The following is a 57,671-nucleotide window of genomic DNA, read 5'->3' as shown; positions in this document are numbered from 1 at the left end:
CCTGATGATCCTCACGGGTGTAACCGGCACCGATACCATCCTTCATCAGACGGGACAGGGACGGCAGCACGCTGATAGGCGGATAAACAGCCTGTCCGTGCAGCTCACGATCCAATACGATCTGACCCTCGGTGATGTAACCGGTCAGGTCCGGAATCGGGTGGGTAATATCGTCGTTGGGCATGGTCAGAATCGGAATCTGTGTCACAGAACCGTTGACGCCCTCTACAATGCCGGCACGCTCATAGATGGTAGCCAGCTCACTGTATAAGTAACCCGGGTAACCCTTTCTGGACGGAATTTCTCCCTTAGAGGAAGATACCTCACGCATGGCCTCCGCGAAAGAAGTCATATCCGTCAGGATAACCAGGATGTGCATATTGCACTCAAAAGCAAGGTACTCGGCAGCGGTCAGAGCCACACGCGGTGTGATCAGACGCTCTACCACCGGGTCATTTGCCAGATTCATAAACATGGTAACATGCTCGGAAGCTCCGCTCTCATCAAATGCGCGGCGGAAGAAATCCGCTACGTCGTGCTTCACACCCATAGCTGCGAATACGATACCGAACTGCTCATCCGAATCATCACCCAGAGAAGCTTGCTTTACCAGCTGTGCTGCCAGCTGATCATGAGGCAGACCGTTTCCGGAAAAGATCGGAAGCTTCTGTCCACGAATCAGAGTGGTCAGACCGTCGATAGCGGAAAATCCGGTACGGATGTAGTTACGCGGATACTCACGGGTTACCGGATTCAGCGGCTGTCCGTTGACATTCCGGTGAATATCGGAGACGATCTCGCCCAGACCGTCGATGGGCTGTCCGATACCATTGAAGGTACGGCCCAGGATCTCCGGGGAAAGGGCAATCTCCATGGGATGACCGGTCAGCTTGGTGTGGGTATTGCGAAGAGACATATTGTCCGTTCCGCCGAACACCTGGATAACCGCCTTATCCTTATAGCACTCAATGATACGGCCCAGCTCTTTCTTATTGCCGTCCACCGTAATCTCTACAATCTCCTCGTAGGACGCGTTCTGTACGCCTTCCAGGGCAATCAGGGGGCCGTTGATTTCACTTAAGCCTAAATATTCAATTGACATTTTCTCTTCCTCCCCTTACGCGTTCTTTTCCAGTACGCGATCATAGAACTCATCGATCGCTTTCTTGTAATCGTCGAACATCTCCAGGTGGTCGTTGGGCACATCATACTTGATGGCAATGACCTTCTCGAAGATATTTTCACGCTTCAGCACGGACATGGGCATGCCCTGCGTAACCAGCGCCTTGGACTTGTCATAGAGATAGAGAATGATCTCCATCATCTTCATCTGCTTTTCCATGGGGACACAGGTATCATCCGGATGGAATGCATTCTGCTGCAGGAAGCCCAGACGTACTACTCTGGAAATCTCCAGAACCAGCTTCTGATCATCCGGAAGCACATCACTGCCGATCAGCTTTACAATCTCCATCAGACTGCTCTCCTGGTTCAGGATGACCATCAGACGATTTCTGCAGTCCATGAAATCCTTTGCCACATGATCCTTGTACCAGGGCGCCAGATCGGATACGTACTCACTGTAGCTGCTGAGCCAGTGAATAGCCGGGAAATGACGGGCATATGCCAGAGACTTATCCAGTCCCCAGAAGCAGCGGACGAAACGCTTGGTATTCTGGGTTACCGGCTCGGAGAAGTCGCCGCCCTGGGGGGATACAGCTCCGATGATGGATACGCTTCCTTCTGTTCCGTTTAAGTTCTGCATCATGCCGGCGCGCTCATAGAACGCGGACAGACGGGACGCCAGGTATGCCGGGAAGCCTTCCTCGGCGGGCATCTCCTCCAGACGTCCGGACAACTCACGGAGCGCCTCGGCCCAACGGGAGGTGGAGTCTGCCATGATGGCAACGTCATAGCCCATATCTCTATAGTACTCTGCCAAAGTAACACCTGTGTAGATACTTGCCTCACGGGCTGCCACCGGCATGTTGGAGGTATTGGCAATCAGGGTGGTACGCTCCATCAAGGGGTTGCCTGTCTTCGGGTCAACCAGCTTGGAGAAGTCCTCCAGTACCTGTGTCATCTCATTGCCACGCTCGCCGCAGCCGATATAGATGATGATATCCGCATCGGACCATTTCGCGATCTGATGCTGGGTCATGGTCTTACCGGTTCCGAATCCGCCGGGAATCGCTGCGGTACCGCCCTTGGCGATAGGGAACAGGGTATCCAGGATACGCTGTCCGGTAACCAGCGGCTTGGAAGCCGGGTAACGCTTGGTGGTCGGTCTCGGCACACGGATAGGCCATTTCTGCATCATGGTCAGTTCCTTCTCTGTACCGTCGTCCAGCTGCAGAACCGCAATGGTATCACAGATGGTATACTGGCCGTCCGGCATTACCTTTGTCAGTACGCCGGAGAGATTCGGAGGAACCATAACCTTATGAACGATTGCCTTTGTCTCCGGTACCTCACAGATGATGGATCCGCCGCTGACGCGGTCGCCCTCCTTTACAATCATGTGGGCGTCCCAGAGCTTCTCCTTATCCAGAGAATCTACAACGGTACCGCGACTGATATAAGCGCCGCCGATTTTCGCGATCTCACTTAAGGGACGCTCAATACCGTCGAAAATATTATGCAGGATTCCGGGAGCCAGGTATACGGAGATAGCGTCTCCGGTAGCCTCTACGATTTCACCCGGTTTGATTCCGGTGGTCTCCTCGAATACCTGAATGGTTGTTCTGTCTTTATCCAGACCGATGACCTCGCCTACCAGCTTTTCCTTGCCTACATAGACCATCTCGGCCATCTTAAAGCCGGTGTTGCCTTTGATGTATACAACAGGGCCGTTGATTCCATAGATAACGCCTGTTCTATTCATGGTGTGCTCCTCCTTTTAACTGGAAGCTTTCCTTCGCCCCTGCCAGCTTGCTCTCAAAGGAATTATCGATGAGGATATTCCGGCCCGGCAGTACGGCGCGTGTTCCGCCCATAAAGGAGTATTCGCTGACCGTCACCGGCGCGCCTACTTCTGACTCGATGCTGTATTTCTTCTGCGCATCGGACGGGTCAATATATAAAATCACTTCGTCTCCGCCTGCAAACTCCCTTGCCTCGCGCAGTTGTTTCACCAGCATCTGATGATATTCCCTGGTCTCCGCAAAGTTTGCCAGCAGATCCTTTACCTCTACAAAAAGCTTTTCTTTCAGTTCATCCTGCTTTTTGCTTAAGGTTCTCTTGATTTCAATCTGTTCCTCGGAGAACTGCTTGTTATTCTCACGTACCAGACGATCGGTCTCGGTCTTGATCTCAAGCTCCTCCTGACGACGCTTCTTCTCCTGATGCTCCTCAAAAATCTTCCGCATGGCATCCGTATATTCGCGGATCATGGCGTCGCTTTTATTTCTTGCCTCTTCCATGGCGTAGGTCGTAAAATGCTGCAGTTTTTCTTCTGTCGTCATTGCGATCACCTTCCTTTTCACTCTAAAGCTTGACTCCGATGGCTTCGTTCACATAGGAGGTAATAAAATTCTCTCCTCTGGTGGTGCCATGGCGGTCCGGAATTTCAATGAGAAGCGGCAGGCTGCGGCCCTGGCGGGCTTCGGCGATGACCTCCGGAAATTCCTGACCGAACTTCTCCGTCAGAACCACCACAGCGATATCCTTATCTGCCATGGCGCGGTTCAGTTCCGCCTTCAGTTCCTCTTTTTCATGAACGACAGCACCCTCGATACCTGCCAGGCGCATGCCTGTGCAGGTATCGATATTGTCGCTTATCAAATACATCTTCATATGGATTCCGCCTTTCGGGTCAGAGATTTACAGCTTACCAAGAATCATGAAGGAGATGATCAGACCATACAGCGCGATACCTTCGGCCATAGCTACGAAAATCATGGACTTACCGAAGATGCTCTGATCCTCACTGATTGCACCCAGTGCTGCGCTTGCGGAAGATGCTACTGCGATACCGGAACCGATACCGGAAAGGCTGGTAGCCAGTGCTGCTGCGATGTATCCAAGACCTGTGGACATGCCTGCTGCGGTCTCTGCGGCAGTCTCAGCTGCCTGTACGTTTCCGCCGTATGCAAGAACGGCTGCCAGAGCCAGAGTACCAAAGAAGAAGAAGCAGTTGCATCCAAGGCTTCTCTTATAACGGCTGCGGGAGGGCTGTCCCAGGAAATATGCTCCGAACGGAACCATAATGCTTAAAACAAGAGCTGCAACCAGTAATACTTTCACTAACATAGACATTTTGAATTTCCTCCTTTAAATACCTTTTGTAATAATTTTTATAAATAATTTAAATTATTGCTTCTGTATCTTTATTTCTCGTTCATCTTATAAGGCTTGAACGCATGTCCCGTTCCCTTGTAGAAACGGCTGAATAACTCGTAGTACTCCAGACGAAGTACCTGAATACCTACAATCAGACCCTCCATCGCGCAGACAAAGGCATTGCCCAGTACGATGACCAGCCAGTTGCCGGTAGCGCCGTTCTCGAAGCCTGCCAGCATCAGAACGACCTCCATCATGGCCGCATGGCTGACTGCGAAGGCTCCGATACGGACAAAGGACAGAGTGTTTGAGAAGAAGCTTAAGAGCACCTCAAACATCTCGAAGAAGGTCAGCACCAGATACATGGCCACGCCGCCATCCAGCTCTGCTTTCTTCTTCTCCATCCAGGCGGTCAGCGGCTCCTTAAAGGCCATAGCCAGAAGGGGCAGTCCCAGAACCAGTACTATAATGATGGTAGCCGGAAGCGCATGTCCGCTCATAAAGAGAATCAGGCTTGCTACTACAAAGCCGTAGAAGATAAAGCCTGCCACACCGTTGGTATCAAACCAGGTGCCTTCGATATCATGATTCCGCACCGCCACGATAATATGAAGAATCATCGCAGTCAGAATCAGGAACATACCAAATACGATGGCTACCACGAATACGGTGTTCATCTGGCCAACCACCGGAAGCGTCATCATAGCTTCCTTGGGCTTCAGCCAGCGGGCCGGAAGCACATCCTCGAAACCGAAGAAACTGCCGTACATGAAACCGAAGAAGGTAGAGAAGATACCGGCGCTGCCGATAATCGCCGCCAGATCCATGCCCTTCTTCTTATACAGGAAGAAGCCGCCCAGCAGCAGTACCAGGCCCTGTCCCACATCGCCGAACATGGCGCCGAAGATAAAGGCATAGGTGATGGCTACGAACATGGTCGGATCCATCTCATTGTAGGCCGGAAGTCCATACATCTTCACATACATCTCGAAGGGACGGAAAATCTTCAGGTTATGAAGCTTCGTGGGCGGGGTGCTGAAGATATTGTCATGGTCATCCTCCACCACCACGAAGGTCTGCTCGTCATCCTCAATCTCCTTCTGGAAGGCGTCTGCCTGATCCTCCGGCATCCAGCCGCAGAGGATATAAAACACATTGTCCTTCTCCTTGGTCAGGGCTGCGTACTTCCGGATATCGAAGCTTGCGCTGCGCTTTTTCAGGTAAGCAGAAGCGGCTGCCAGCTCATCGATGCGGTCTGCCACAACGGAAGTAATCTTCTGATCCATCGACACAAGTTCCTCATCCAGCTTCGCCAGCTCTTCTTTCAGCTCTTCGTATGCATGGGTCGGCGTTCCTTCGTACTCATCCGGAATAAAGATATGTTCAAAATGCATGGACGCGTACACCGCGTCAATCTTATCCGCCAGGGAAGCCGGTACGAAGTATACTCCGTAAACGTATTCCTCATCGCTTTTACACTTATAGAAAATCGTATCCAGCGTGTCATATACATAGCGGTCGAACTTGTCGAAGTACTCCTTGGAAATCCGTCCGAAGCGGTATTTCTCATAATGGAAATTTAGCAGGCTGTGGACATCGAATTCCAGTCCCTGAAAGGGCTCGATACTATCCATGGAAGCCTTGCATTTCTCACACTTCGCTATGAGCTCTGTCTTCCGCTCCTTCAGATCCGTCAGGTTCTTTTCCGCTTCTCTTAAAATCTGCTCCGCTTTATCCACCGTCATATCGGGGAATTCCCGATCTGTGTGCAGATCCGCGGGGAGATACTCTGAAGCCTGACGCAGAATCTCTTCATAGGGATTCTTATCGGTGTAGGCTCTCAGATTCTGTACCGTCTTAAGCTCAGTCAGGGCGTGTTCCAGCTGTATCTCATACTTGGAAAGATACTGACCGGCCATGCGCTCAATATCATTCCTGGGGCCCGTGATGCTTAAGAACTTCATCTTTACAATCACTTGCTACTACCTCCTCTACTGGTTACCGGCGTCTTTCGACTGCTCGATATATTTCAGCGTCTCACTGGCCGGAAGTCCGTAACGGACGCCCTCCAGCACGGTCGTCAGCTTATCCAGCTCCTGCTCCTTGTCGTACAGGTAACCGGTAATCGCTGCCAGGGAATAGGGGTTCTGCCGCTTTTCCTCTGTGTATACCTTCCGCAGAAATCTATCGTAGACAGTCTCCAGTTCCCGGCTGTCCAGCTTCATAAAACGTTTTCCGTAATAGGTCTTCTGGATGGCCTCCTCCAGAGCTCTCTCATCTGCTGCCGCCACCATGGCGCGGATATCGCTGTCATGGAGCTTATAGGTCACCGGAATCAGAAGCGTATAGGTCGAAGCTTCCGACATCTGATAGTATTTCTTTGCCCGGTAAATCCACATCATATTCAGCAGATCAATCTGGCTTCCCAGGCTTCTGGTCAGAAGCGACTTGGTCTTGCCCTTTGTCTGCTTGCTGTTCTGCTTCCATATCATAGAGAAATAATACAGATCCAGTGTCATTTCATAATCAAAGAGACTTGCGCTCTCCACATGATCCAGCTTCTGCAGTACCTTATAGTATTCGGTGTCCTTCAGTGCTTCCAGAATCTCGGGTACCGTCTCTGCCTCAGCCAGCTTCTCCAGCGGTATGTCGGTGTAACGCTGTACCATGCTCCGAAGCTCCTTCTCTTCCGCGGTACGGTCGCCGTGGTTGAAGGCTCTGCGGAAGGCCCGCTTGATAATGGCGATATCAAACTTGCTGAAGTAAAGCCGCAGGATCTTTTTCTGATCCTTATCGCAGAAACGATAGATCTTGGAGAAATCGTAATACAGCGTACCGACCAGCAGTCTCTCAATCTGACCCCGGTGAAGCTCCGTCTCATCATATCCCTTAAACAGGGCTTCATAGGCCGGAATCTTTTTCAAATAGGCCACTGCCTGCGGAACATTCTCCATAGCCGCCAGCTTCGCGAAATCCTCATTCGACAGAAGCCGGCTCTCCATGGCTCGTATCTTTGTGGCAACGGCACTGTATTTCATCAGTTCGCCCATGCCTATTCTCCTATCATCTTATCAAAAATCGCAGCCGCCAGCTTCTCGTGATTCTGGCTGTACTCCGCATCCATGGCCGCCAGTTCCCGGTCGGTCTCCTGCTTCATCTTCAGAAGCTCATTTTCCGCTTCCAACCGAAGCTTCTCATTCAGAGTCTTCAGCTTCTCCTGCGTCTGCGCGTCAATCTCCTTATCAAAGGCCTGTGTCTTCGCCTCGTACTCAGCCGCGATCTGCTTCTTCTGCTCTGCCGCCTTCTCCTCCAGAGCCACTGCCGCGCTCTCGATCTCAGAAAGCCTGCCAAGCACTGCTTCCATCTGCTCCATGCAAATCCCTCCTGTCTCGTCATAGTCTTTGAATCGAAACTATACTATACCCTTTTCTCCAAAAAAGCTATAGCAAAAAGCACCTAAAATGTAACATTTTCCATCATCATTTTCTACAAATTCATGTATAAATTGCCATATTTTCGGCATTTTGCCCCACCCATAAAATTCCCTCTTTTCGGTTATTCCGGATAATGATACATTTTACACACTTGTGTGTAATTTCCCCTGTTAGAGAAAAAATTCCCCGACGGTAAAGTCGAGGAATTTCATGCACAATATTAGTTGTATTTACGCTTTCTAGCCGCTTCAGATTTCTTCTTACGTCTTACGCTCGGTTTCTCGTAATGCTCTCTCTTACGGATCTCCTGCTGAATGCCTGCCTTTGCACAGTTTCTCTTAAAACGACGCAGAGCGCTATCTAAAGTCTCGTTCTCTTTTACGATTACATTTGACATAGTATCACACCTAACCTCCCTCCAGTTGTGTATTGTGCATTAGACAACTGTCTGGGTATTTTACCTTCGAATTAACAAAGGTATCCTTGCACACATAAGATTATAGTGGCTTCGTCGGTTTCTGTCAACACTTTTTTCATCGGATTTCGGATTTTACGGCTCGTAAATCTTCACGTCGAAGGAATTCCGGATAATGTCACGCCCGGCCTGTACATCCTTTACTTCACCCATGGCTACCAGCTGTACAATACTGTTGCCCAGAACAGATCCCTCTACCGGTCCTGCCATCACGCGCTTGCCGGTCTTCTTCGCGGTCAGCTCGCAGAGCAGCTGATCCTGGATGCCGCCGCCCACCATATTGATGCAGGTGACGGTTTTGCCGGTGATCTCTTCCATATACTGGATGGACTTACGGTACTCCTCAGTCAGACCGTTGTAGATGGCCATGGCCATCTCGCCCAGTCCCTCCGGGGTGCCCTGGCCGGTCTCCCGGCAGTAGCCGATGATCTCCTTCATCATATTTAAGGGCGCTGTGAAGCGGGGATCCTTCGGATTAATCGTGAAGTCCTGACGCTTGGCAGCCCGTGCCTCGCGGATGATATCCGGGAAGCTTACCTCGCCCTCGAACTCACACCAGTTGCGGCGCAGATTCTGCATAATCCACAGTCCGTTGATATTCTTCAGGAACTGGATCTTGCCGTCGATACTGCCCTCATTGGTGTAGTTATATTTATAGGAAGCTTCATTTAAAATCGGCTCATCCAGTACCATGCCAAGCAGGGACCAGGTGCCGCAGCTTAAGAAGGCCGCGTCGTCGGACTCCAGCGGAGCGCCCGCTACGGCGGAAGCCGTATCATGGCTGCCCACCGCAATGACCTTTACGCCCTTAAGTCCGGTCTCCTCCTCCACCTCGGGAAGCAGATCGCCGATAACGGTACCCGGCATGACAATATCGCCGAACATTTCCTTATTCAGGCCAAGCTTCTCGATGAGATCATAATCCCACTGCCGCTTTCTGGCGTCCAGAAGCTGAGAGGTGCTGGCAAAGGTATACTCGGAATACATGATACCCGTCAGGAAATAGCCGAACAGCTCCGGCATGAACAAGATACGCTTCGCGTTGTCCAGAATCACCGGGCGCATCTTCTTCTCCGCGTAGAGTTGGAAAATGGAGTTGAAATACATGAACTCGATACCGGTGCGGTTATAGAGTTCTTCCAGCGGAATGATTTTTCCAATTTCTTCCAGCATTCCATCGGTACGGGAATCACGGTAGTTCACCGGATTGCCGATGAGGTTGCCGTCCTTATCAAAGAGACCGTAGTCCACGCCCCAGGTGTCAATAGCCAGAGACTGAATCGGCACCTTTTTCGCTGCCGCCTTCTTCAGTCCCTGTTTCAGCTCATGGTACAGACCAAACAGATCCCAGTAAATATGTCCCCCCACGCGGACCTCATGGTTTGGGAAACGGTGCAGCTCCTCAAGCGTAAGCTTCCCGTCCTCCAGCTTACAGAGCACCATACGTCCGCTGGACGCTCCGAAATCAAAGGCCAGATTGTAAATCTTCTCTCCCATAATGAAATACCTTTCCTTTCTCTTTTATTCCTGTGTGACCAGATGAACCCCCTGTTCTTCCAGAAAACTCAGCCATTCCGCTGACGGCTTCCGGTCGGTCACAATGACATCTCCCTTTTTCAGCATCATGGATTTCACAAAGGAAACCCGGTCAAACTTACTGCTGTCCACGGCCAGAATCGCCGTATCCGCGCAGTTATACATGGCAATCTTGATATCGCTGTCCAGCTCGTTGGAATCGGTCATGCCCTCCTTCATGTCGATGCCCTTGCAGGAAAAGATGGCCTTATCCACGTGGTAGCCGTTCAGTACCTTCTGAGCCGCGTTGCCCACCAGGGACAGGGAGCTCTCGTTCAGATTGCCTCCCGTGGAAATCACCTGGATGCCCTCGTGTCCGGCCAGCTCGATCAGTACCTCCACCGAATTCGTGATGACGGTGAGCTTATTCATTTCCTTTAGTTCCTTGGCGATCATCAGTGAGGTCGAGGACGCGTCCAGCATGATCCGGTCGCCCTCCTCCACCAGGCCCGCCACCAGGCCCGCGATAATCTGCTTCTCGTCCCGGTTGGTCTTCTCCCGGATACGGAGGGGCATATCCACGTTCTTATTCTTATTCAGAACCGCTCCTCCGTAGGTTCTCTTCACAAAGCCCTCGATCTCCAGCTTCTCCAGATCGCGCCGAATGGTTTCATCTGTTACATCGTACCGTTTACTCAGCTCGGAAACGAGAACCCGCTGTTCTTTTTGTAATATGGCAAGGATTTCATTTTTCCGCTCAATGGCAAGCATCTTCTTTCCTCCTTGTAGTTTTTCTTTTGAAACATATAGTGTTATTATATCATGCTTTATTTTGTTTTTGTAGTAGTTTTTCTTGGTTTTTAGTTGAAAATATTACAAATTCAACACGATAGTCTTAGGAATTTCCTATTGCATAAAAAACCGATGGCAGAAAAATCTGCACATCGGTTTTTTACCTTATCTCTGTTTCCCGCAGCCCAGAATCTCTTCTGCCTGCCGAACCCGCTCCGGTTCCGGCGGTCGGATTCCTTCCAGTGGATATTTGATACCCATATTTTCCCATTTAAAAACTCCCAGGGTATGATAGGGCAAAACCTCTATTCGTTCCACGTTCGCAAGCGTTTCAGTAAAAGCTCTGAGCGCCTGCAGATCCTCGACAAAATCGCTCCTCTCCGGCACCAGCACATGCCGGATCCAGACTGGCTTTCCGATCTCGGAAAGATAGCGGGCAAACTCCAGGATATTGTCGTTTTCCCTGCCCGTCAGTCTCCGGTGCCGTTCCGGATTCATTTCCTTCAGATCCAACAACAGTAAATCTGTTACCTTCATCAGCTCTTCCAGTTTTCCGAAAAACGGTTCTTCTCTGGTAAATGGCTGTCCTGCCGTATCAAGGACGGTATGAATGCCCTTTTCCTTCGCCAGGGCGAAAAATTCCAGCAGGAAATCCATTTGCAGCAAAGGTTCGCCGCCGCTGACGGTGACGCCCCCTTCTGTACCCCAGTAATTCCGGTAGCGCAAAGCTTTTGAAAGCAGCTCCTCTGCCGTGTATATCGTTCCGCCCTGTTCCTCCCAGGTGTCGGGATTGTGACAGAACTGGCAGCGCATCCGACATCCCTGAAGAAAGATCACATACCTCACTCCCGGGCCATCAGCAGCCCCGAAGCTTTCCAGGGAATGTACCTTACATGTGGTCATGGCAGGTTCTCGCAATCACATCCAGCTGCTGCTCATGGGTCAGGTCAATGAATTTCACCGCATAGCCGGATACACGGATGGTAAAGTTCGCGTACTCTTCCTTCTCCGGGTGCTCCATGGCGTCAATGAGCTTCTCTTTGCCGAATACGTTGACATTCAGATGGTGCGCACCCTGATCGAAATAGCCGTCCATCACGGATACCAGGTTCTTCTTCTGTTCCTCCTCGCTGTGTCCGAGAGCACCCGGGTTGATGGTCTGGGTATTGGAGATACCGTCCAGCGCATACTCATAGGGCAGCTTCGCCACAGAATTCAGAGAAGCCAGCAGGCCGTTCTGCTCTGCGCCATAGCTGGGGTTCGCACCCGGTGCCAGCGGCTCGCCTGCACGGCGTCCGTCCGGCATATTGCCGGTGGCCTTGCCGTATACCACGTTGGAGGTAATGGTCAGGATCGAGGTAGTCGCCTCGGAATTCCGGTAGGTGTGACGTTTTTTAAGCTTCTCCAGGAAGGTCTTCAGGAGCCATACCGCGATATTGTCCGCACGGTCATCGTCGTTGCCGTAGCGCGGAAAATCGCCCTCTACCTCATAGTCTACAATCAGGCCTTCCTCATCCCGGATGGCTCTTACCTTTGCGTAACGGATAGCGCTTAAGGAGTCTACCACATGGGAGAAGCCTGCGATACCGGTGGCAAAAGTACGGCGCACATCGGTGTCGATAAGAGCCATTTCCGCCGCCTCGTAGTAATATTTATCATGCATATACTGAATGGCGTTCAGGGTATTCACATACAGGCCAGCCAGCCAGTCCATCATCCTGTCGTACTTGCGGATAACCTCGTCGTACTCCAGGTACTCGCCCTGGTACGGCGCGTACTCCGGTCCTACCTGCTCGCGGCTCTTGGCATCGCGGCCACCGTTCAGGGCGTAAAGCAGGCACTTGGCCAGGTTCGCGCGGGCTCCGAAGAACTGCATTTCCTTACCGGTCTGTGTCGCGGATACGCAGCAGCAAATGGAGTAGTCGTCGCCCCATACCGGCCGCATCACATCGTCATTCTCATACTGAATGGAGCTGGTCCGCACCGAGATGGCCGCCGCATATTCCTTGAAGGCCTTCGGCAGGCGGGAGGAATAAAGGACAGTCAGGTTCGGCTCCGGGCTCGGTCCCATATTTTCCAGGGTATGCAGGAAACGGTAGTCGCTCTTGGTCACCATGGAGCGACCATCCATGCCCATGCCTGCCACCTCCAAGGTCGCCCATACCGGGTCGCCGGAGAACAGCTGATTGTAGGACGGAATTCTGGCGAACTTCACCATTCTGCACTTCATGACAAAATGGTCTACCAGCTCCTGTGCCTCTGCCTCAGTCAGGGTGCCATTTGCCAGATCACGCTCCAGATAGATGTCCAGGAAAGTGGATACACGGCCTACACTCATAGCTGCTCCGTTCTGGGTGCGGATGGCTGCCAGATAGCCGAAGTACAGCCACTGTACAGCCTCTCTTGCGTTGGCAGCCGGCTCAGAAATATCGAAGCCGTAGGACGCCGCCATCACTTTCATCTCTTTCAGGGCACGAATCTGCTCTGCCAGCTCTTCCCGCTGACGGATAACCTCATCGAACATAGTTCCGTCACCGCAGTTGGCGAAGTCTTCTTCCTTCTTTGCAACCAGGAAGTCAATACCATAGAGCGCCACTCTACGATAATCACCTACGATACGGCCGCGGCCATAGGTATCCGGAAGTCCTGTGATAATCTTATTATGACGGGCTTTCTTCATCTCCGGTGTGTATACATCGAATACCGCCTGGTTGTGCGTCTTATGATATTTGGTAAAAATCTCATGAAGCTTTTCAGAAGGCTCATACCCGTAAGTTGTGCAGGCCTGCTCCGCCATCTTGATACCGCCATAGGGCATGAACGCGCGTTTCAGCGGCTTGTCCGTCTGAAGTCCTACGACCTTTTCCAGCTCCTTCTTTTCTTCTACAATATATGCCGCCGGGTAGGCTGTGATACCGGATACTATCTCTGTCTCCATATCGAGGACGCCGCCCTTGGCGCGCTCCTCCTTCTGAAGCTTCTGCAGCTCGCCCCAGAGCTCTTCGGTGGCATTTGTCGGCCCCTCCAGAAACGCCTCATCGCCCTCATAGGATGTATAGTTGTTCTGAATGAAGTCTCTTACATTCACGTCTTCTTTCCAGTGTCTTCCACGGAAGCCATTCCATGCTGCCTTTTCTGTCATGTTTTTCCTCCTTGCATAACAAACAGTTTCTGTTATTCCTCACCAATTAGTTTCCTCTAACCAGGTAAAACTTTAACAGAATTCCGAGTAAAACACAAGGAATTCCATGCAAGTTCTTTGTTCTTTATGATGTACAAGAAAAATTTGGGAGAGCTCGGAGAAAATAGAAGTTTTTTTGCATAAAAATTTATCGCACTGCGGCGGAAATGTAGTATGTCGCATAGGAGACCCGCCGCAGGCGCAGAATCCTGTTTTGCAGGATTCCATCTCATCTTTACAATTTGCTGTAACCGTAGGTATTCACGATGGCGTCCACTCTCTCCTGCTTCTGGCACAGGGGGCAGTCACGGAAGCTGTAGGTCTGATAATCCGGCATATCCTTCCGGGTGAAAATGGCGTTGACCGGAATGGAATGCGCCTTATCTACCGCGCTGAAAATCGCGTTGATGGCGCTGATTTTTCCGCCGTAATATTCGATACACTCAATGCTCTGATTCAGGGTTTTTCCGGTGGTCGCTGTAGCCAGCAGCAGCAGGATATTCTTATCCTTTACCATCAGCTGCATATTGTCACGGAAAATCAGCTGGCCGCCGGTATGGAATTCCGGGGTAGCGATATAGATGGTCTTATGCTCATTGATAGAACGGACTCCGGCTTTGGTCAGCTCCTCTGCCAGATATGCCCCGATCACTTCACAGCCATCCAGACATACGATGGTGTCCACAATACTGTAGTTGGAGTAATAGGCCAGCAGCCTCGCTGCCGCCTGGGCTTCATTCTGGCGCGCCTTCAGTGTGGTCAGGTCAATGTAATAATTGATGTGGGAATGATTTGTGGCGAAATGACCCGGAATCACCTTCAGCGCCACAGCCGGATCAGCCTTTGCATACACCTTAAACATTCTTGCTTCCATAAAATTCCCCCTTTTATGTTTGATTTATGCTGCTATTGTATCATATTTTCCTCGATTTTCATAATATTTTTTCACTCTTTTTACAACTATTATATTTTTCTGATATTTTGACCACTTACTTTTACGGAACAGGAAATTCCAGCGGAATTCTCTGTTCCGTAAAAAATCCGGCAGAAACACGATTTCCCGTATTTCTGCCGGATTCTCATTTATCTCGTTATGCTTTTTGGCATGCCGACGAAAGGATTACTCCTCTGTCTTTTTCGGAGCGTACAGCTCGCCCAGGCTCTTCAGATACTCGTATCTTGCCTTCGCGTTCTCCTCAGCCTCTGCGAACAGCTTCTCAGCTCTTTCCGGATTAGCACGTACCAGAGAGTTGTAACGAACCTCTCCGTTCAGGAACTCCTTGTAGTCGCCTGTCGGCTCCTTGCTGTCCAGAGTGAACGCGCTCTTGCCCTCAGCCGGAGCTGCCGGGTTGAAGCGGAAGCAGTGCCAGTAACCAGCCTTAACAGCCAGCTCTTCCTCTGTCTGAGCCTTGCTCATGCCCTTCTTGATACCATGGTTGATACACGGAGCGTAAGCGATGATCAGGGACGGTCCCGGATATGCCTCTGCCTCTGCGATTGCCTTTACACACTGGTTGTAATCAGCGCCCATAGCGATGGAAGCAACATATACATAGCCATAGCTCATAGCGATGGAAGCCATATCTTTCTTCTTAACTTCCTTACCAGCTGCAGCGAACTGTGCGATAGCACCGGTCTGGGTAGACTTGGATGCCTGTCCGCCTGTGTTGGAATATACCTCGGTATCGAATACCATGACGTTGATGTCCTTGCCGCTTGCAAGTACGTGGTCTACACCGCCGAAGCCGATATCGTATGCCCAGCCGTCACCACCGAAGATCCACTGAGACTTCTTAGCCAGGAAGTCCTTATCCTTCAGAATCTCCTTTGCTGCGTCGCATCCGCAAGCTTCCAGAGCTGCTACCAGCTTGTCAGTAGCTGCGCCGTTGGTAGCGCCTACGCCGTAGGTGTCCAGCCACTCCTGTGCTGCTGCCTTTACATCATCACCGGCAGTCTCCATGAGAGCCTCAACCTTAGCCTTCAGTCCGCCTCTGACAGCATTCTGAGCCAGGCTCATACCGTAACCGAACTCAGCCGCATCCTCGAACAGGGAGTTGGACCATGCAGGACCCTGACCCTTCTGGTTTACGGTGTACGGTGTGGACGGTGAGGAGTTACCCCAGATAGAGGAGCATCCTGTTGCGTTTGCGATGTACATTCTGTCACCGAACAGCTGTGTGATCAGCTTTGCGTACGGTGTCTCGCCGCAGCCACCGCATGCGCCTGAGAACTCAAGCAGCGGAGTCTTGAACTGGCTTCCCTTTACGGTAGCCGGCTTGAACTTCTCGATTACATCGGTCTTCTCCGGCAGGGTTACTGCATAGTCGAAGCCCTTCTGCTCTGCGATATTTGCTTCCATGTTCTCCATAGCCAGTGCCTTCGCACCCTTCTTACCCGGGCAGACATTTACACAGGAGCCGCATCCGGTACAGTCAAGTGCGGATACTACCATAGAGAACTTGTAATCTGCCATACCAGTCATCGGAACAACCTTCATGGTCTCCGGAGCTGCAGCTGCCTCAGCCTCTGTCAGGGCTACCGGACGGATAACTGCGTGCGGGCAGACATAAGAACAACGGTTACACTGGATACAGTTCTCCGGATTCCATACCGGGATATCTACTGCAATACCACGCTTCTCATAAGCAGAGGAACCGCTCGGTGTAGTACCGTCTACGTAATCCTTGAATGCGGATACAGGCAGACTGTTACCTTCCTGTGCGTTTACCTTTGCCTGAATATCATTTACAAAGTTTACAACGTCGCCGCGGCCGTTCTCTGCATGTGTGAAGTCCAGTCCCTCGTCAGCTGCATTCTTCCAGCTCTCCGGAACGGTAATCTCAACAACCTGCTTAGCGCCTGCGTCGATAGCGTCGTAGTTCATCTGAACGATGGCGTCACCCTTTCTGCCATAGGTAGCCTTTGCAGCAGCCTTCATCAGCTCAATAGCCTGCTCCTCCGGAATGATGTTCGCCAGCTTGAAGAATGCAGACTGCAGAACGGTGTTGATACGTCCGCCCAGTCCGATCTCCTTACCAATCTTGATACCATCAATTACATAGAACTTGATGTTGTGGTTTGCGATAAAGCTCTTTACCTGGCCCGGCAGATGCTTCTCGATAGCTTCCATATCCCACGGGCAGTTCAGCAGGAAAGTACCGCCGTCTACCAGCTCCTGTACCATGTTGTACTTACGTACATAGGACGGATTGTGGCATGCTACGAAGTTTGCCTTGTGAATCAGATATGTAGACTTAATCGGGCTCTTACCGAAACGAAGGTGGGACATGGTCACACCGCCGGACTTCTTAGAGTCATAATCAAAGTAAGCCTGAGCGTACATATCTGTATTGTCGCCGATGATCTTGATGGAGTTCTTGTTCGCACCTACGGTACCGTCAGCGCCCAGTCCCCAGAACTTACAGTTGATGGTTCCTGCCGGAGTGGTTACCAGCGGAGCGCCTGTCTCAAGAGAAAGTCCTGTAACATCATCTACAATACCGATGGTGAACTTCTGCTTGGTATCATTCTTGTATACAGCAACGATCTGTGCCGGTGTGGTATCCTTGGATCCCAGTCCGTAACGGCCTGTGAATACCGGTGTATCGTTGAACTTGGTTCCCTTCAGGGCTGCTACTACATCCAGGTACAGCGGCTCGCCAAGAGCGCCCGGCTCCTTGGTTCTGTCAAGAACGGTAATCTTCTTTACGCTCTCCGGGATAGTTGCTACCAGTGCCTCTGCGCTGAACGGACGGTACAGACGTACCTTTACAACGCCGACCTTCTCGCCTGCTGCTACCAGATAGTCGATGGTCTCTTCGATGGTATCGCATACAGAACCCATAGCTACGATAACGTGCTCTGCATCTGCTGCTCCGTAGTAGTTGAACAGCTTGTAGTCTGTTCCGATCTTCTCATTTACTTTATCCATGTACTCCTGTACGATAGCCGGCATAGCATCGTAGTAGGAGTTACATGCCTCTCTTGCCTGGAAGAAGATATCCGGGTTCTGTGCAGAACCTCTCTGGCAGGGATGGTTCGGGTTCAGGGCATTCTTTCTGAACGCGTCGATGGCATCCATGTCAACCATATCCTTCAGATCTTCGTAATCCCATGTCTCGATCTTCTGGATCTCATGAGATGTACGGAATCCGTCGAAGAAGTTGATGAACGGAATCTTACCCTTGATCGCTGCGCAGTGTGCAACCGGAGTCAGGTCCATAACTTCCTGTACACTGGACTCACAGAGCATTGCAACACCGGTCTGACGACAGGCATATACGTCGGAATGGTCACCGAAGATGGACAGTGCGTGGCTTGCAAGCGCACGAGCGGATACGTTGAATACGCCCGGAAGCTGCTCACCAGCTACTTTGTAAAGGTTCGGGATCATCAGAAGAAGTCCCTGAGATGCTGTGAAGGTAGTGGTCAGAGCACCTGCTGCCAGAGATCCGTGAACAGCACCTGCTGCTCCAGCCTCAGACTGCATCTCGGTAACCTGTACGGTCTGTCCGAAGATATTGGTTCTTCCCTGTGTAGCCCACTCGTCAGTAGCTTCTGCCATAACAGATGACGGTGTAATCGGATAGATAGCTGCAACATCAGAGTACGCATATGATACATGCGCTGCTGCATGGTTTCCATCCATGGTCTTCATTTTTCTAGCCATGATATTTCCTCCTTATTTTATCAGCCCTGGCAAGGCATTTTTGATATCTTCATACATAGCTGATTGTAACATATTGGTTGGCGGTTGTCCATTTGATTGTTGTATTTTTTGATGTACATTTGCGGATTCTGAGAATTTTTGTTGTACATTGTCACGATAATTTTTCCACATAGCAGACAGCTTTTTCTGTCTCTTATTGTCCGGTTTTGTCTTTCCCATATTTTTCCTTGATTTGTTTGAATTTGTATGGTATTGTGAATTTATTGTACGGGATACCGGCTTTCTGACAATTCCTGTATAAAATGTAATGAAAGAGAGATTCCCGAATGACCGATGAATATTATGAGCTGATTTATGATAAGGCGCGCTCCTACGGAATTGCGGAAGGGAAGGCAGAATGTATTCTGGAGACCCTGTCCGATTACGGAGAAGTACCCTTACGGATCCGCGAGCAGATTCTGACCCAGCGAAACAGCGCGCAGCTGAACCGGTGGTTTTCGCTGGCCCGGCAGGTACATACCATAGACGCCTTTACGAACCGGATGTAAGCGAAATGTCGCAGCACTCCCTTTATTTCTCAGGATCGCAAAACAGCGTGTTATCAGAAATGAGATAACACGCTGTCTCTTTTTATCTTACGCCGGATTACTCGTCCAGCGCCTCTTTCATTTTATCAAAAAAGCCTTTCTTTCCTTTACCCGGCTTCTCCGGATTCTTACCGTTCACAATATCATCGTAAGCGCGCAGGGCTTCTTTCGCATCCTTACTTAAATCTGTCGGCACCTGTACCACCAACGTCACATAATGATCGCCGCGGGTGTTCTTATTGCGCAGGGACGGTACGCCCTTGCCTTTCAGACGCACGCGGGTGTCGGTCTGGGTTCCGGCCTTCACATCATACTCCACCTCACCATCCACGGTCTTGATGCGGACGGTGCCGCCGAGCGCCGCCGTGGCGAAGCTGATGGGAGCCGTGGAGTAGATATTCATATCCTGCCGCTGGAAAATCGGGTGACGGGCCACGATAACCTCAACCAGCAGATCGCCTCTGGGACCGCCGTTAACCCCCGGCTCTCCCTTTCCACGGATACGGATGCTCTGGCCGTTGTCGATACCTGCCGGTACCGTAACAGAAATCTTTTTCTTGCTGGCAATATAACCGGTGCCGTAGCAGTCCGGACACTTTTCTTTGATGATTTTACCGGTTCCGTTACAATCCGGACAGGGACGCACGTTCTGCACCATGCCGAACATGGACTGCTGGGTGTATACCACCTGTCCCTTGCCGCCGCATTTCGGACAGGTCACCGGGGAGGTACCCGGCTTCGCGCCGGTTCCATGGCAGCTGCTGCACTCATCCTTCAAAGTCAGCTCGATCTCCTTATCACAGCCAAAAACTGCTTCCTCGAAGGTCACGCGTACCTGGGTACGTAGGTTTGCCCCCTGCATGGGACCATTGTTGGCACGTCTGCCGCGGCCGCCGCCGAAGAGATCACCGAAGATGTCTCCAAAGATATCTCCCATATCCGCGCCATTGAAATCAAAGCCGCCATAGCCGCCCGCACCGCCTGCGCCTCCTTCAAATGCCGCATGACCAAACTGGTCGTACTGACGTCTCTTGTCCGGATCGCTTAAGACTGCGTACGCCTCGGAAGCCTCTTTGAATTTCACTTCCGCTTCTTTATCGCCGGGGTTCATATCCGGGTGGTATTTCTTTGCCAGCTGACGGTACGCCTTCTTAATAGTGGCATCGTCCGCGTTCTTGTCTACGCCCAGAACCTCGTAGTAATCTCTCTTCTGCTCTGCCATTTTTTCTATCTTCCTTTATACCTTTTCTCAATTGCTTTGCGGTAAAGCCTCTAAAGGAATCCTGTTTTGCAGGATTCTTCGCCTGGAAGGCTTCTTGCATATCAGATTTCTGATATGCAAGAAAGGCTCCTTCGAGCCTTTCTTGGATTCTTTTCTTTCAAGCCTGCCTTTCAATATAGCGCAACGCCCATTTTCTGTCAAGCCTGATTCTTTTTTATTAAACCTCTCTGTAGTCGCCGTCTACGACATCGTCAGAAGCGCCTGCGCCTGTTCCGGCACCTGCTCCCATATCCGGTTCTGCCTGGCCTGCCGCACCCTGTGCTGCCTGTGCCTGCTCATAAACCTTTGCGAATACCTTCTGTGCCGCGTTCATCAGCTTTTCCTTGCCGTTCTTCAGCTCGTCAAGGTCTGCGTCAGAGATATCTGCCTGATCCTTGGTTCTCTCCAGAACTGCCTTCAGGGAAGTAAGCTCTGCCTCTACTGCGGACTTGTCAGCCGGGTCAACCTGTGCGCCGACCTCTTCCAGTGCCTTCTCGGTCTGGAATACCATGGAGTCCGCGTCGTTTCTCGCGTCGATAGCCTCTTTCCGCTTCTTATCCTGAGCCTCGAACTCAGCAGCTTCCTTCACTGCCTTGTCGATATCGCTGTCGGACATGTTGGAGCCGGCGGTGATGGTGATATGCTGCTCCTTGCCGGTGCCCAGATCCTTTGCGGATACATTTACAATACCGTTTGCATCGATATCGAAGGTAACCTCAATCTGCGGAACACCACGTCTTGCGGGCGGGATTCCATCCAGACGGAACTGGCCGAGAGACTTGTTGTCCTTTGCGAACTGACGCTCACCCTGTACGACGTTGATATCTACGGCTGTCTGGTTGTCAGCTGCGGTAGAGAAGATCTGGCTCTTCTTGGTCGGGATGGTTGTGTTACGCTCAATCAGACGGGTTGCGATACCGCCCATGGTCTCGATGGACAGAGACAGCGGTGTAACATCCAGAAGAAGGATATCGCCTGCGCCTGCGTCGCCTGCCAGCTTACCACCCTGAATGGAAGCACCGATAGCTACGCACTCATCCGGGTTCAGAGATTTGCTGGGCTCATGGCCGGTCAGCTGTTTTACCTTGTCCTGTACAGCCGGAATACGTGTGGAACCGCCTACCAGCAGTACCTTGCCAAGCTCGGAAGCTGTAATGCCTGCATCCTTCAGCGCTGCCTGAACCGGTCCTGCGGTACGCTCTACCAGGTCATGGGTCAGCTCGTCGAATTTCGCTCTTGTCAGGTTCATATCGAAGTGCTTCGGTCCCTCAGCAGTTGCTGTAATGAACGGAAGGTTGATGTTGGTTGTGGTTGCGCTGGAAAGCTCCTTCTTCGCCTTCTCAGCTGCCTCTTTCAGTCTCTGCATTGCCATCTTGTCGCCGGACAGGTCTACACCCTCTGTACGCTTGAACTCAGCAAGCATGTAATCTACAACCTTCTTATCGAAGTCGTCGCCGCCCAGACGGTTGTCGCCTGCGGTAGCCAGAACCTCAATAACGCCGTCGCCAATCTCAATGATAGATACATCGAAGGTACCGCCGCCCAGGTCGTATACCATGATCTTCTGCTCTTTCTCATTGTCCAGGCCGTATGCCAGTGCCGCAGCGGTCGGCTCGTTGATGATACGCTTTACATCCAGGCCTGCAATCTTACCTGCATCCTTGGTTGCCTGTCTCTGTGCGTCGTTGAAGTATGCCGGTACCGTAATAACTGCCTCGGTAACCTTCTCGCCCAGATAGTTCTCTGCGTCTGCTTTCAGCTTCTGCAGAATCATAGCGGAAATCTCCTGCGGAGTGTACTGCTTTCCGTCGATGTTTACTTTGTGGTCGGTACCCATCTCTCTCTTAATAGAAGAAATGGTTTTCTCGGAGTTGGTAACTGCCTGACGCTTTGCCGGCTCGCCTACCAGTCTCTCGCCTGTCTTTGTAAATGCCACTACAGACGGTGTGGTTCTTGCTCCCTCTGTATTTGCTACTACTACGGGCTTACCACCCTCCATAACTGCTACGCAGCTGTTTGTTGTTCCTAAGTCGATACCAATAATCTTGCTCATAATAGAGACCTCCTCAATGTATTCTGATTGTAAAATGTAATTTCTTAGTTTGCGACTTTTACCATGCTGTGACGGATTACCGTATCCTTATACATGTAACCCTTCTGGAATTCCTCGGCTACTACATTTTCACCAAGTTCTTCATCCTCCACGTGCATCACTGCGTTGTGGTAATTCGGATCGAATTCCCCGCCTACTGCCGCAATGGGTTCTACACCCAGATCGGTCAGAGTGGTCATCAGCTGGCTGTATATCTTATCCATACCTACGATGACCGGATTTTCTTTCTGATCCTCAGGTACAGATGCAAGACCGCGTTCAAAATTGTCTACCACCGGAAGGATTTTCTCGATGACATCCCGGGCTCCCACTTCATACATGTGGGACTTCTCCTTCTCGGTTCTCTTTCGGAAGTTATCGAATTCGGCCATCTGACGCTTTACGCGATCCTCCAGCTCCTCGATTTTCTCTTCCATCTTGTCTTTTTTCTTTTTCTTCTTCAGCATCTCAGGCTCCTCGACCGCTTCTGTCTCCTCCGGTTTCTCGCCGCCGGTGCTTTCTTTTTCTTCGGAAGCTTCTGCTGCTTTCACAGTTTCTTCTTCCTTTGCTTCTTTATTCTGAAGCTCTTCGTTTTTGATTTCCTGTTCCACGGGTTTTTGCCCCTTTCTATTTCTTATTTCTATTGTAAATCTCGTCCAGCTGCTCAGTCAGGGTCTTCAGCGTCTTCAATACATTCTCGTAATCCATCCGCTTGGGACCGATGATTCCGATGGTTCCCTGCAGGCCCTCGCCCAATTCGTAAGTAGCGGTGACTACACTGCAGTCCTTCATGGACTGTATGGGTGTCTCCTGTCCGATGTAAACCTGGATGCCTTTGCTGTCACTGTTCTCCAGTGTCTGATTTACCAGGTCAGACAGCTGCTGCTTTTCCTCGAAGGTGCTGATCAGCTCGCTTGCTTTGCCGTTATCGGAAAGCTCCGGATAGCGGAAGATGTTGGTCGCTCCTGAGGTATATATCTCTACCTCGTCCTCGGAGTGGATGACTTCTGCCACCGCGTCGATGACGCTACCCACCAGCTCGCTGTGGATACCTGCCTGCTCTTTCAGATTCTGAATCATCGCCAGATTAATTTCCTCAATGGACAGGCCGTTCAGTACACTGTTCAACAGGATGTTCAGCTTCAGGACTGTCTCCTGGTCAAGCTCCTCGGTCACGTCGATGACTTTGTTGCGGACGATGTTTCCTTCTATCATAATAACTGTAAGGATCTGCGTCGCGTTGACTTTGGAGAGCTGGATGAACTTCAGCTTGTTCCTGTGATAGGTGGGGGCGGATACCATGGTGGCATAGTTGGTATTAGCTGCCAGAACTTTTACCACCTGCTTCAATACCTGCTCCATCTTATCGCTTCGCTCAATCATCAAGTCTTTCAGTTCCTGTACCTCGTGATTCTTCTCTTCCAGAATATGATCCACGTATAAGCGGTATCCTTTATCGGAAGGAATCCGTCCGGCTGAGGTATGGGGCTGCACGATGTAACCCATCTCCTCCAGGTCTGACATTTCATTTCGAATCGTCGCGGAGCTCAGATTCAAATCTGAGTATTTTGAAATGGTTCTGGAACCTACCGGCTCGCCCGTCTCCATATAGTTACGGATGATTGCCTGAAGGATTTTCTGTTTTCTCTCATCCAGTTCCATTTCGTTCACCTCTTCTTTACTGGTTTCTTTTCATTTCTTTGTTGCTTTTTATCTATTAGCACTCTGCCCTCTCGAGTGCTAACATTAAGATAGCACTATGATTTTGGTTTGTCAAGCGGGTTTATAGTTTTTTTAGAAATCTTTTTTGCTTTCCTTTATATAAGGTAAGAAAAACGGACGGAGAGAAAAAGAACCGGGGCGGGCTTACCCTCACCATCCCCCGTTTTGCACTATATAATTAAGTAGTCTGACACTTTATAGATTTTTTATAAATTATTTTCAAAAAAGTACTTGATCTTTTCTTTCAGCAGTGTTATAAATGGGTACAGAAAAAGAAAAAGGCCCTGTATCAGATATGGAAATGTATTTGATGCCGGGACTTTCTTTTTTATATTTTATTATTTTAACAACATATTTTACCAATAGAACTTAGAAGAAGAAAGGAGTCAGATTTATGAACATCAGCAAATTTACACAGAAATCCATTCAAGCTGTAAATGACCTGGAAAAGCTGGCCTATGAGTATGGCAATCAGGAGATTGAACAGGAACATCTTCTGATGAGTCTGCTCCGTCAGGAGGACAGTCTGATTTTGAAGCTCGTCGCGAAGATGGGCATCGACCAGAATCTGTTTCTGAACGGCGTGGAACAGGCATTAAATAAAAGAGTCAAGGTTTCCGGCGGACAGCCCTATATCGGTCAGTATTTAAATAAGGTACTGATCAGCGCTGAGGATGTGGCAAAGCAGATGGGCGATGAGTACGTCTCTGTAGAGCATCTGTTTCTGGCCATGTTAAATGACCCCAGTCCTTCCATGAAGGAGCTGTTCCGGGAATACGGCATTACCAAGGATCGTTTTCTGCAGGCACTGTCCTCTGTGAGAGGCAACCAGCGCGTAACCAGTGACAATCCGGAGGCTACCTATGATACCTTAAGTAAATATGGTTCTGACCTGGTGGAAAAGGCACGGGATCAGAAGCTTGACCCGGTCATCGGCCGTGACGCGGAGATCCGGAATGTGATTCGGATTCTGTCCCGTAAGACCAAGAATAACCCAGTTTTAATCGGTGAACCCGGCGTCGGCAAGACCGCCGTTGTGGAGGGTCTGGCACAGCGTATCGTGCGGGGCGATGTACCGGAGGGTCTGAAGGACAAGAAGGTATTTTCCCTGGATATGGGCGCGCTGGTGGCCGGTGCCAAGTACCGCGGCGAGTTTGAGGAGCGTCTGAAAGCCGTTCTGGAGGAGGTTCGGAAGAGCGAGGGCAAGATCATCCTCTTCATCGATGAGCTGCACCTGATTGTGGGCGCAGGCAAGACCGACGGAGCTATGGATGCCGGCAATATGCTGAAGCCTATGCTGGCCCGTGGCGAGCTGCACTGCATCGGCGCGACCACTCTGGATGAGTACCGTCAGTACATTGAGAAGGATCCGGCGCTGGAGCGTCGTTTCCAGCCGGTTATGGTGGATGAGCCGACGGTGGAAGATACCATTTCTATCCTGCGTGGTCTGAAAGAGCGTTATGAGGTATTTCACGGTGTGAAAATCACGGACGCCGCCCTCGTAGCTGCCGCTACCCTCTCCAACCGTTATATCTCCGACCGTTTTCTGCCGGATAAGGCCATTGACCTGGTGGATGAAGCCTGCGCTCTGATTAAGACGGAGCTGGATTCCATGCCGACGGAGCTGGATGAGCTGCGGCGTAAGATTATGCAGCTGGAGATCGAGGAAGCGGCCCTGAAGAAGGAGACTGATCACTTGAGTCAGGAGCGTCTGGAGCACCTGCAAAAAGAGCTTGCGGAGCTGCGCGACCAGTTCAATACGCAGAAGGCTCAGTGGGATAATGAAAAGACTTCCGTGGAGCGTCTGCAGAAGCTCCGTGAGGAGATTGAGGATATCAATAAGCAGATTCAGACTGCCCAGCAGAATTACGACCTGAATAAGGCCGCTGAGCTGCAGTATGGCAAGCTGCCTGCTCTGCAGAAGGAGCTTTCTGAGGAAGAGGAGAAAATCAGCAAAAAGGATTTGTCTCTGGTTCACGAAGCCGTTACTGAGGATGAGATTTCCCGTATCGTGTCCCGTTGGACCGGTATTCCGGTGGCAAAGCTGACTGAGAGTGAACGGAACAAGACCCTGCATCTGGATGACGAGCTGCATAAGCGTGTCATCGGCCAGGATGAGGCGGTAACGCTGGTATCTGAAGCGATTATTCGTTCCAAGGCCGGTATCAAGGATCCGACGAAGCCCATCGGTTCGTTTCTGTTCCTCGGACCTACCGGTGTGGGTAAGACCGAGCTTGCGAAGGCTCTGGCTGCCAGCCTCTTTGACGACGAATCCAATATGGTGCGTATCGATATGAGTGAGTACATGGAGAAGTATTCTGTGTCCCGTCTTATCGGAGCTCCTCCCGGATATGTAGGCTACGAGGAGGGCGGTCAGCTGACGGAGGCTGTTCGCAGGAAGCCCTATTCCGTTGTCCTGTTTGATGAAATTGAAAAGGCCCATCCGGACGTATTCAATGTACTCTTACAGGTACTGGACGACGGACGTATCACCGATTCGCAGGGACGGACCGTGGACTTTAAGAACACGATTCTGATTATGACCTCGAATATCGGTTCCTCCTATCTGCTGGACGGCATCGACGAGAACGGCAGCATCAAGCCGGAGGCTCAGACTCTGGTTATGAATGACCTGCGCGCTCATTTCCGTCCGGAATTTCTGAACCGACTGGATGAGACCATTCTCTTCAAGCCGCTGACCAAGAGCAACATCACGCGGATCATTGATTTGTTACTGAAGGAACTGAATGAGCGTCTGGCTGACCGGGAGCTTTCTCTGGAGCTGACCGACGCTGCCAGGACCTTCATCGCAGACCACGGCTTCGATCCGGTCTATGGCGCCCGTCCGCTGAAACGGTATATGCAGAAGCATGTGGAGACGCTGGCTGCCAAGTTAATTCTGGGCGGTGAGATTTCCACCGGAGCAACCATTGTGATTGATGTGGAGGGCGACGGCCTGACTGCAAGAGTCAAATAATTTCTGAATTGAAGAACTCGCGGATGACCAAAAGGTCATCCGCGAGTTCTTTTGTAAAAATAAGAATCTTCTATTTTTTCTTCACATACCCATAAATCATCCGCGCCAGCTTCCCGTAATCCAGCGGCTTACTTAAGTGTTCGTTGACGCCCGCCTCCCGGCTTTTCTCAATATCTTCCGTGAAGGCATTGGCGGTCATGGCAAAGATGGGAATGGACGCTGCGTCCGGCCGCTCCATGGCACGTATCTGCTTCGTAGCCATAAGACCATTCATCACAGGCATCATCACATCCATCAGAATGATATCGTAAGTCCCCGCCGGGCTTTCCCGGAATCGGTCGACCGCCTGCTGTCCGTCGCTGGCCCAGGTCACGGACGCGCCCTTTTCCTTCAGCATGGCTGCAGCGATTTCCATATTCAGCTCATTGTCCTCTACCAGAAGTACATGCAGACCGGACAAATCATCCTCTGTATTCTCCGCTTCTCTTTTCTTCTGTATCTCCTCTTTTCCTGTCTGCCGGAAATGAAACCGCAGCTGCACCGCCGTTCCTTCTCCGGGCTCACTTTCGATGGTCACAGTTCCGTCCATCAAATCCGTCAGCTTCTTTACAATCGCCAGGCCAAGTCCCGCGCCTGCAGCGCCGCCGACTGACGAGCTGCGTTCCTGTTCAAAGGCTTCAAAGATATGCTCCTGAAATTCTTTGCTGATACCGATCCCCGTATCCTGAATCCGGAACCCATATTCCGCAGTTCCATCGTTTCCCGGAACCTCCGTTGCAAAAAATATAATTTTACCGCCGGCCGGTGTAAACTTTACCGCATTATTGATGATATTAACCAGAATCCGCTGCAGCTTTCCTTCGTCACAGTGTACATACGGATCCGCCACTTCCTGCCAGATCGTAAGGGCAATTCCTTTCTGTTCGACAGACGGGAGAAATAGCGTTTCCATATCTTTCACCAGCGCCGTCAAATCAACATCACTTTCTTCCAGCTCCAGCTTGCCATTTTCAATCCGGGTCAGATCCAGTACATCGTTAATCAGATTCAGAAGCACCTGACCGGAATTCTTGATTTTTCCCACCGCATTGACTACCTGCGCCTTATCCCCGGGATTCCGGTCAATCATATCCGTGAATCCCAAAATGGCATTGATGGGAGTCCGGATATCATGGGACATATTTGCCAGAAAGATCGTTTTTACTTTTCCGGCCTCAACCGCCTGCCGTGACGCCTTCTTTTCCAGCTCCAACGCTTCCTTCAGACTTTCGTTATAGCGCTCTTCCTCCATGCTTTTCTGTCGATCCGCCATGAAAAGATACGCAAACAGCGTTCCCAGCACCAGACAGAAGGACTGGAACGGATAAGTCATCCGCAGGGGAATCAGGTATGTATTAGCCAGAATCGCCGCGAGCGGAATCGTAGACAGCAGCAGGGACTGCAAAAGATACGGCTCCTTTTCGTACATTTTATGGTAGAGAATATAAATGCCATTTATAAAAGCTTCCAGATAATAGAACAGATTGATGGCCGTAAAAAGTTCAAATCCTCTGCCCCGGACATAGTCTCCCGTGTCTGTGATATACCAGACATAGCCATTATCAGGGGACATTACAACCATGACAAGCAGAATGATAAGCGGAAGCTTCTCCACTATCTGAAACCACCGTCCATGAGGCACATTGATATAACTGCAGACAAACAGCTGCCATATGAACGGCGTGATCACATAGACCAGGAAAAACAGGAAGATAACAATCTGAAACCACGGCTCCTGATTTCTTCCCTCCAGAAAGCCGACCGCAAAGCCCGCGTCCAGCAACACATAGAGCACTACTGTGATATCCAGCACCTGATACATGCGCTTCATTTTCTCCTGCTTCATATCGTTGCAGATCTTCACGAATAAAATCAGCAGTATTATGATCATAAATACGGTACTGGTCAGATAATTGGCAACCATTTTTCACGCTCCAAAGACATTAATAGAATTATTGTACCATATTTCGGATATGAGAAAAAGACTTTTTTCGCCGCCCGTCTGATGGGGAACAGCTTTTCAGCCATCCATAGGCAATGGTACAGATCATCACGGACAGCATCGAACCCGCCGCCGTGGCAAGTCCCATGGGCAGGAGGCTCATGGGGAACAGCTTTGACATCAAATACGCGCCCGGAATACGCACCAGCACAATGGCCACAATATTGTGCAGGAAAGACAGCTCTGAACGTCCACAGGCACAGAAATAACCACTGAAGCTGAAATGAATTCCCGCAAACATACAGTCAAAAATATAACCACGGAAGTACCAGCCGCCCTGCATCACCACGGCTGCGTCCTTCGAGAACAGGCCGACCACCGGATTTGCGATAAACTGAACCAGAACCGCCATAAAAAGGCCAAACCCTGTAGCTATGAAGATGGCGTAACGCAGTGTCTTCCTTGCCCGCTCTTCCTCTCCGGCGCCGATATTCTGGGCGCAGAGAGCCGATACTGTAGACAGCATCGAAGAGGGCACCAGGAACACAAAGCTGATGATTTTCTCCACGATTCCCACCGCTGCCGCATCCGTGAGTCCGCGGCGGTTCGCGATAACGGTAATCAGGATAAAGGACACCTGAATCAGACCGTCCTGCATTGCCACCGGAAGACCAATGCGAAGAAGCTGTCCCATGGCTGTGCCCCTGGGCTTCAGATCTGATTTTTTCATGGTAAGTCCGGTATCCCGCCGCCTAATGGCCCAGAAGGCAATCAAAACACTGACTGTCTGAGACAGGGTCGTACCAAGGGCTGCGCCCGCAGGTCCCATATGGAAGGCTCCCATGAACAGATAATCTAATACGATATTGACGCCACAGGCGATGGCGATAAAGTACATAGGACTTTTCGAGTCACCCAGGCCCCGGAAAATGGAACTGATCACATTGTAGGCAGTGATAAAGGGAATACCGATAAAACAAATCGTCAGATACTGAATCGTACCTGCCACAGCCTCCTCCGGCGTGGAAATCAGCGCCACAATGGGCCGCACCAGCACTGTCAGCAACACCATCAGCGCCACCGATACGCCCAGGAACAGTACGACGGTATTGCCAATGGCCTCGCCGGCCCGCTTTTTATCCCGGGCTCCTACGGCCTGTCCGATACTGACCGTGGTTCCCATGGCCAGACCTACCAGAATCACAGTCAGCATATGCATCACCTGGCTTCCCAGAGACACCGCCGTGGTGGCTGCCGTTCCGTCAAACTGACCGATGATAAAAAGATCCGCCATGCCATACAGGGTCTGCAGAAAATAGGACAGCAGATAGGGCAGGGAAAAGTATAAAATATTGCTCAGCACGCTGCCGGAATTAAAATCTCGCGCTTTCTCACATTTTCTCATCGGAGCTTCCCTCCCGTCAGCTTCCAGGCCACAAATCCGGCCGCGCATCCGATCACCACTCCGCCCAGTACATCTGTGGGGAAATGTACCCCCAGATAAATCCGGGAAAATCCAATCAGCGACGCCACGATGAGCGCCGGTACTCCGATGCTGTGAGGCATGCCAAGAAACATGACCGACGCCACCGCAAAGGCCGCGCCCGTGTGTCCCGACGGGAAGGAATAGTCTGCCGGTTCCTGCACCAGAAGAATCAGATCCTCCAGAAGATGATAAGGCCGCACTCTGGCTACCCAGTTTTTCAAAAGCAGATTGACCGCCAGAAATTCCAGAATCATGGACACGGTGGCCGCCTCGCCCACCCTGCGCCATTTTGGCTGCAGAAGCAGTGCCAGGCAGGCCGCGATGGAGAGAAACCCTGCGTTTTCCAGTGAGGTGATGCACCACATCACCTTATTTTGCAACGGCCCCCGGATGCTATTCTGCAAAAACATCATGAAACGGTATTCCCATTCAAAAAATTTTTCCATCTCAGATCTCCGTAAAGGTGTATCGCTGCAAAAGCCCGGAGGTATTTACATGATAGACAACAGTTCCATCGGCCAGATCTTCCCGTTCAAAGGTGAAGTCCCGCTCTTTTTCGTGGTGTTTCCTTACATATTCTTCCAAATCATCAATAGGAACCTCCTCGATAAAGACGTCCCGCATCTGATTGTTGGCACACTCGTTGAAAATCTCATGAACAACTTCATATTCTTTCATTTGCAAATCCCCTTTCCCGGGCATAGCCCTCTCTCTTTTTCGCTGCCCGTCCTGTTCCCGTATAAGACCTCTGCTTAGTACGGCGGCCTGATATTCGGAATACAGTAGACCACAAAGGAATACAGCGACAATACCGCCGAGGTTCCCAACACAAGCTGAAACCACTTCGTCCTCGAAGTCTCCGGCTTTAATGCCGCCGCGTTGGCCGCGAAAATCAGCACCGGAACCATGTAGCGCCCCTGGGCCTGGAAATCAATGAACCAGGCATTGTAGAGCAATAGCGCGTAAGACACCAGCGCGCAGAAAAACAGAAGTCCCAGCTTCACCTTCCGCTCCCCGTGTCCCTTTTCCCGAAGCACAGAACCGCAGCAGCCGATGAGATACACCAGATACAGCGCCCCCATCAGCAGACAGTACCAGTCCGGACTGGGGAACTGGAGACTTCCGTAGGTTCCCACAAAGGAACGGAACGTGGTCTTGTGAAGTCCCATTTTAAATAGCAGCTCCGAAAGCCCCACGCCCTTGCCGTAGAGATTGAAGGCCGAGCTCTGCTCCGCAGGCGGTGAAGCCGGATTCAGCTTCGGAATCGCGATCTGCTCCTGAAGCGTAAGGAGCACCCGGTGCCGGTGAACGCCATAATGCAGAAATTCCGGAATATAACGGATTCCCAGGAACCCAAACGCGAAGCCCGCTACCCAGAGATAGCTGATCAACCGGTTCTTTTTCTCCTCCGCAGGCGCTGTGAAGAGATCCACCAGCAACATACAGAAGGCATAAATGGCGAACACATAGAAGTTCTGTTTGGACATGAAAATATTGGAAAACAAAAATCCCAGAAGCAATACCCGCCACCAGTCTGCTTTCTTCACGCCCCGTCTGCAAAGCTTCTGCAGCATACTGTCCGGTCTCGCCACCTGATAGAGCACCAGCACGCCCACCGCGTAGTCCATGGCGTCCGAGGTACAATAGGTATAGAGATACCAGATCTGGGGCGTCAGGAACATGACGGCCAGAAGCCAGCGGTTCTTTTTCAGGCTGCAGAAAATCAGATAAAAAAGCCCCGCCGCCATCAGCACGCTGAACAGCCGCACCGCATGCTCAAAGGTAAAAAGCCTCGCGATCTGAGCCGCAAAAATATAGAACAGGTCAAGCTCCGTAAGGCGCGCCGTTCCGAACACGGAATAGGCCGCCATCTCCAGATCTCTTGCGTCCGGAATCTTCCAGTGGGTAATGTAATACTGCACCGAATAGACCGCCTCAGACTCATCGGGGTTCACCAAATCAGAGCCTGTGAAAGCTCCGGTTACTATCAGAACCAGTGCCAGCAGCCCCGCTATATAAAATAACGTATCAGCTGCCAGGAAAAACCGTCCCTCCCGCTGCCGCCAGATTTTCCGCACATAGAATTCAGCCGCGGCCCAGACGAGTAAAAGCAGAGGCAGCAGATAAAAGACGCCGGTCCGCGCATAGCGCCCCGCCATTTCCTTATAAAACTCCCGGAACACATCCGTAGTCAGAAGCTGAGAATCATCGCCTGTGATATAAAGCCCCAAAGAGCCGCTGTTCGTCTCATACATCTGAACCTGATCGTTGGGCGAAAATGAAGCCAGAAGTTCTTCTCCGGAAAGCTCTCCTGCGTAAAAGCCATTAATAAAAAAGGCAATGTCCCTGATTTGAATCTCGTCATCCAAATTGTAATCAATTGGGTCCAGGCGTTTGAAGGTCTGTCCGTCGCGCCAGCGGATATCCCAGAAGAAAAAGCGGGCTTCGCCGGGCTTTTTATCGGCATTCTTTACGCTGTCCAGTCCCAGATTTTCCGTCGGGGAAGCAAAGACCTTGCAGTGATTGCCCGCCGTATAATCTTCTTTTTCAAAATCCACACGCATTTCTGTAAGTATGACCGACGGATAAAGCAGAAATCCGGCCAGCACCAGAACCAGTACCAGGGGCTTCCACCATTTTTTCAGCCACGTTTTCATATACTAAAACTCCTCGTATATAAGTTTATAGTCCTTTTACTGTGCCGTATCGTCCAACTGACGCTTCAGATAGAGTCCTACCACACCGGAAAAATTCATAATATTGCGGATGTAAGCGAAATCCCTGCCGAATATCCGCCGCTCCGCCTGCAGATCCTGCTCCTCCCCGGCGAAAACGCCCAGCACGGAGATGCCCTCCGCACGAACCTTTCGCACCTCGGAAGCCGTATCCCGCACCGCATAGTCACCTGCGTAGGGCGCAGGGTTCTTGCTGTTGGGCCGGTTCACGATGATGTCGTTGGGACGCCCGTCGCTTAAGACGATGAGAACCTTATTTTCCTCGGGGCGTTCCCGAAGACTGGCCGCAGCCGCCCGGATGGCCAGGCCGTCCCGGTTATTGGACGATGCGTGAAACTCAAAGATCCTCTTATTGGCCTCCTTCGGGTCGTCATAGTCCCGGTAGCGCTGCATGACCGTGTAGTCCCAGAAGGTACAAAAGCCCATGACCCGATGAGGAATCTGTACGCTGCTTAAGGCCTCGCTGATGATATAACCCTGCAGGGCCACCAGGCTCTGACGGCTTCTTTGAGAACCGCTGGCATCAATGAGCACGTGAACCACAAATTCTGAGCTGTCCTTTTTCAGCACCCGCTCAAAAAGCTTCTTATCATGGCTGCGGCCCAGCTTCCAGAGTCTTGAGGGTACGATGCTGCCATACTCGCTTTTCACCGTCTCCCGCTCGCTTCGAGCCACCAGAGCCCGGCGCAGGGTGTCTGCCAGCACCTCGATATTCCGCTTCGCCACCCGGGTGTAATGACCGTATACCCTGAGGTTCTCGCTCTTTGACCGTCTGGCGTACTCGGACTGATAATTCCGCTTCACCATATTGGAAAGGATGCCGTCGGTAAAATAGAGGCTGCAGTCCGCATGGGCGCCCCGGCAGAGACTGCGGTTCAGACGCTTCTGCTCTCCGGCGCTTAAATAGGATCGCCCATAATTCAGCTCGATGTAGGAGTACATCTTCTCAACCGCTTCCGCGTCCACCAGCACCCTTTTCATGCGGGTTTCCTTCTTTTCTTCCTCAGAGGGAACCTCTCCGGTCTGGATCACGGCCTGATTGACCTGATTCAGTACCTGGGTCAGGTCCTCCTCCGCCGCTTCCTCCTCCAGATAATCCTTCCAGTTGAATTCCTGTAAGTCCTCCATGGTCACGGCCAACACCTTTTCCAGATCGCCGTGATTTTTTTCGAAATAAGGATCGACTAACCAGTTATACATGGCGTCCGTAACCCGAATGATTTCCATCGTATCTTCGGTGTCCCGAAGGCCAGCCAGCATGTCCAGCGCCTGCTGCATCCTGGCCTGCTCATGCCCCGTCTGTCCCCGGACCGCCTGCTGCATCATGCAGATCTTAATCTGCCCCAGGTAATAGGAGGCAAGCCTTGTAAAATCATAATCCAGCAGATCCGAAAAAGCTTTTTTCCGAATCTCCGCGACGCCCTTTCGCTCCGCGCTGATTTTTTTGTAAACCGCACTGTCCACCGCAAGCTGGGCCACATTCGTCAGAGCCTGCTCATCTGCCCCATAGTACAGCTTTTTCACCAGATACAGTCCAAAAGCGTTTCGGTCAAAGTATCGGGAAAATGCCCCCTGCTTCACCGCGTCATAGAGAGACACCCAGGGCGACCGGGAGAAGGATACCGTATCCAGCTTGATGTTCTCACCGTAGTTACCGCTGACCGTCCAGTACAGGTTCCGGATTCGATTTTCTATCTCATACTGATTTTCGTCAAAATATTCCTGCTCCAGGTTTTCCTGTTCCTTCATGCTGCCTCACCTGTGATTTTCTTAAAATAATTCGCTTCCGGTCCACTCCTCCGGGATCCGGGTCATGACAATGTCGCCGATGATTTCCTTTTCAAAAATATCAAAGCTTTTATTCGTAATACCCATAGTCACCGCCGTCCGGGGCGTAAGACCGGAGCGCACCGTCTTAATCGCGCCGATCATGCCGCGCAGATCCAGCGGCTTCGTGGAAATCTCACTGTTCTGGGCCTTCACCTGCAGGTCAAGAAACAGGCCTGCGAAAGCCCGCAGTCCCGCTTCCTTCGCGTCAGGGAAGTTGGCCCGGAGAATCCGCATCAGTGTGCTTTCCGTAAGCGGCGGCATATCAATGACCAGAAACCGGGACACCAGCGCCTCGTTCAGTTCTCTGGTTCCGGCGTAGCCGTAATTCATGGTTCCGATAAAGCGGGTGGCCGGGTGCAGTTCAATCTTATCATAGCCCGGCACGTCGATAATGCGACGGTAATCCAGGGTCGCGTGAAGCACGGAAACCGCGTCATTTTTCGCCATATTAATCTCATCGAATACGCCGAAGCCGCCATTTTCCGCGCACTGGTATACGGGACCCCTGCGCAGCCGCACCTCATTGTCCACGAAGGTATCCGTTCCGATCAGGGAACTACTGTCGGTGTTCACGTTAAACGAAATATTGTAGGAAGGACGGCCAAAGATCCAGGCCAGATTCTCCGCCAGAATGTTCTTTCCCGTGGCCTTGGAGCCGGATAGCAGTACATTTTCCCCCTGTAAAAGGGCTGCAATCGCCATTTCCAGAATCTCTTTTCCGTAAAAGGGCACCGGCGGCTTCACCACACGGTTTCGCGCCGCCTCCGCCACCGGATACTGCGCCCGGAATTTCTCTACCTCCTGAATCAGCAGGGGATTCACCTGCTGCTCCTCTAAAAAATGCAATTCGTTCATATTCGTTTTATTCCTTCTCTATGGTCTTAAACCAGTGATTTTACATAGGGAACCAGCTCGTCAAAATGGCGGATAATCTTATAATCCTCCGGTTTCAGATCGGTCTGCTCCGGCAGAACCTTCTCCTTGGCCCGGTACCAGACCGGATGCATGCCCGCTTTTGCGGAACCTGCCACATCCTTTTTGAAGGTATCTCCCACAAACACCATTTCCTCGGGCTTACAGCCTGCCTTTTTCACACACAGGGCCATAAATTCCGGATGGGGCTTCTCATGGCCCGCCTCCTGGCTGGTCACCATATGGGTGATATAGGGTGCAAATCCAAATCGCTCCAGCTTCTGATACTGCATCCAGAAGGTCATATCCGTGCCGATTCCCACGCCGATGCCCATTTTCCGAAGCGCCCGTATGGCCTCGATACTTCCCGGCTCCGCCTTGCTCTCTGCAAGCAGAGCGTCCCAGTACAGATGATACAGCTTCTCCACATGGGGAAACAGGGGCTTGCCCCACTGCTCCAGCAGGTTCTGCAGGCGGATGCTGCGGCTGTGGGTGGCTGCGTCGTCCTTTCCCAGACGGACCTTCAGCTCTTCGTTCATCCGCTTGTATTCGCTCCGAAAATACGCTTTGGCAATTCCAAGCTCTTTTTCGGCATATTCCGCCATACGCTCCACGCCCAGCGCGTGGCCTTTTTCATAGTCATACAGGGTATCGTCAATATCGAACACTACTTCTTTTATCATACGCCGTCTCCTTCTCTTCTCCCGTTCTTACTATATACTATTTTTCCCTTTGAATCCAGTCTAATCCAGCAGAAATTCCGCCAGTACCATGTTGCTCACGTCGATGCCCCGATCGGTCAGCCGGACTCTCCCGTCTGCCCGCACGAGAACCTCTTCCTGTATCAGCTTTTCCAGCACCGGGCCGTATACCTCCTGAATCTCCTCCGTGACCGCCACGCCCCGCATTTCGCGCAGCCCCAGAAACATGGTCTCCTCCAGCACGTCCCGATGGTTCAGGGGCTCCACGCTTTCATAGGTGAAATGGCCCTTCAGATATTCCTTCAAATCCGTACTGTTTTTATAACGCACCTCGCCAAGCAAAGACGCCGCGCCGATGCCAAAGCCCCTGTAATCGGTCCGCTCCCAGTAGGAGCAGTTGTGGCGGCACTCGTACCCGGGCTTCGCGTAGTTGGAAATCTCGTAACGCTCATAGCCCTTCCCGTGTAAAAATGCTTTCGTGTCCTCGTACATAAGCCGATCCAGATCTTCGCCCGGAAGCTCACTCTCCTGGGGCCGATCTTCTCCATATCGCTCATAAAAGGGCGTGCCCTCCTCAACAATCAGGCTGTAAGCGGAAATATGTTCCGGATTCAGATTCGTCACTTTTTCCAGGGTGGACAGCCAGCCCTCCCGGGTCTGTCCGGGCAGGGCGGACATCAGATCTATGTTCACATTGGCGAAGCCCAGCTCCCGCACCAGCTCATAGTTGTGAAGGAACTGCTCCCAGGTGTGGATACGGCCCAGTGTTTTCAACTCCCGGTTATCCGCCGACTGAAGGCCGATGCTCAGACGGTTCACGCCCGCCCGCTTGTAAGTCTCCAGCTTTGTCCTGTCCAATGTACCCGGATTGCACTCCACCGTAATCTCCGCATCGGGACGCAAAAGAAGCCGCCGGGAAACCTCGTCGAGGACTCCTGCCAGCTCTTCTCCTGCCAGAAGAGAGGGCGTGCCGCCTCCAAAAAAGACGGTCGCTCCCTCATATGTTTCATTCAAGTCTCCGGCTGACCGGATTTCTTCCTTCAACGCACGTACATACGCGGCCCGGGTCGTCTCGTCCGCCGGGGCAGAGAGGAAATCGCAGTAGGCGCATTTGCGCACGCAGAAGGGAATGTGAATATAGATACCAAGCTTTTTTTTCATGTCAGCCAATCCTATTTGTCATCCAGCTTCAGTACGCTCATGAAGGCCTTCTGTGGGATCTCCACATTGCCCACCTGGCGCATCCGCTTCTTTCCTTCCTTCTGCTTCTCCAGAAGCTTCTTCTTACGGCTGATATCACCGCCGTAACACTTGGCCAGCACGTCTTTCCGCATGGCCCGAACGGTCTCGCGGGCGATGACCTTGCCGCCCACAGCTGCCTGAATCGGGATCTCAAAGAGATGACGCGGAATCTCATCCTTCAGCTTCTCACACATTTTGCGGCCACGCTCGTAGGCAGTACTGCTGTGGACAATGAAGGACAGGGCGTCCACTTCTTCCTTATTGATCAGGATATCCAGCTTCACCAGATCGGCCTGCACATAGCCCTTCATCTCATAGTCGAAGGACGCGTAGCCTCTGGAACGAGATTTCAGGGCGTCGAAGAAGTCATAGATGATCTCATTCAGCGGAAGCTCATATTTTAACAGGGCACGGGTCTCCTCCATATATTCCATGCCAAGGTAGATGCCCCTTCGCTCCTGGCAGAGTTCCATGATGGAACCGATGAACTCGGTGGTCACCATGATCTCGGCGCTGACGAAGGGCTCCTCCATATGCTCGATCTCCGACGGGTCGGGCAGGTTGGACGGGTTCGTCAGATCGATGACCTCGCCGTTGGTCTTATAAACCTTGTAGATAACGCCCGGAGCCGTGGTCACCAGATCCAGGTTGTATTCCCTCTCCAGACGCTCCTGGATGATTTCCAGATGGAGTAGTCCCAGGAATCCGCAGCGGAAACCAAATCCCAATGCAATAGATGTCTCCGGCTCAAACTGGAGGGACGCATCGTTTAACTGCAGCTTCTCCAGGGCGTCACGGAGATCCGGATACTTGGCTCCATCCGCCGGATAGAGACCGCAGTACACCATGGGCAGAACCTTCTTGTAGCCCGGCAGCGGCGCGTCGCAGGGATTATCCCGGTCGGTAATCGTATCACCTACACGGGTGTCCCGGACATTTTTGATGCTGGCTGTCACGTAGCCTACCATGCCAGCAGACAGCTCGTCGCAGGGAATGAACTGGCCTGCGCCGAAGTAGCCTACCTCCACGACCTCTTCCTCGGCTCCGGTGGCCATCATGCGGATGGTGGTTCCCTTCTTCACCGTACCCTCTTTAATTCGACAGAAAATAATAACGCCCTTATAGGAATCGTATACGGAATCGAAAATCAGGGCCTTCAGGGGCGCGTTCGGGTCGCCCGTGGGAGCCGGGATTTTATGCACGATGGCTTCCAACACCTGATCCACATTCAGACCGGTTTTCGCGGAAATCTGGGGCGCGTCCTGGGCCTCCAGGCCGATGACGTCCTCAATCTCGTCGATGACCCGCTGGGGCTCGGCGCTGGGCAGGTCGATCTTGTTGATAACCGGGATCACGTCCAGATCGTGGTCGAGTGCCAGATACACATTTGCCAGTGTCTGGGCTTCGATACCCTGGGCCGCGTCCACCACCAGGATGGCGCCGTCGCAGGCCGCCAGGCTTCGGGATACCTCGTAGTTAAAGTCCACATGGCCCGGTGTATCGATGAGGTTGAAGATATACTCCTCGCCGTCCTTGGCCTTGTATACAGTGCGGACGGTCTGGGCCTTGATGGTGATTCCGCGCTCCCGCTCCAGATCCATATTGTCCAGCACCTGGGCCTGCATCTCCCGGCTGGTCAGAAGACCGGTCTGCTCGATGATGCGGTCCGCCAGGGTGGATTTTCCGTGGTCGATGTGAGCAATGATACAGAAATTGCGGATTTTACTCTGGTCAAATGTTGTCATTCAAAAATTCCTCCGTTATCTGGGTTAGTTTTATCTAATTCATAAAACGCCAAAAAGCGGGTGCGTAAAAACGCCCGCTTTCCGGTCTATTATCAGCATACCCTATTTACGTAAGGGCTTCATGCTGTTTAAGCTTATCACAAGTGTGGATGTATTGTGAAGCAGTGCGGAGGTGGTCGGCTGCAGGATTCCGGCTACACCCAGAACGATGAGGCCGGTATTGAAGCCTACGATGGTCCGGTAATTCTTATGAATCCGCTTCATCAGGCCGTTGCCGATGTGTTTTAAGGCTACCAGCTGCCACAGATCCTCTGCGCCCACGGTCACGTCCGCAATTTCCCGGGCGATCTCCGCACCGTCGCTGATAGCGATGCCCACGTCTGCCGCAGACAGTGCCGGGGAATCGTTGATGCCATCGCCGATCATCATGACCTTGCGGCCCTTTGCCTTCTCTTCCTCTACGAAGCGCGCCTTGTCCTCCGGCAAAACCTCTGCGAAGAACTCGTCCACGCCTACCCTGGCCGCTACGGCTCTGGCTGTCCGCTCGCTGTCTCCGGTCATCATGACTACCTTGGAGATGCCTGCGTCCTTCAGGGCCTGAATCACAGCCGGCGCCTCGGGACGAATGGGGTCCTCGATGCAGATAACGGCTGCCAGCTCGCCCTCTACCGCCAGATAGAGATGGGAATACTCAGCCGGGAGCGCGTTAAACTTCTCCTCGGTTCCGGCCGGAAGGACACATTTCTCATCGTCAAATACAAAATGATAGCTTCCGATAATCGCTTTCTTCCCTTCTACTGTCGTAGAAATGCCGTGCGCCACAATATATTCTACTTTCGAATGCTTTTCTTCATGGTTCAGGTGCTTCGCCTTGGCGGCGTCCACAACTGCTTTTGCCATGGAATGGGGGAAGTGCTCCTCCAGGCAGGCTGCCAGACGAAGAAGCTCGTCCGGACTCTCGCCGTTAAAGGGAACCACCTCTGCCACGGTGGGGCAGGCCTTTGTCAGGGTACCGGTCTTGTCAAAGACGATGGTGTCCGCCTCTGCCACAGCCTCCAGGTACTTGCCGCCCTTGACGGTCACATGCTCCGCCCCGGCTTCACGAATGGCTGACAGGACCGAAATCGGAATCGCCAGCTTCAATGCGCAGGAGAAATCCACCATGAGTACGGCCAGGGTCTTCGTCATATTACGGGTGAAAAACCAGGTGGCCGCCGCACCCGCCAGGGTGTAGGGAACCAGCTTGTCAGCCAGATGCTCTGCCTTGCCCTCCACGGATGATTTCAGCTTTTCAGACTCCTCGATCATGGCCGCGATGCGATCATACTTGCTTGCGCCGCTTCCCACTTTGACACGGATGGTCAGCTCGCCTTCCTCCAGAACGGTTCCGGCGTAGACCGACGCTCCCGGAGCCTTGGCCACAGGAACAGATTCACCGGTCAGGGAGGACTGGTTCACCATACCCTCGCCTGCTTCTACCGTTCCATCAAATGGTACCACATTTCCCATATGGATGACAACCAGATCTTTTTCCTGAATGGAAGAAGAATCCACCAGAACCTCCTGGCCGTCGCTTAAGAGCCACACCTTTTCAATGTTCAGGGACATACTGCGGGCCAGATCGCCCACGGACTTCTTGTGGGTCCACTCCTCCAGGATCTCACCGATGCCAAGCAGGAACATGACAGAGCCTGCGGTATCGAAGTCGCCCCGGAATACGGACACGCCGATGGCGGTGGCATCCAGTACCGGAACCTCCATCTTACCATGGGCCAGGGTCTTCGCGCCCTTCCACAGATATTTCCACGATTTTACAAATGCAATGCCGGCGCGGATCGGATAGGGCAGAAACAGCTTGCTTCCCGCGCGCATGATGACACTGTTCACCAGCTTCTCCCAGTACTCCTCATTCAATGCTCTGCCGGAGCTTTGGAATACCGCCTGGGGAACGTTCACATTTTCATAACGGAAATTCCGAAGAGCCGTCAGCACCTGCTGCCGATCCCCCGTATAATAAACCACGATGCTCAGAGTATTGCGCTGTATTTTTGCCGAAGTTACAAAATCCCGTGTGTCCAGATAATACTGAAGAGTATCCGCCTCTTCGATGCTCATACGGCGCACGCAGGCCTGAACACGGATTCTGCCTCTGATTTCATGCCTGATGATGAACTTCATGGATTTACGCCTCTGTCTCCTCAGTTGTCTCTGCAGCTTCCTCCGCCTCAGCGTCTGCCACAACTGCTGCCTCTGCAGCTGCCTCGCGCTCCTCATTGATCTGCTTTGCTCCGGCGTAGATGTCCTCTGCGTTCTCCTGGATCACAGCCGCAGTCTTCATGACGCAGCTCTTCGCGCGAAGTACGGCTGCGGTGCAGTTCGTATATACATTCTTAGCGTCATCGCTTGACAGTGCCTTGATACCTGCGGTGCCAAACAGCACACCTGCAGCGAAAATTCCAGTCTTCTTCCAGTCAACATTCTTTAATTTCAGCATTATAATTTCCTCCTCTTATCCGTATGCTTATTGTTTATGAACCGTATTGGTTTTACAATGTCCGCAATGATATCTTCGTCTTTTATCTTTTGGACAGGCTTATTATAGCATGCTCTTTTTCAAAGGCAAGACTAATCGTTCTTATTGATAATTTTTGTTGATTTAGATGCGAAAAAGTCATTGACATTCCGGTTAGTTTATGCTATTTAGGATTACCTAACACCTGGTAAAGCACCTCTGCCAGGGGATCCATAGCGTTCATCATTTCCTCCAGGGTGTTGGTCTGAGCTCCTGCTTCCACAAGCAGGGACTTGGGCCGCAGGTGCAGATTGTAACGCAGACTCTTCAGATAGATTTTGCGGCTGACGCCCGGATAATACTTTTCACAGGCAAGCTTTAGCTGCAGAGACAGCGCCAGATTTTCCCCGATATAAGGATTATACAGATAAGATATGGGGCCGTTCCGCCTGCTATAGCTTAAGCCGTTGAAGAACATGAACTGGGCCGTGGGTTTTCCGTCCACCTCTGTCACCAGATGGGTGTCTTCATTTACACCATCCCGGTGCAGATCTATCAGCACTTCGATGGACGGATTTTCCGCCAGAATCCGCTTCACATCCTCCGCTGCCAGTGTATAGGCACGATTCCGATCCAGTTCGCCGTCCATATAATCATAGACATTCGTATTATGTATCACGTTATACCCAAAGCGTTCCCGCAGGATTTCCGTCAGGCGGTCGCCCACGCCTACGATGGTGGTGCGTACGTCACCCTCCACGGAATCTGCAAAGCCCTCCTGGGAATGTGTATGATAAATCAGAATCTGGGGGGCGCTGCTGTCCTGCTGCAGGGTCATGTCCATGGAAAGCAGGGCGCCGGCATTCAGAAGATCACTGCTGATATCCGTGTTACTTTCTATTATATAGAAATTGTTTTTCAGAAAATCAAAATCGGAGAGCTCTGCGGCACTGTATTCCCGTCCCTGCACGGAGGGTTCTGACGGCACTTCCCCCAGATCCGCTTTCGGCTCCCCGTCCGGTTCCGGTTCTGTTGCCTGCTGATTTTCTTCTTCCACCTGCTCCGCCAGGTCGAAGGCCTCTCCGGTCTCCTGGTTGATCTCGTTTTCATCATGGACGCCGCCCTGAATCAGTATTTCATAAGCTGCGGTGCTCTCGATGGCAGGGGTGTAATCCTGCTGTCCGGTCAGAAAACCGTAGAGGGGAATGATGCTCACCGCGCGCTCCAACACCCATTCCTCCAGACTGTCCGCTTTGGCCCCGCCACCGGACGCCGTGTAAACCAGGGCCGGATACAGGGTTTTCGTGGCCGCCCGCTGCAGATCTCCCTCCATTTCCAGAAGACCTGCTTTCCAGATATAAGAAAGCTTTCGAAGGGGCCTGACTCTGACGCTGCTGCACAGGATGTAAAGTCCCATGCCGACGATCAGGAGCCAGACCAGGCCGTTTATGGCTTTTCCGATTTTCCTGCTGCTTTGTTTTCTCACGCGTTCATTCCCCCATACTGTTTTCAGTATATGAGCCACCGGACACGCTTATGTCAGGACAGAGCCAGATTCAGGGCCTCGGAAATAGTAAAGCTTAAGCGGCGGATCATCTCGTCCACGTTCTTCGGAGTTACGAACATGCCGTTCAATCCCGGCGGCACGCTCCTTCGATCGCCCGTGGCATCGTAGACAATAGTTGCCGCGTCCACCACGGTTGGCACACCGATGGCCAGCACCGGGACACCAATCGTCTCCTTTGACAGACTGTTCCTGTGATTGCCCACTCCGGAACCGGGCTGAATGCCTGCGTCGGACAGCTGGATGGTCCGATTCAGGCGCTTGCTGCTGCGGGCTGCTAGGGCATCAATGACTACCACATAATCCGGCTTTGTCTCGGCCACGATGCCCTGCACCACCTCCAGGGTCTCCATACCGGTCTGTGCCATCACGCCGGGAACAATGGCGCTGACCAGATGCACCTTTTCCTTCGCAAACGCAGTCTTGCCATATTCCCGCACCACATGACGGGTAACGCGCAGATGACCGGCCACCTCCGGTCCCAGGGCGTCCGGCGTCACTTCCCGGTTGCCCAGACCCACCACCAGCACAGATTTCTCATTTTTCACATCCAGAAGCTTTTTCAGATATTCTGCCAGCTTCTCCGACACCTCCCGGTGATAATCCTCGTCTGGCTCCGACATCCGGGGCGCTTCCAGTGTAATGTAGGTACCGATGGGCTTTCCCATGGCCTTCGCCCCATTTTCTGTCTGAATCCGGACTACCGTTACCCGGATGTCCCGCCGCTCGTCGTAGGACTCTTCCACGGCTACGCCACGGATTTCCACATCCTCCTCAAACCGCTCTCTGGCCTCCAGCGCCAGATCCGTCCGCACCTGAAATTCACTCATCCCGTTTCCTCCTGTTTTCACGTCTTACGCTATTTCTTTCTATTTTTTGCGTTTTTTTCAGAAATATGTATTGACATAACGTTATTCCTGTCCTAAAATATATGAGTATGTTTTGTAAAGACGTCCGTGTCCGGCTTTTACGGAACATGTAAAAATAAGCTTATTTTAAAACATGGTTTGGAGGTGTACGGATTGGCTAACATTAAATCTGCAAAGAAGAGAATTCAGGTTGCCGAGACTAGAACAGCCAGAAATAAGGCTATCAAGTCTGAGGTTAAGACCGCAATCAAGAAAGTAGACGCTGCAGTTGCCGCAAAGGATGTTGAAACTGCAAAGGCTTGCTTAAAGGCTGCTATCGCTACCATGAGCAAGGCTACTTCCAAGGGAGTTTACCACAAGAACACAACTTCCCGCAAGATTTCCCGTCTGACCAAGGCTGTAAACAGCATCGCTTAATTGAGATAGACGAATCTTAAAAAGAGACCCATTCCGTCATTTGGGTCTCTTTTTTTTGGAAATGAGGTGTCTCCTATGAAAATGCTGGCGGAGGATATCAAGAACGGCAATTTCAAAACCGCCTACCTGTTCTGCGGGGAAGAGGCTTATTTACGCAACCAGTATAAGAACCGGCTGGCGCAGGCTCTCTGCGACCCTTCCGACACTATGAATTTCTCCCGCTTTGAGGGTAAGAATATCATCCCGGCGGAGGTTATCAGTCTGGCAGACACCCTGCCTTTTTTTGCCGAACGGCGTCTGATTCTCATTGAGGACAGCGGCTTTTTCAAGAATAAATGCGACGAGCTGGCCGACTACCTTCCGAAGATGCCTGACACCACCTGCATCATCTTCGTGGAAACGGAAGCAGACAAGCGGAACCGGCTCTACAAGGCCGTTCAGAAGCAGGGTCGCGTCATTGAATTCCAGACCCAGGACGAGCGTACCCTGATGAAATGGATCCTGGGCACCCTGAAAAAGGAAAATAAAAAAATCACCGAGTCCACTCTGCAGCTCTTTCTGGAGCGCACCGGCATCGATATGGAAAACATTTCCACAGAGCTGGAAAAGCTGCTCTCCTACACAGAAGGCCGGGACGTGATTACCTCCCAGGATGTGAATGACATCTGTACCGTACAGACCACCGGACAGATTTTTGAGATGATCCGCGCCCTGGCTGAAAAGAATCAGAAAAAGGCGCTGGATCTCTACTACGATCTGCTTTCCTTAAAAGAGCCGCCCATGCGCATCCTGTTTCTCATTGCCCGCCAGTTCAATCAGCTTTTACTGGTCAAGAGCCTGGCTGCTAAGGGTTATGATAAAGCAGCGATTGCTTCCCGGGCAAAAATCGCGCCCTTTGTGGCCGGAAGATGCATGACCCAGGCCAGAAGCTTTACCACAGATCAGCTGAAGACCGCCGTGCAGGACTGCGTGCAGGCGGAAGAGGATGTGAAGACCGGTAAGATTACGGATACGCTCAGTGTGGAATTGCTGATTATGAAATACAGTAAATAAATTTTTATTGTAAATAGGCATGTACCCGAAAGTCTTTCCCATCACTTTCCACCGTAATGGCTCCACACTCTGTCGTCTGCAAAATTTTGCTGCCCGCCGCATCCAGCCGTTCCAGCGCCTCCCTGTGCGGATGCCCGTAGGAGTTATCCCTTCCGCAGGAAATCAGGGTCAGGTGCGGCTTCACTGCCTCTAACCACGCTTCGCTGCCGGAGGTTCTGGATCCGTGATGCCCGGCTTTCAGAACCGCAAAGCCGTATGGCGGCCATTCCTTGCCGCCATGCTTCTGCTCCCGCTCCAGAATCTCCCGCTCTCCCGTCTCTTCCAGATCCCCGGTCAGCATCACCGAAAACTCCTGATACCGAAGCGCCAGCACCACAGAGGCTTCATTCACATCCGCGTAGGCTTTCGTCCCATCCGGATGCAGGCAGGTTAGTTCTGTCAAACCATCCCGCAGCACCGCCCCTTTCTCAATTTTCTGCACTGTCACGCCGCTTTCCCGGGCATTTTCCATCAGCCGCTGCCCCTTTTCCTCTTCCATGGAGCGCCCGGATAAAAGCAGCGTACCAATCCGCAGACCGCCGGGCTCCGACGCAGTCTCCAATAGCTCCTTTATGCCGGAAATATGGTCTTCATCCGTATGGGTTACCACAATATAGTCCAATCTTCCGACTCCTTCCGATTTCAAAAAGGGCAGAATCCGGTAGGTTCCCACCTTCGTCACACTGGTACTGCCGCCGTCAATCAGAATCGTCGTTCCGGCTGCGGTCCGCAGGTAGATGCCGTCGCCCTGCCCCACATCCAGCATCACCAGCTGAAAACCGGAATGCAGCCGCAGTGTCAGGAAAAGCAATAAAATCCCAAGCACTGCCGCGCTGCCTGCCTGCAGGATCCGCCGGTGCGGCTCCGCCCGCTCCGCTTCTTCCTGCCGGATATCCGGATCGTTTATCTGCCCCATTCTTCGTTTTTTCCGCTCTTTCAGTTGATAACGCCAGAACAGAAAAACAACCAGTCCTGTGTAATATCCCGCCATCTGCCAGATCTTTGGCTGTCCACAGGTAAACACCGCTCCGGGAAGCCGAAGCGATGCCGTTCCCAGCCGCTCATAGAATTCCAGAATTGCCCCACATAGAAAAGCTGGAGCACGCGCCACGCCCGGCAGCACAAAGCTTATCCCCACAGCCAGAATTCCTGTGAACATCACCACGGTCATCAAAGGAAGCACCACCAGATTTAACAGCGTCCCATACAGCGGAATTTCGCTGTAAAAATATTCCAATACAGGCAGAGTCATTATCTGAATGGAAAGGCTCAAAAGCAGCGGTTCCACCCGTTTCGCCCATCTGCGGTTCTTTGGCAGAAACAATGCTTTCAGGGCCGGGAAAATCAGGCCGATGCCTGCCACGGCCCCGAAGGACAACAAAAATGAGGCGCTGCGCACATACAGTGGCTGCCGCAAAAGCAGCAGAATTGCCCCAAAGGCCAGGGCCGTCAGCATATCATAGCTTTTCCCCAGCATTTCCCCGATTATCAGAAGCGCGAACATCACCACAGCCCGGCAGGCAGAGGTTCCCATACCGGTCAGAAAGCCGTAAAACAGTACGACAAAAAGAGATAACGCTCCCGAGCTTCGCAGTGAACCGCCCATTTTCCTTAAAAAACGGTAAAGCGTCATGCCGAATACGGATACATGCAGGCCCGTCTGGGGCTTTACCCTGTCTTTTATAGATGGCATAACTTCTTATTATAAAGGGATAGTCAGCATACAACGCTAAGGGGGATAGCCCACTAGGGGATATACCCCCCTTTGAACACCCCAGATTTGCTTATTCTTGAGATTTGTCTAATCACGCAAAACCATGTTTGCGGCTCTCTGTTATACGCATTGTATAACACCACTATATTTGTAACAAAAAATAGCGTGGCTGTCAAATCGTAGCCACACTATTTTTTGTGTTCCGTCTCACTGCTGATTCTGTTTTTCAGTAAAGAATGCCCCATAATTAAACATCTTCATGCTCTGGTATCTGCCCATGTCCAGCAGATTGTTTATTATGATTTCCACGTCCCTGTCCTCACCGGACTGCTCATGCAGTCTCTGGCATATCCTTCCATAGGCTGCAAGCATATCACTGTAGAGTTTTTCACAGTATCTGCCTTCTGCAAATTCATTCTCTACTACACTGCTTTCCTCACAATCAAATTTATCCAGATCATAATGTCCGTTCATCAGATCGTAGATCATTGTTTTGAATTCCTCATCCTGTACTCTCATATACATCCTCATCACTTTCCGTGGTCACCGGAATGCATAGAAAAAGGGAAGCCAGTCTTGTCAGATACAATCAAACTGCTTCCCCTTACTTCTTCAGAGTCCTTACGAAGTTCATCAGTATTCTGCGTTCATCCGCATTTAAGTCATCCCATATCTCCAATAATTCACCTTGCTCATCCGTCAGGTCAGGCCGCATACCATCTCCGGCAAAGAACTGTGCGATTGAAATTCCGAATGCATCACAGATCCTTTCCAGGGTCGGTACTGTAGGTATGCTCTTCTTATTCATTATATTTGCCAACGCTGTCTGCGACATATCCGTGAGCTGTGCAAGTCTGTATTTGGAGACTTTATGCTTACTGCATAATTCTTTTACCCTCTTTGGTATGTACTCCTCTGTACGCAAGTAAATTACACCTCTCTTCTATCTGTACGATATACATATTGTAACCGTTACGCAGAAGAATTATTAGAACCATATCTCTTTTGTAATTTACTCTAGTACAATGGAGTATCTGGGTAAAAAAATATGAACGGCAGGTTTATGCAGTTCAGTTTTGTATCATGACAGAACCTTGATTTACCTTGTTTCCATCATTCTTATATCGTCTTGTTTCAGTTATAAGCATACCATCTGCATCCGTATCCTTCAATAAGAATCGTTCGACATATTTCGCACTTTCCTATCCCCCTGTTTTCCTTCTACTCCATTACGCTTTATTAAATTACACAACTTTTTTTGCACTCATTGATAGATAATTTACCTTGCGTAAGAAAAAGAAAACAGGAGGTACAATCTATGAATCAGACGCAGATATCTGTCAACCACAGGCAGATAGGATACCGTATCAAGGAAGTAAGGGAGCAGAATCATATTTCACAGGCGCAGCTTGCGGAAATAACTGACCTTTCCGTCTCCTACATAAGCCACATTGAAAATGCAAAAAGAAAAGCAAGCCTGGAATCTATCATCCGCATCGTGAATGCCCTCGGCATTACCGTGGATGAACTGCTTGCCGGAGTACAGATGAACAATCCGGCTGCATACCAGACAGACATCGATATGCTCATGGAGAACTGCTCGGAAAATGAGAAAAGATTCATCTATGAACTTATAAAGGCAAGCCTTGAAACCATGCACAAAAACGGCTGGGAGCTTGCTTCCAGTGACAGGTACAGATAAAGCACACTATTTTCACACAAATAAATTTTCTTTGAAATAGACTATAGGGATATGGCTGTCCGTATAGTCTATTTTATTTCAGCATGAAAATTTTATAATAAAATCCAGCACAGAAATAAAGGTGGTAAGTCATGAACGAAAACGAGCAGAAAGCCGGCTCAGTTGCCGACCAGAAAAGTAAGATAAGGGAACGTTATAAAGGTATCGACCCTGATGAACTTGACGTGATCCCTGCCCTTCCGCAGGAAGATATATTTGCTGTGGAAAATGAACAGCGTGTTGCCGTATATGCAAGGGTTTCAACGGATGATCCGAGACAGACATCCTCATATGAACTGCAGAAGAACCATTATCATGATGTCATCAGTAAGAGTCCGAACTGGAAACTGGTGCAGATCTATGCGGATGAAGGCATCTCCGGCACCTCACTCCAGCACCGTGACCAGTTCAAGCTGATGATCGAAGACTGCAAAAAAGGTCAGATAGATCTTATCGTGACCAAAAGCGTTTCACGTTTTGCCAGGAATGTGGTGGACTGCATCGGCTATGTCAGGGAACTTCTCTCACTTCCCCATCCTGTCGGTGTTTTCTTTGAAACAGAAAGGCTTAACACCTTTGACCCCAAAAGTGAGATGGTGCTTTCCTTCATGGCCACACTTGCACAGGAAGAAAGCCATACCAAAAGTGAGATCATGAATGCATCCATTGAGATGCGTTTCCGCAGGGGAATCTTTCTTACACCGATACTCCTCGGATATGACCATGATGAAGACGGAAACCTCATCATTAATGAAGGGGAAGCAAAGATCGTAAAACTCATATTTATGATGTACTTAAACGGATGCACCTGTCAGGAGATTGCCGATACCCTGACGGAACTCGGCTGTGAGACCAAAAAGGGAAACACCGTATGGTCTCCTGGTTCCATCCTTCAGATACTGCAGAACGAAAGGCACTGCGGTGATGTCCTTGCACACAAGACCTACACTCCGAATTACCTTAACCACAAATCAAAGAAGAATATGCAGAACCGTCCCCAGTACCGGAAGCGCGACCATCACGAAGCCATCATATCAAGGGATGACTTTATTGCGGTCCAGAGGCTGATCAGCAATGCCAAGTACGGGAACAAGGGGATCCTTCCGCAGCTGAAGGTCATTCCGGGGGGTGTCCTGAAAGGGTTTGTATCCATCAACCCCAGATGGGCGGGATTTAAGGAAACGGATTACATGAATGCTTCTTCCAGTGTTTATGACGGCACGGAACAGTCCGGTCCATCTTCCGGTCATGTAGAGGTAAGATCCGGTGAATTTGACCTGCGCGGATATGAGATCGCACGCTCACAGTTTTTTGACAGCACGGACCGTATAACCGTTACCTTCAGCCAGGGAGATATCCGCTTTTCCGCTCCTGCCGTCCGTAAACTTGACAGCACGCTTGTGGAACTGCTCATACATCCAAAGAAACTGGTCTTTGCCGTAAGGAATGCGGGGAAAGACTGCCGTAATGCCATGCAGTGGTCTAAAAAGAAAGACGGCAAAAACTCTCCACGTGAGATCAGCGGAACTGCATTTCTTCCCACGCTCTATTCCCTCCTCGGCTGGAATGATGACTGCCGTTACCGCATCACGGGGGTAAAACGTGGCAGTGAGAATGATGCCGTACTGCTCTTCAATCTTTCCGAACCGGAGATATTCATCCCCAATGACATAGTCGGTGCACCAGATGCGGATCAGGCCGTAAAACCCTTTACGGACAGCCAGCAGAGAAATGTCCGGGCCTATCCGCCTGACTGGGCAGACACATTCGGGAGCAATTATTACAGCCACGCACAGGCAGAGGAACTTGCCGGATTCAGCGGACGTAAAGACCCGGATACCTCCCATGCCCCGGTAACATACAAGGACACTGATATACAGGTCACCAGTAAAAATGACATCGAAAAGAATATTAAACAGATCATGTCAGATATGAAGGAGAACACAGATGAACATACAGACAAACGATGAAAAGAATACCATTCCCGTGACTGAGGATGATGCTTTCAGCTATGACGGGTATCAGGTCGTCCGCGGCGAGTTCTTTGCCCATACCTATGAACCGTCCTTTACTTTTAATTCCAGCAAGGTATCCGTAAACACCGCATGCATAAAAAAGCTGCCGGATACGGATTTCGTGCAGATACTTGTAAACCCGGATGAAAAGAAACTGGCGGTTCGTCCATGCCAGGAGGATGAGAAGGATTCCTTCCGGTGGTGCTCCGCAACGGCAAAACGCTCTCCAAGGCAGATCACCTGCCGTATCTTTTTTGCCAAGGTCGTGTCGCTTATGGGATGGAATTCATCCTACCGCTATAAACTGCTTGGGAAGCTGATACGGTCAGACAATGAACTGCTCTTTGTCTTTGACCTCACCACGCCTGAGATCTTCGTGCGTGAGGAGAAGGAAGACGGAAAGATAAAAGCATCCCGCACGCCAAGCTATCCGGAAGAATGGCAGAACCAGTTCGGTGTGCCTGTCGAGGAACACCAGAGCAGTTTACAGGTCAACATGTTTGACGGTTATGCGGTGTTCGGCATCTCCGAAAACAACACCGCTGAACCAGAAGAAGAAAAAACAGAACATCCAGAAAAGGAGGAACAGCATTATGAACAGAGAAACCTCTTTGAAGCCGGTCCTATGCATTGACTTAAAGAAAAACAGGATACGCATACACAAGCTCACGCTCCATATGCTTGGTGACCCGGAGTATATCCAGCTGCTTGTAAACCCACAGGACAGCATGATCGCCATAAGGAAAAGTGTGCGTAAGGATTACCTTGCCCACCGTGTACGCTACAGTAAAGCCGACAGCCGTTACTGCTACGAATTATACAGTACGGAGCTTTTACAGGCATTACGGCATACGGGCATATATCTGGAAGACAACCGCAGCTACCGTATCTACGGTGCACTGAATCCAAAAGAATGTCTTGCCAGCTTTTCTATGAATGAATGCGTGCTTGTAGATGATATGACCCGAACGGAGGAATCAGTATGAACAACAGACCAGTCCCGGAACTTCAGACGGATCCGGAATTTGATGAGCTGATACAACCAAGGGAAGAAAAGTACCTGGAAGAACTCGAAGAAAACATTTTTGACCACGGATGCCAGGAGCCTGTATGCGTATGGAACGGTATCATACTTGACGGCCGTCTGCGGTATAAGATCTGTACAAAATGGGATATCCATTTCAACATCCGGCGCATGATGTTTGAAAGCCGTGATAAGGCAGTCTCATTTATCTGCCATGAACAGCTCAAACGTACAGACCTTACCGGGGAATACAAAAAATACCTGATAGGCAGACTGTTCCGTGCGGACATGAATACCGCTAGTGATGAATTCATGAAAAAACATCCTGGCACGGAACTGAATGCAGACGGACAGGTGTCACAGAAATATGTCCGTAAGACGGATATTGCCACCATCATAGGCAATGAATTTAATTTTGGTTTTTCCACCGTGACAAAATATGATATTTATGCCCGCGCGGTCGATGACCTGAAACGGAAAAGCCCGGAGATCGCAGAAAAGATATTAAACGGGAAACTCCGTGTATCCCATGAAAATATCATAGAACTCTCCCGTCTTCCCATTGAGGATATCAACGGACTGAAAAGGCTCTTGGACAGCGGGTCTATAGACCGCATCGGATACTCCCAGCTCCGGCACGAACTCAGGTGGCAGAGGCTTCCCACCGGAAAACCGGACTCAAGAAGGATAAAACGGGAAAAGGAAAGTGCCGAAGCCGGAATTAAGCAGATGCCCGCCACTGACCCGGATGCGGAACTCGAAAGCCTTAAATTTACGATACCTTCATGGTCAAAGACCATATCAAGGACCATGGAACTTACAGATTTTCCTTCCACCTCAGTTAATGCAAGGCGTGAAGTGAAGATGCAGCTGTTAAACCTAACAAGAAAAATAACCAGACTGCTTTCGCAGCTTGAGGAGGATGATCCAGATGACAGAAGAACAGACAGCCGGACAAACGCCACAGGCCATTGACCTGATGCAGTTCGTCCCAAAAGTACACTTTGAACAGATTCCTATCAGGAATCTCGTATCCAACCAGGAATACCAGCGCAACCTCTCACAGCACCATGTCCAGCGTGCTGCCGCCAACTTTGACCTGTACCAGATAAATCCCGTAAAGGTCAGCCGGAGGAACGGCATCAACTATGTATTCAACGGGCAGCACACCATTGAGATCGTTGCCCTCGTTTCAGGATCCAGGGAGACACCCGTGTGGTGTATGGTATACGATGACCTCGGATATGAACATGAAGCGGATATCTTTGCAAACCAGATGAAATATGTAAAGCCCCTGCTGCCTTATGAGATATTCATGGCAAACATAGAGGCTGGCAATGACAAACAGCTTATCATCCGTGACCTGGTGGAATCCTATGACCTTACCATCGCATCTACCACGACACCGGGCGGTATCTGCGCTGTCGCAACCCTGGAAAACATCCACGACAAATACGGCTATCATATGCTCGACCATGTCATCCGTCTCATAGCAGCCACATGGGAAGGGGCATCCCAGTCCTTCAGTGCAAACATGATGAACGGACTGGCACGTTTCCTGAATGCTTACGGTGATGCCATAAAAGATGATGTATTTAAGGAAAAGCTCGGAAGGATATCCATCAAGGAACTCGCCCGCACTGCAAAGGACAGGCGTTCCGGCTCACTCGGATTTGCGGAAGCCATACTGATATACTACAACAAAAAAAGCCGGAATCCGCTTACCTGGGATAAACTTTATACCCATAAACTTCCGCATAAAAAGGACATGGAAGAAGAACCATCCGACATTCCTGAACCCGGGGATGCGGACGGTGAAAGCAGCCAGATGGAGCTGTTTGGACTTCATGACAGCGGGGTTTCCGGGTGATCTACACGGAAACCTTTACCTTGCTGCCTTCCTGAAAGAAGAACTCATATTTCTTTGCACCAAGCACCGTCACTTCCGCAAGGACAAGCTGTGCGATCTCCGGGACGAATCTGGTAAGAGGTTCATTTCCCACGGCTTCCATCATCTGCCCCGCCCTGATCTTTTCAAGCGGTGTCCCGTCCGACTTCATCTGCTGCCATCTTTCCATATGCTTATCCCTGTCTGCCACCAGTCTGTTGAATGCTTTTACAAATCCCTTTTCAAGGTCTGCATTATCAACGTAGGCATTCGTGCATGCCACTTTTCCATCTTTCCTGTGGTTCTTGCACTGCCACTGTACGATTCCCCTTGATCTCCATGAATGTCTCGTGAACAGGCTTCCGCATTCCCCGCAGAACACCTTCTCACAGAACGGCATGCAGTCCGCGCCGTAACTGTACCTGTCCGTGCCGTGCGCTTCCATGAACCGTTCCCTGCGCTCAAATTCTTCCTGCACCGCATTCCATGTCTGCTTATCTATGATCCCCTTATGGCTGTCCTTTACATAGACCTGCGCTATCTCACCGTTGTTTTTAACCTGTCTCTTGGTAAGGAAATCTGCCGTATAGGTCTTCTGCAGAAGCGCATCGCCCATATGCTTTTCCTGTTTCAGGATACCCACGATTGTGCTTGGATACCATTTCGTCTGTCCGTTGCATCCCGAAACCTTCTCTTCCGTCAGTTCCTTTGCGATCTGTGCCGGATTGATGCCGATAAGGAAATCCCTGTAGATGCGTCTTACCGTTTTTGCCTGTTCCTTATTGATGACCAGCTTACCATTCTCATCTTTATCATATCCTAAGAATTTGAACGTATTCAGATGCATCTCACCATTCTTGAATTTGGTGCGGATGCCCCATTTGCAGTTCTCCGAAATATTTCTTGACTCATCCTGGGCAAGCGAGCTTAATATTGTGAACAGAAGCTCGCCCGTGGAATCAAGGGTGTTGATGTTTTCCTTCTCGAATATGATGCCGATTCCAAGGTTCTTTAATTTTCTGGAATATGCCAGACAGTCCTGCGTGTTTCTGGCAAAACGGCTGATGGACTTTGTAATGACAAGGTCTATCTTACTGCTTTCGCAGTCTGCGATCATCCTTTTGAACTGTTCCCTTTTCTTTGTGTTGGTTCCTGAAATACCCTCATCCGCATAGATGCCCGCCATTTCATAATTTTCATGGTCATTGATATATTTGGTGTAATAATCGACCTGTGCTTCAAAGCTGTGGAGCTGGTCTTCCTGATCCGTGGAAACACGGCAGTAGGCTGCCACCCTTATTTTCTTTTCCTGTACCGCCCTGCGTCCTGTTTCACGCTGTCGGTTTCTTGCTGGTATAACTGTAACGCTTCTTGCCATTCTTATCGTCCTTTCTCTGAATATAAATATCTTTTTTGATTTCTCCCCATCCCCTGATAACGGAGTCAGGTATCCTTGTCCCCCTGCAGAATGCCACTCCTTTTCGTTTTGCCCCGTTGCATATCCATATGACCTTATGGCTTTTCGGATTTACATGGCGAACCAGTCTGCTTCCGCAGAGTCCGCAGAATATCTTCTTTCTGTACGGATATGCTTCTTCCGTATTTTCCGGTATTGCTTCCGGCACTTTCTTCTTATGCCTTCTTTTCCATGAACTCTCCTTCAGATAGGTGAATTCCTTTGTACCCTTTACAGAAGGTTTCTCATCAATATACATATTTCCGTCAAAATGCCATGCTTTCCGAAGCACCCCGTCCGGAATGTTTATCCCTTCGCAGAATGATTTCCCATGCCGCTTCGTACCGCTGCACCCCCAGTTCAGTCTGTTGCCGTTACTATAGATGCGTCTATAAAGCGGATGTCCGCATTTTGCACAGAATATCCTGTTCATGTATGGGTAGTTCTCTTCCGTAAAATCTTCAATAACAGATCCTTCGGCAAGATAATCCCGCTTTGCTTCAATGGCATCCTGTGCTTTCTGCCAGAGTTCGGGGGAAACAATTGCTTCATGGTCATCCTCGATATACCATGCATCTACTTCTCCCCTGTTTCTCACCAGTTTTCTTTCTTCATTCACAAAATGCTTATGCATGATGTAATCACCTTTATAGATTTCATTTTCAATCAGGCGGAACACTGTGCTGTCGCTCCACTTTGTACCGCCCACGGTCTTTACCCCGTTTTCATTCAGATATCTTTTAATGGCTGCCGGGGTATAACCGTCTGCTGCCATTTCATATATTTTTCTGACCCACACCGCTTCGGATTCATCTGCGATATAGACTCCCCTTTCGTCTTTCGTATATCCGAAAGAACGCTCAAGGTACTGTACCGGAATACCAGCTTCATATTTTCTCTGGTACACCATCTTTGCCCCGGCACTTCCGCTTTCGCTTTCTGCCTGTGCAAATGCCGCCAGTATCGTAAGCATCAGCTCACCTTCCCCTGACAGCGTATTGATATTCTGAAGTTCAAAAAAAACACCTACATTCAGTTCTTTCAGCTTTCGTGTAGCTTCCAGAACGATTGAGGTGTTTCTTGCAAAACGTGATACCGATTTTGTTAATATAAGGTCTATCTTCCCTTTTTGTGCATCAGCAAGCATCTTCTGCAGACCGGGTCTTTTTTCCTTGAACCCTGATATGGCAAAATCACTATAAACTCCGGCATATTCATAAGACGGGGTCGCTTTTATGACTGTTTCATAATGCCTTATCTGGTTTTCCAGTGAATTTTCCTGTTCATCCGCATCCGTTGATACACGGCAGTAAGCACAGACTCTTAATTTTCTCTTCTGTTCCCTGTTTCCTTCCCTTATCTGAATCTCCAAGTTCTGCCACTCCTTTCTCTTTGGGTAGTCTATATATCACTCTGAAAGCCAATAATAGCAAGTACAATCTGCGATACCTTTCACCTTTCTTTCCTTGGCATAAAAGGAAAAAAATACGGCTGACAGCCATTCCTGACCATCAGCCATATCCTTATTTTAGGAGTTCATTTACCCTTTTCTGCACTGCAGAATAATCGTATCCGGCAGCACTGATCCGGTTCTTACGCTCCGTTCCGTTTCCCCAGAGACGAAAAGTCAAGGACTTTTTCATCAAATTCAAAAAGAAGTCACATTTTGCGGACTTCCTCACGAAGCATACGCTTGATTTTGTCCTCCATCGTCTCTTTTGCGGTCTGGCTGAAATGGACACGGACGATATAGGTTGTCTT

General features: G+C 50.8%; 51 protein-coding genes (1 of these 51 running past the window's edge). 10 read left to right on the top strand and 41 right to left on the bottom strand.

Going from position 1 to position 57,671, the window contains the following annotated elements:
- From ACESZP_RS15420 to ACESZP_RS15345, 16 genes are all read right to left on the bottom strand, one after another.
- Nucleotides 1-1,102: the 5' portion of a V-type ATP synthase subunit B gene (locus ACESZP_RS15420; protein WP_499709584.1), read on the bottom strand. 278 nt of this gene lie to the left of the window's left edge; 1,102 of the gene's 1,380 nt are visible here — the first part of the coding sequence; the start codon lies at nt 1,100-1,102; its stop codon lies beyond the left edge, outside the window.
- A 15-nt stretch (nt 1,103-1,117) separates the two neighbouring features.
- On the bottom strand, nt 1,118-2,884 hold the full coding sequence (locus ACESZP_RS15415; protein WP_178039857.1) for a V-type ATP synthase subunit A: 1,767 nt from the start codon (nt 2,882-2,884) through the stop codon (nt 1,118-1,120).
- Nucleotides 2,877-3,464 (bottom strand): ATPase, encoded by a 588-nt coding sequence (locus ACESZP_RS15410; protein WP_178039858.1) that lies wholly within the window; start codon nt 3,462-3,464, stop codon nt 2,877-2,879. Before ACESZP_RS15410 ends, ACESZP_RS15415 begins: the two co-directional genes overlap by 8 nt.
- Nucleotides 3,465-3,486: 22 nt before the next feature.
- Nucleotides 3,487-3,795 carry a V-type ATP synthase subunit F gene (locus tag ACESZP_RS15405; protein WP_178039859.1) on the bottom strand — a complete coding sequence of 103 codons (309 nt, stop codon included), beginning with the start codon at nt 3,793-3,795 and terminating at the stop codon, nt 3,487-3,489.
- Between the two features lie 27 nt (nt 3,796-3,822).
- Entirely contained in the window at nt 3,823-4,257 is a 435-nt protein-coding gene (locus ACESZP_RS15400; protein WP_178039860.1) for an ATP synthase subunit C-like protein, read from the bottom strand.
- A 71-nt stretch (nt 4,258-4,328) separates the two neighbouring features.
- Nucleotides 4,329-6,257 (bottom strand): V-type ATP synthase subunit I, encoded by a 1,929-nt coding sequence (locus ACESZP_RS15395; RefSeq protein ID WP_499709582.1) that lies wholly within the window; start codon nt 6,255-6,257, stop codon nt 4,329-4,331.
- Nucleotides 6,258-6,272: 15 nt separating this feature from the next.
- On the bottom strand, nt 6,273-7,331 hold the full coding sequence (locus ACESZP_RS15390) for a V-type ATPase subunit (protein ID WP_499709581.1): 1,059 nt from the start codon (nt 7,329-7,331) through the stop codon (nt 6,273-6,275).
- Between the two features lie 2 nt (nt 7,332-7,333).
- Complete coding sequence (locus ACESZP_RS15385) at nt 7,334-7,654, bottom strand: ATPase (protein ID WP_178039863.1); 321 nt, start codon at nt 7,652-7,654, stop codon at nt 7,334-7,336.
- A gap of 281 nt (nt 7,655-7,935) precedes the next feature.
- The gene (gene rpsU, locus ACESZP_RS15380; protein WP_004054229.1) at nt 7,936-8,112 is read right to left on the bottom strand and encodes a 30S ribosomal protein S21; all 177 of its coding nucleotides are present in this window, start codon (nt 8,110-8,112) and stop codon (nt 7,936-7,938) included.
- Nucleotides 8,113-8,265: 153 nt separating this feature from the next.
- A complete protein-coding gene (locus ACESZP_RS15375) occupies nt 8,266-9,687 on the bottom strand; it encodes a rhamnulokinase (protein WP_499709580.1) in 1,422 nt (473 codons plus the stop codon).
- A 24-nt stretch (nt 9,688-9,711) separates the two neighbouring features.
- Complete coding sequence (locus ACESZP_RS15370) at nt 9,712-10,476, bottom strand: DeoR family transcriptional regulator (protein WP_178039865.1); 765 nt, start codon at nt 10,474-10,476, stop codon at nt 9,712-9,714.
- A 186-nt stretch (nt 10,477-10,662) separates the two neighbouring features.
- Nucleotides 10,663-11,400, bottom strand: coding sequence for a pyruvate formate-lyase-activating protein (pflA, locus tag ACESZP_RS15365; protein ID WP_178039866.1), 738 nt, complete (start codon nt 11,398-11,400; stop codon nt 10,663-10,665).
- A complete protein-coding gene (pflB, locus tag ACESZP_RS15360) occupies nt 11,387-13,639 on the bottom strand; it encodes a formate C-acetyltransferase (protein WP_499709579.1) in 2,253 nt (750 codons plus the stop codon). The genes pflA and pflB overlap by 14 nt, the downstream gene beginning before the upstream one ends.
- A gap of 274 nt (nt 13,640-13,913) precedes the next feature.
- Complete coding sequence (locus tag ACESZP_RS15355; RefSeq protein ID WP_499709578.1) at nt 13,914-14,552, bottom strand: phosphoribosyltransferase; 639 nt, start codon at nt 14,550-14,552, stop codon at nt 13,914-13,916.
- Nucleotides 14,553-14,798: 246 nt separating this feature from the next.
- Nucleotides 14,799-18,347, bottom strand: coding sequence for a pyruvate:ferredoxin (flavodoxin) oxidoreductase (gene nifJ, locus ACESZP_RS15350; RefSeq protein ID WP_499709577.1), 3,549 nt, complete (start codon nt 18,345-18,347; stop codon nt 14,799-14,801).
- A 12-nt stretch (nt 18,348-18,359) separates the two neighbouring features.
- Entirely contained in the window at nt 18,360-18,566 is a 207-nt protein-coding gene (locus ACESZP_RS15345) for a hypothetical protein (protein WP_440322942.1), read from the bottom strand.
- 107 nt (nt 18,567-18,673) lie between these two features.
- Between ACESZP_RS15345 and ACESZP_RS15340 the strand changes: the two genes are divergently transcribed.
- Nucleotides 18,674-18,895: a hypothetical protein gene (locus tag ACESZP_RS15340; RefSeq protein ID WP_178039871.1), complete on the top strand. Its 222-nt coding sequence runs from the start codon at nt 18,674-18,676 to the stop codon at nt 18,893-18,895.
- Between the two features lie 97 nt (nt 18,896-18,992).
- Here ACESZP_RS15340 and dnaJ read toward each other — a convergent pair whose 3' ends face one another.
- From dnaJ to hrcA, 4 genes are all read right to left on the bottom strand, one after another.
- Nucleotides 18,993-20,156 carry a molecular chaperone DnaJ gene (dnaJ, locus tag ACESZP_RS15335; protein WP_178039872.1) on the bottom strand — a complete coding sequence of 388 codons (1,164 nt, stop codon included), beginning with the start codon at nt 20,154-20,156 and terminating at the stop codon, nt 18,993-18,995.
- A gap of 217 nt (nt 20,157-20,373) precedes the next feature.
- On the bottom strand, nt 20,374-22,248 hold the full coding sequence (gene dnaK, locus ACESZP_RS15330) for a molecular chaperone DnaK (RefSeq protein ID WP_499709576.1): 1,875 nt from the start codon (nt 22,246-22,248) through the stop codon (nt 20,374-20,376).
- Nucleotides 22,249-22,292: 44 nt separating this feature from the next.
- Nucleotides 22,293-22,898 carry a nucleotide exchange factor GrpE gene (grpE, locus tag ACESZP_RS15325; protein WP_499709575.1) on the bottom strand — a complete coding sequence of 202 codons (606 nt, stop codon included), beginning with the start codon at nt 22,896-22,898 and terminating at the stop codon, nt 22,293-22,295.
- Nucleotides 22,899-22,914: 16 nt separating this feature from the next.
- On the bottom strand, nt 22,915-23,949 hold the full coding sequence (gene hrcA, locus ACESZP_RS15320) for a heat-inducible transcriptional repressor HrcA (RefSeq protein ID WP_499709603.1): 1,035 nt from the start codon (nt 23,947-23,949) through the stop codon (nt 22,915-22,917).
- A 454-nt stretch (nt 23,950-24,403) separates the two neighbouring features.
- Here hrcA and clpB point away from each other — a divergent pair, with 454 nt between their 5' ends.
- Nucleotides 24,404-26,986 carry an ATP-dependent chaperone ClpB gene (gene clpB / locus ACESZP_RS15315; RefSeq protein WP_178039875.1) on the top strand — a complete coding sequence of 861 codons (2,583 nt, stop codon included), beginning with the start codon at nt 24,404-24,406 and terminating at the stop codon, nt 26,984-26,986.
- 70 nt (nt 26,987-27,056) lie between these two features.
- Here the strand turns inward: clpB and ACESZP_RS15310 are convergent, their stop codons facing one another.
- The 14 genes from ACESZP_RS15310 to gpr all read right to left on the bottom strand — a co-directional run bounded on the left by ACESZP_RS15310 (nt 27,057) and on the right by gpr (nt 44,524).
- Nucleotides 27,057-28,949 (bottom strand): ATP-binding protein, encoded by a 1,893-nt coding sequence (locus ACESZP_RS15310; protein WP_499709573.1) that lies wholly within the window; start codon nt 28,947-28,949, stop codon nt 27,057-27,059.
- 28 nt (nt 28,950-28,977) lie between these two features.
- Nucleotides 28,978-30,372 (bottom strand): MATE family efflux transporter, encoded by a 1,395-nt coding sequence (locus ACESZP_RS15305; RefSeq protein ID WP_499709572.1) that lies wholly within the window; start codon nt 30,370-30,372, stop codon nt 28,978-28,980.
- The gene (locus ACESZP_RS15300; protein WP_499709571.1) at nt 30,369-30,899 is read right to left on the bottom strand and encodes a phosphatase PAP2 family protein; all 531 of its coding nucleotides are present in this window, start codon (nt 30,897-30,899) and stop codon (nt 30,369-30,371) included. The genes ACESZP_RS15305 and ACESZP_RS15300 overlap by 4 nt, the downstream gene beginning before the upstream one ends.
- Nucleotide 30,900: 1 nt before the next feature.
- Complete coding sequence (locus ACESZP_RS15295; RefSeq protein ID WP_178039878.1) at nt 30,901-31,131, bottom strand: hypothetical protein; 231 nt, start codon at nt 31,129-31,131, stop codon at nt 30,901-30,903.
- 74 nt (nt 31,132-31,205) lie between these two features.
- Entirely contained in the window at nt 31,206-33,110 is a 1,905-nt protein-coding gene (locus tag ACESZP_RS15290; RefSeq protein ID WP_499709570.1) for a glycosyltransferase family protein, read from the bottom strand.
- A 36-nt stretch (nt 33,111-33,146) separates the two neighbouring features.
- A complete protein-coding gene (locus ACESZP_RS15285; protein ID WP_499709569.1) occupies nt 33,147-34,937 on the bottom strand; it encodes a cobaltochelatase CobT-related protein in 1,791 nt (596 codons plus the stop codon).
- Between the two features lie 21 nt (nt 34,938-34,958).
- Entirely contained in the window at nt 34,959-35,873 is a 915-nt protein-coding gene (locus ACESZP_RS15280; protein WP_178039881.1) for an AAA family ATPase, read from the bottom strand.
- A gap of 26 nt (nt 35,874-35,899) precedes the next feature.
- Entirely contained in the window at nt 35,900-36,613 is a 714-nt protein-coding gene (locus ACESZP_RS15275) for an HAD family hydrolase (protein WP_499709567.1), read from the bottom strand.
- A gap of 60 nt (nt 36,614-36,673) precedes the next feature.
- A complete protein-coding gene (hemW, locus tag ACESZP_RS15270) occupies nt 36,674-37,792 on the bottom strand; it encodes a radical SAM family heme chaperone HemW (RefSeq protein WP_499709565.1) in 1,119 nt (372 codons plus the stop codon).
- A gap of 11 nt (nt 37,793-37,803) precedes the next feature.
- Nucleotides 37,804-39,618 carry a translation elongation factor 4 gene (lepA, locus tag ACESZP_RS15265; RefSeq protein ID WP_499709564.1) on the bottom strand — a complete coding sequence of 605 codons (1,815 nt, stop codon included), beginning with the start codon at nt 39,616-39,618 and terminating at the stop codon, nt 37,804-37,806.
- Between the two features lie 102 nt (nt 39,619-39,720).
- Nucleotides 39,721-41,796, bottom strand: a complete 2,076-nt coding sequence (locus ACESZP_RS15260; RefSeq protein WP_499709562.1) for a heavy metal translocating P-type ATPase — start codon at nt 41,794-41,796, stop codon at nt 39,721-39,723.
- A 4-nt stretch (nt 41,797-41,800) separates the two neighbouring features.
- Nucleotides 41,801-42,112 carry a DUF6110 family protein gene (locus ACESZP_RS15255; protein ID WP_178040118.1) on the bottom strand — a complete coding sequence of 104 codons (312 nt, stop codon included), beginning with the start codon at nt 42,110-42,112 and terminating at the stop codon, nt 41,801-41,803.
- A 202-nt stretch (nt 42,113-42,314) separates the two neighbouring features.
- Entirely contained in the window at nt 42,315-43,616 is a 1,302-nt protein-coding gene (gene spoIIP, locus ACESZP_RS15250; protein WP_499709561.1) for a stage II sporulation protein P, read from the bottom strand.
- A gap of 53 nt (nt 43,617-43,669) precedes the next feature.
- Complete coding sequence (gene gpr / locus ACESZP_RS15245) at nt 43,670-44,524, bottom strand: GPR endopeptidase (protein ID WP_178039462.1); 855 nt, start codon at nt 44,522-44,524, stop codon at nt 43,670-43,672.
- Between the two features lie 192 nt (nt 44,525-44,716).
- On the opposite strand from gpr, the gene rpsT reads away from it, so the two are divergent.
- Both rpsT and holA read left to right on the top strand, forming a co-directional pair.
- Nucleotides 44,717-44,980, top strand: a complete 264-nt coding sequence (rpsT, locus tag ACESZP_RS15240) for a 30S ribosomal protein S20 (RefSeq protein ID WP_158363809.1) — start codon at nt 44,717-44,719, stop codon at nt 44,978-44,980.
- 75 nt (nt 44,981-45,055) lie between these two features.
- Nucleotides 45,056-46,033, top strand: coding sequence for a DNA polymerase III subunit delta (gene holA, locus ACESZP_RS15235; RefSeq protein ID WP_178039461.1), 978 nt, complete (start codon nt 45,056-45,058; stop codon nt 46,031-46,033).
- 4 nt (nt 46,034-46,037) lie between these two features.
- Here the strand turns inward: holA and ACESZP_RS15230 are convergent, their stop codons facing one another.
- The 3 genes from ACESZP_RS15230 to ACESZP_RS15220 all read right to left on the bottom strand — a co-directional run bounded on the left by ACESZP_RS15230 (nt 46,038) and on the right by ACESZP_RS15220 (nt 48,711).
- Nucleotides 46,038-47,765, bottom strand: a complete 1,728-nt coding sequence (locus ACESZP_RS15230; protein WP_499709559.1) for a ComEC/Rec2 family competence protein — start codon at nt 47,763-47,765, stop codon at nt 46,038-46,040.
- Between the two features lie 228 nt (nt 47,766-47,993).
- Entirely contained in the window at nt 47,994-48,305 is a 312-nt protein-coding gene (locus tag ACESZP_RS15225; protein WP_499709558.1) for a hypothetical protein, read from the bottom strand.
- 85 nt (nt 48,306-48,390) lie between these two features.
- Nucleotides 48,391-48,711 carry a helix-turn-helix domain-containing protein gene (locus ACESZP_RS15220; RefSeq protein WP_008117812.1) on the bottom strand — a complete coding sequence of 107 codons (321 nt, stop codon included), beginning with the start codon at nt 48,709-48,711 and terminating at the stop codon, nt 48,391-48,393.
- A 393-nt stretch (nt 48,712-49,104) separates the two neighbouring features.
- On the opposite strand from ACESZP_RS15220, the gene ACESZP_RS15215 reads away from it, so the two are divergent.
- From ACESZP_RS15215 to ACESZP_RS15190, 6 genes are all read left to right on the top strand, one after another.
- Nucleotides 49,105-49,488 carry a helix-turn-helix domain-containing protein gene (locus tag ACESZP_RS15215; RefSeq protein WP_499709557.1) on the top strand — a complete coding sequence of 128 codons (384 nt, stop codon included), beginning with the start codon at nt 49,105-49,107 and terminating at the stop codon, nt 49,486-49,488.
- Between the two features lie 131 nt (nt 49,489-49,619).
- On the top strand, nt 49,620-51,497 hold the full coding sequence (locus ACESZP_RS15210) for a recombinase family protein (protein ID WP_499709556.1): 1,878 nt from the start codon (nt 49,620-49,622) through the stop codon (nt 51,495-51,497).
- Entirely contained in the window at nt 51,475-52,176 is a 702-nt protein-coding gene (locus ACESZP_RS15205) for a hypothetical protein (RefSeq protein ID WP_008117805.1), read from the top strand. Before ACESZP_RS15210 ends, ACESZP_RS15205 begins: the two co-directional genes overlap by 23 nt.
- A complete protein-coding gene (locus ACESZP_RS15200; protein ID WP_242859121.1) occupies nt 52,136-52,528 on the top strand; it encodes a hypothetical protein in 393 nt (130 codons plus the stop codon). Before ACESZP_RS15205 ends, ACESZP_RS15200 begins: the two co-directional genes overlap by 41 nt.
- Nucleotides 52,525-53,541, top strand: a complete 1,017-nt coding sequence (locus ACESZP_RS15195; protein WP_499709555.1) for a ParB N-terminal domain-containing protein — start codon at nt 52,525-52,527, stop codon at nt 53,539-53,541. The genes ACESZP_RS15200 and ACESZP_RS15195 overlap by 4 nt, the downstream gene beginning before the upstream one ends.
- On the top strand, nt 53,498-54,436 hold the full coding sequence (locus ACESZP_RS15190) for a DUF6551 family protein (protein WP_050755649.1): 939 nt from the start codon (nt 53,498-53,500) through the stop codon (nt 54,434-54,436). The genes ACESZP_RS15195 and ACESZP_RS15190 overlap by 44 nt, the downstream gene beginning before the upstream one ends.
- A 1-nt stretch (nt 54,437) precedes the next feature.
- Here ACESZP_RS15190 and ACESZP_RS15185 read toward each other — a convergent pair whose 3' ends face one another.
- From ACESZP_RS15185 to ACESZP_RS15170, 4 genes are all read right to left on the bottom strand, one after another.
- On the bottom strand, nt 54,438-55,832 hold the full coding sequence (locus tag ACESZP_RS15185) for a recombinase family protein (RefSeq protein ID WP_186994127.1): 1,395 nt from the start codon (nt 55,830-55,832) through the stop codon (nt 54,438-54,440).
- Complete coding sequence (locus ACESZP_RS15180) at nt 55,786-57,282, bottom strand: recombinase family protein (protein WP_186994126.1); 1,497 nt, start codon at nt 57,280-57,282, stop codon at nt 55,786-55,788. The genes ACESZP_RS15185 and ACESZP_RS15180 overlap by 47 nt, the downstream gene beginning before the upstream one ends.
- A gap of 151 nt (nt 57,283-57,433) precedes the next feature.
- Nucleotides 57,434-57,553, bottom strand: coding sequence for a hypothetical protein (locus ACESZP_RS15175; RefSeq protein ID WP_499709552.1), 120 nt, complete (start codon nt 57,551-57,553; stop codon nt 57,434-57,436).
- Nucleotides 57,554-57,569: 16 nt separating this feature from the next.
- Nucleotides 57,570-57,659, bottom strand: coding sequence for a TnpW family protein (locus ACESZP_RS15170; protein WP_499709602.1), 90 nt, complete (start codon nt 57,657-57,659; stop codon nt 57,570-57,572).
- Nucleotides 57,660-57,671 lie beyond the last annotated feature (12 nt).

Source organism: Candidatus Dorea massiliensis AP6 (genome assembly GCF_964245105.1).
Classification (GTDB): Bacteria; Bacillota; Clostridia; order Lachnospirales; family Lachnospiraceae; genus Laedolimicola; species Laedolimicola intestinihominis.
Note: the sequence above shows the minus strand (reverse complement) of the source record. Positions and strands in the feature narration are given on the sequence as shown.

Bases quoted from the DNA above. Each gene is read 5' to 3' on its own strand.
- ACESZP_RS15175 (WP_499709552.1), bottom strand. From the start codon at position 57,553: ATGAAAAAGTCCTTGACTTTTCGTCTCTGGGGAAACGGAACGGAGCGT.
- ACESZP_RS15215 (WP_499709557.1), top strand. From the start codon at position 49,105: ATGAATCAGACGCAGATATCTGTCAACCACAGGCAGATAGGATACCGT.
- ACESZP_RS15385 (WP_178039863.1), bottom strand. From the start codon at position 7,654: ATGGAGCAGATGGAAGCAGTGCTTGGCAGGCTTTCTGAGATCGAGAGC.
- ACESZP_RS15375 (WP_499709580.1), bottom strand. From the start codon at position 9,687: ATGGGAGAGAAGATTTACAATCTGGCCTTTGATTTCGGAGCGTCCAGC.
- ACESZP_RS15340 (WP_178039871.1), top strand. From the start codon at position 18,674: ATGACCGATGAATATTATGAGCTGATTTATGATAAGGCGCGCTCCTAC.
- ACESZP_RS15190 (WP_050755649.1), top strand. From the start codon at position 53,498: ATGACAGAAGAACAGACAGCCGGACAAACGCCACAGGCCATTGACCTG.
- ACESZP_RS15225 (WP_499709558.1), bottom strand. From the start codon at position 48,305: ATGAGAGTACAGGATGAGGAATTCAAAACAATGATCTACGATCTGATG.
- ACESZP_RS15400 (WP_178039860.1), bottom strand. From the start codon at position 4,257: ATGTCTATGTTAGTGAAAGTATTACTGGTTGCAGCTCTTGTTTTAAGC.
- clpB (WP_178039875.1), top strand. From the start codon at position 24,404: ATGAACATCAGCAAATTTACACAGAAATCCATTCAAGCTGTAAATGAC.
- nifJ (WP_499709577.1), bottom strand. From the start codon at position 18,347: ATGGCTAGAAAAATGAAGACCATGGATGGAAACCATGCAGCAGCGCAT.
- rpsU (WP_004054229.1), bottom strand. From the start codon at position 8,112: ATGTCAAATGTAATCGTAAAAGAGAACGAGACTTTAGATAGCGCTCTG.
- holA (WP_178039461.1), top strand. From the start codon at position 45,056: ATGAAAATGCTGGCGGAGGATATCAAGAACGGCAATTTCAAAACCGCC.
- ACESZP_RS15205 (WP_008117805.1), top strand. From the start codon at position 51,475: ATGAACATACAGACAAACGATGAAAAGAATACCATTCCCGTGACTGAG.
- ACESZP_RS15255 (WP_178040118.1), bottom strand. From the start codon at position 42,112: ATGCTGAAATTAAAGAATGTTGACTGGAAGAAGACTGGAATTTTCGCT.
- hrcA (WP_499709603.1), bottom strand. From the start codon at position 23,949: ATGGAACTGGATGAGAGAAAACAGAAAATCCTTCAGGCAATCATCCGT.
- ACESZP_RS15310 (WP_499709573.1), bottom strand. From the start codon at position 28,949: ATGGTTGCCAATTATCTGACCAGTACCGTATTTATGATCATAATACTG.
- ACESZP_RS15230 (WP_499709559.1), bottom strand. From the start codon at position 47,765: ATGCCATCTATAAAAGACAGGGTAAAGCCCCAGACGGGCCTGCATGTA.
- ACESZP_RS15210 (WP_499709556.1), top strand. From the start codon at position 49,620: ATGAACGAAAACGAGCAGAAAGCCGGCTCAGTTGCCGACCAGAAAAGT.
- ACESZP_RS15280 (WP_178039881.1), bottom strand. From the start codon at position 35,873: ATGAACGAATTGCATTTTTTAGAGGAGCAGCAGGTGAATCCCCTGCTG.
- dnaK (WP_499709576.1), bottom strand. From the start codon at position 22,248: ATGAGCAAGATTATTGGTATCGACTTAGGAACAACAAACAGCTGCGTA.
- ACESZP_RS15405 (WP_178039859.1), bottom strand. From the start codon at position 3,795: ATGAAGATGTATTTGATAAGCGACAATATCGATACCTGCACAGGCATG.
- ACESZP_RS15195 (WP_499709555.1), top strand. From the start codon at position 52,525: ATGAACAACAGACCAGTCCCGGAACTTCAGACGGATCCGGAATTTGAT.
- ACESZP_RS15345 (WP_440322942.1), bottom strand. From the start codon at position 18,566: ATGGGAAAGACAAAACCGGACAATAAGAGACAGAAAAAGCTGTCTGCT.
- ACESZP_RS15295 (WP_178039878.1), bottom strand. From the start codon at position 31,131: ATGAAAGAATATGAAGTTGTTCATGAGATTTTCAACGAGTGTGCCAAC.
- ACESZP_RS15200 (WP_242859121.1), top strand. From the start codon at position 52,136: ATGAACAGAGAAACCTCTTTGAAGCCGGTCCTATGCATTGACTTAAAG.
- ACESZP_RS15415 (WP_178039857.1), bottom strand. From the start codon at position 2,884: ATGAATAGAACAGGCGTTATCTATGGAATCAACGGCCCTGTTGTATAC.
- gpr (WP_178039462.1), bottom strand. From the start codon at position 44,524: ATGAGTGAATTTCAGGTGCGGACGGATCTGGCGCTGGAGGCCAGAGAG.
- ACESZP_RS15410 (WP_178039858.1), bottom strand. From the start codon at position 3,464: ATGACGACAGAAGAAAAACTGCAGCATTTTACGACCTACGCCATGGAA.
- ACESZP_RS15300 (WP_499709571.1), bottom strand. From the start codon at position 30,899: ATGGAAAAATTTTTTGAATGGGAATACCGTTTCATGATGTTTTTGCAG.
- ACESZP_RS15275 (WP_499709567.1), bottom strand. From the start codon at position 36,613: ATGATAAAAGAAGTAGTGTTCGATATTGACGATACCCTGTATGACTAT.
- ACESZP_RS15260 (WP_499709562.1), bottom strand. From the start codon at position 41,796: ATGAAGTTCATCATCAGGCATGAAATCAGAGGCAGAATCCGTGTTCAG.
- pflA (WP_178039866.1), bottom strand. From the start codon at position 11,400: ATGACCACATGTAAGGTACATTCCCTGGAAAGCTTCGGGGCTGCTGAT.
- ACESZP_RS15305 (WP_499709572.1), bottom strand. From the start codon at position 30,372: ATGAGAAAATGTGAGAAAGCGCGAGATTTTAATTCCGGCAGCGTGCTG.
- ACESZP_RS15370 (WP_178039865.1), bottom strand. From the start codon at position 10,476: ATGCTTGCCATTGAGCGGAAAAATGAAATCCTTGCCATATTACAAAAA.
- ACESZP_RS15185 (WP_186994127.1), bottom strand. From the start codon at position 55,832: ATGGCAAGAAGCGTTACAGTTATACCAGCAAGAAACCGACAGCGTGAA.
- ACESZP_RS15290 (WP_499709570.1), bottom strand. From the start codon at position 33,110: ATGAAAACGTGGCTGAAAAAATGGTGGAAGCCCCTGGTACTGGTTCTG.
- ACESZP_RS15390 (WP_499709581.1), bottom strand. From the start codon at position 7,331: ATGGGCGAACTGATGAAATACAGTGCCGTTGCCACAAAGATACGAGCC.
- dnaJ (WP_178039872.1), bottom strand. From the start codon at position 20,156: ATGGCAGAGCAGAAGAGAGATTACTACGAGGTTCTGGGCGTAGACAAG.
- hemW (WP_499709565.1), bottom strand. From the start codon at position 37,792: ATGAAAAAAAAGCTTGGTATCTATATTCACATTCCCTTCTGCGTGCGC.
- ACESZP_RS15355 (WP_499709578.1), bottom strand. From the start codon at position 14,552: ATGGAAGCAAGAATGTTTAAGGTGTATGCAAAGGCTGATCCGGCTGTG.
- pflB (WP_499709579.1), bottom strand. From the start codon at position 13,639: ATGACAGAAAAGGCAGCATGGAATGGCTTCCGTGGAAGACACTGGAAA.
- ACESZP_RS15285 (WP_499709569.1), bottom strand. From the start codon at position 34,937: ATGAAGGAACAGGAAAACCTGGAGCAGGAATATTTTGACGAAAATCAG.
- lepA (WP_499709564.1), bottom strand. From the start codon at position 39,618: ATGACAACATTTGACCAGAGTAAAATCCGCAATTTCTGTATCATTGCT.